This window comes from Winogradskyella sp., assembly GCF_013213835.1.
Lineage (GTDB): Bacteria > Bacteroidota > Bacteroidia > Flavobacteriales > Flavobacteriaceae > Winogradskyella.
In genome coordinates this window covers 1-57,671 of the sequence record NZ_JABSSU010000001.1, presented here as the reverse complement: position 1 = coordinate 57,671, position 57,671 = coordinate 1, and the positions used below count along the sequence as shown (strand labels likewise).

The 57,671-nt window shown below is 32.7% G+C and carries 55 protein-coding genes (1 of these 55 running past the window's edge); 23 read left to right on the top strand and 32 right to left on the bottom strand.

Annotated features, from left to right (window positions below):
• The 8 genes from HRU50_RS00275 to HRU50_RS00240 all read left to right on the top strand — a co-directional run.
• On the top strand, nucleotides 1-1,181 hold the 3' portion of the coding sequence (locus tag HRU50_RS00275; RefSeq protein ID WP_296346914.1) for a M3 family metallopeptidase. Its footprint begins 853 nt before the window's first position; 1,181 of the gene's 2,034 nt are visible here — the last part of the coding sequence; its start codon lies beyond the left edge, outside the window; it ends in the stop codon at nucleotides 1,179-1,181.
• Nucleotides 1,182-1,193: 12 nt separating this feature from the next.
• The gene (locus HRU50_RS00270) at nucleotides 1,194-1,970 is read left to right on the top strand and encodes a hypothetical protein (RefSeq protein ID WP_296346912.1); all 777 of its coding nucleotides are present in this window, start codon (nucleotides 1,194-1,196) and stop codon (nucleotides 1,968-1,970) included.
• Between the two features lie 49 nt (nucleotides 1,971-2,019).
• Nucleotides 2,020-2,523: a MarR family transcriptional regulator gene (locus tag HRU50_RS00265; RefSeq protein WP_296346910.1), complete on the top strand. Its 504-nt coding sequence runs from the start codon at nucleotides 2,020-2,022 to the stop codon at nucleotides 2,521-2,523.
• A 60-nt stretch (nucleotides 2,524-2,583) separates the two neighbouring features.
• Nucleotides 2,584-2,922: a hypothetical protein gene (locus tag HRU50_RS00260; protein ID WP_296346908.1), complete on the top strand. Its 339-nt coding sequence runs from the start codon at nucleotides 2,584-2,586 to the stop codon at nucleotides 2,920-2,922.
• The gene (locus HRU50_RS00255; protein WP_296346906.1) at nucleotides 2,919-3,848 is read left to right on the top strand and encodes a fatty acid desaturase; all 930 of its coding nucleotides are present in this window, start codon (nucleotides 2,919-2,921) and stop codon (nucleotides 3,846-3,848) included. The genes HRU50_RS00260 and HRU50_RS00255 overlap by 4 nt, the downstream gene beginning before the upstream one ends.
• Entirely contained in the window at nucleotides 3,820-4,698 is an 879-nt protein-coding gene (locus HRU50_RS00250) for a class I SAM-dependent methyltransferase (protein ID WP_296346903.1), read from the top strand. Before HRU50_RS00255 ends, HRU50_RS00250 begins: the two co-directional genes overlap by 29 nt.
• Nucleotides 4,699-4,764: 66 nt before the next feature.
• Complete coding sequence (locus HRU50_RS00245; RefSeq protein WP_296346901.1) at nucleotides 4,765-5,319, top strand: sigma-70 family RNA polymerase sigma factor; 555 nt, start codon at nucleotides 4,765-4,767, stop codon at nucleotides 5,317-5,319.
• Between the two features lies 1 nt (nucleotide 5,320).
• Complete coding sequence (locus HRU50_RS00240; protein WP_296346899.1) at nucleotides 5,321-5,578, top strand: hypothetical protein; 258 nt, start codon at nucleotides 5,321-5,323, stop codon at nucleotides 5,576-5,578.
• Here HRU50_RS00240 and HRU50_RS00235 read toward each other — a convergent pair.
• Nucleotides 5,561-6,394, bottom strand: a complete 834-nt coding sequence (locus HRU50_RS00235) for a hypothetical protein (protein WP_296346896.1) — start codon at nucleotides 6,392-6,394, stop codon at nucleotides 5,561-5,563. The genes HRU50_RS00240 and HRU50_RS00235 overlap by 18 nt on opposite strands.
• A gap of 118 nt (nucleotides 6,395-6,512) precedes the next feature.
• Here HRU50_RS00235 and gcvP point away from each other — a divergent pair, with 118 nt between their 5' ends.
• From gcvP to HRU50_RS00215, 4 genes are all read left to right on the top strand, one after another.
• Nucleotides 6,513-9,359, top strand: coding sequence for an aminomethyl-transferring glycine dehydrogenase (gene gcvP / locus HRU50_RS00230; protein WP_296346894.1), 2,847 nt, complete (start codon nucleotides 6,513-6,515; stop codon nucleotides 9,357-9,359).
• 97 nt (nucleotides 9,360-9,456) lie between these two features.
• Nucleotides 9,457-10,515, top strand: a complete 1,059-nt coding sequence (locus tag HRU50_RS00225) for a 3-oxoacyl-ACP synthase III family protein (protein ID WP_296346892.1) — start codon at nucleotides 9,457-9,459, stop codon at nucleotides 10,513-10,515.
• A 36-nt stretch (nucleotides 10,516-10,551) separates the two neighbouring features.
• Nucleotides 10,552-11,085: a methyltransferase gene (locus tag HRU50_RS00220; protein WP_296346890.1), complete on the top strand. Its 534-nt coding sequence runs from the start codon at nucleotides 10,552-10,554 to the stop codon at nucleotides 11,083-11,085.
• Nucleotides 11,086-11,118: 33 nt separating this feature from the next.
• Entirely contained in the window at nucleotides 11,119-11,967 is an 849-nt protein-coding gene (locus HRU50_RS00215; RefSeq protein ID WP_296346887.1) for a glycosyltransferase family 2 protein, read from the top strand.
• Here HRU50_RS00215 and pafA read toward each other — a convergent pair.
• Complete coding sequence (gene pafA, locus HRU50_RS00210; RefSeq protein ID WP_296346886.1) at nucleotides 11,964-13,631, bottom strand: alkaline phosphatase PafA; 1,668 nt, start codon at nucleotides 13,629-13,631, stop codon at nucleotides 11,964-11,966. The genes HRU50_RS00215 and pafA overlap by 4 nt on opposite strands.
• Nucleotides 13,632-13,746: 115 nt before the next feature.
• Here pafA and HRU50_RS00205 point away from each other — a divergent pair, with 115 nt between their 5' ends.
• Nucleotides 13,747-14,484, top strand: a complete 738-nt coding sequence (locus HRU50_RS00205) for an ABC transporter permease (RefSeq protein ID WP_296346885.1) — start codon at nucleotides 13,747-13,749, stop codon at nucleotides 14,482-14,484.
• A complete protein-coding gene (locus tag HRU50_RS00200; protein WP_296346882.1) occupies nucleotides 14,484-15,251 on the top strand; it encodes an ATP-binding cassette domain-containing protein in 768 nt (255 codons plus the stop codon). Before HRU50_RS00205 ends, HRU50_RS00200 begins: the two co-directional genes overlap by 1 nt.
• Here the strand turns inward: HRU50_RS00200 and HRU50_RS00195 are convergent, their stop codons facing one another.
• The 13 genes from HRU50_RS00195 to porU all read right to left on the bottom strand — a co-directional run bounded on the left by HRU50_RS00195 (nucleotide 15,252) and on the right by porU (nucleotide 34,119).
• A complete protein-coding gene (locus HRU50_RS00195) occupies nucleotides 15,252-16,736 on the bottom strand; it encodes a DUF389 domain-containing protein (protein WP_296346880.1) in 1,485 nt (494 codons plus the stop codon). It abuts the gene before it with no gap.
• Nucleotides 16,737-16,742: 6 nt separating this feature from the next.
• A complete protein-coding gene (locus HRU50_RS00190) occupies nucleotides 16,743-17,825 on the bottom strand; it encodes a mannose-1-phosphate guanylyltransferase (protein WP_296346877.1) in 1,083 nt (360 codons plus the stop codon).
• Between the two features lie 50 nt (nucleotides 17,826-17,875).
• Nucleotides 17,876-18,493: a SprT-like domain-containing protein gene (locus tag HRU50_RS00185; protein WP_296346875.1), complete on the bottom strand. Its 618-nt coding sequence runs from the start codon at nucleotides 18,491-18,493 to the stop codon at nucleotides 17,876-17,878.
• A complete protein-coding gene (locus HRU50_RS00180; RefSeq protein WP_296346873.1) occupies nucleotides 18,493-22,527 on the bottom strand; it encodes an FG-GAP-like repeat-containing protein in 4,035 nt (1,344 codons plus the stop codon). The genes HRU50_RS00185 and HRU50_RS00180 overlap by 1 nt, the downstream gene beginning before the upstream one ends.
• A gap of 32 nt (nucleotides 22,528-22,559) precedes the next feature.
• Nucleotides 22,560-23,201, bottom strand: a complete 642-nt coding sequence (locus tag HRU50_RS00175) for an HAD family hydrolase (protein ID WP_296346871.1) — start codon at nucleotides 23,199-23,201, stop codon at nucleotides 22,560-22,562.
• Nucleotides 23,202-23,204: 3 nt separating this feature from the next.
• Nucleotides 23,205-23,888: an SDR family oxidoreductase gene (locus HRU50_RS00170; RefSeq protein WP_296346869.1), complete on the bottom strand. Its 684-nt coding sequence runs from the start codon at nucleotides 23,886-23,888 to the stop codon at nucleotides 23,205-23,207.
• Complete coding sequence (locus HRU50_RS00165) at nucleotides 23,881-24,804, bottom strand: M20/M25/M40 family metallo-hydrolase (RefSeq protein ID WP_296346867.1); 924 nt, start codon at nucleotides 24,802-24,804, stop codon at nucleotides 23,881-23,883. Before HRU50_RS00165 ends, HRU50_RS00170 begins: the two co-directional genes overlap by 8 nt.
• 82 nt (nucleotides 24,805-24,886) lie before the next feature.
• Nucleotides 24,887-25,624 carry a hypothetical protein gene (locus HRU50_RS00160; RefSeq protein ID WP_296346865.1) on the bottom strand — a complete coding sequence of 246 codons (738 nt, stop codon included), beginning with the start codon at nucleotides 25,622-25,624 and terminating at the stop codon, nucleotides 24,887-24,889.
• A 32-nt stretch (nucleotides 25,625-25,656) separates the two neighbouring features.
• On the bottom strand, nucleotides 25,657-27,276 hold the full coding sequence (locus HRU50_RS00155; RefSeq protein WP_296346862.1) for a pyruvate dehydrogenase complex dihydrolipoamide acetyltransferase: 1,620 nt from the start codon (nucleotides 27,274-27,276) through the stop codon (nucleotides 25,657-25,659).
• 3 nt (nucleotides 27,277-27,279) lie between these two features.
• Entirely contained in the window at nucleotides 27,280-28,278 is a 999-nt protein-coding gene (gene pdhA / locus HRU50_RS00150; RefSeq protein WP_296346860.1) for a pyruvate dehydrogenase (acetyl-transferring) E1 component subunit alpha, read from the bottom strand.
• Between the two features lie 88 nt (nucleotides 28,279-28,366).
• Nucleotides 28,367-28,849 (bottom strand): cytidine deaminase, encoded by a 483-nt coding sequence (gene cdd / locus HRU50_RS00145; protein WP_296346858.1) that lies wholly within the window; start codon nucleotides 28,847-28,849, stop codon nucleotides 28,367-28,369.
• 82 nt (nucleotides 28,850-28,931) lie between these two features.
• Nucleotides 28,932-30,203, bottom strand: a complete 1,272-nt coding sequence (porV, locus tag HRU50_RS00140; protein WP_296346856.1) for a type IX secretion system outer membrane channel protein PorV — start codon at nucleotides 30,201-30,203, stop codon at nucleotides 28,932-28,934.
• A 64-nt stretch (nucleotides 30,204-30,267) separates the two neighbouring features.
• Nucleotides 30,268-34,119 (bottom strand): type IX secretion system sortase PorU, encoded by a 3,852-nt coding sequence (gene porU / locus HRU50_RS00135; protein WP_296346854.1) that lies wholly within the window; start codon nucleotides 34,117-34,119, stop codon nucleotides 30,268-30,270.
• A gap of 328 nt (nucleotides 34,120-34,447) precedes the next feature.
• Between porU and gldJ the strand changes: the two genes are divergently transcribed.
• From gldJ to HRU50_RS00115, 4 genes are all read left to right on the top strand, one after another.
• Nucleotides 34,448-36,112, top strand: coding sequence for a gliding motility lipoprotein GldJ (gene gldJ, locus HRU50_RS00130; RefSeq protein ID WP_296346852.1), 1,665 nt, complete (start codon nucleotides 34,448-34,450; stop codon nucleotides 36,110-36,112).
• Nucleotides 36,113-36,175: 63 nt separating this feature from the next.
• The gene (gene murF / locus HRU50_RS00125; protein WP_296346850.1) at nucleotides 36,176-37,441 is read left to right on the top strand and encodes a UDP-N-acetylmuramoyl-tripeptide--D-alanyl-D-alanine ligase; all 1,266 of its coding nucleotides are present in this window, start codon (nucleotides 36,176-36,178) and stop codon (nucleotides 37,439-37,441) included.
• A gap of 237 nt (nucleotides 37,442-37,678) precedes the next feature.
• On the top strand, nucleotides 37,679-38,797 hold the full coding sequence (locus HRU50_RS00120; RefSeq protein ID WP_296346848.1) for an AAA family ATPase: 1,119 nt from the start codon (nucleotides 37,679-37,681) through the stop codon (nucleotides 38,795-38,797).
• A 77-nt stretch (nucleotides 38,798-38,874) separates the two neighbouring features.
• Nucleotides 38,875-39,462 carry a hypothetical protein gene (locus HRU50_RS00115; protein WP_296346846.1) on the top strand — a complete coding sequence of 196 codons (588 nt, stop codon included), beginning with the start codon at nucleotides 38,875-38,877 and terminating at the stop codon, nucleotides 39,460-39,462.
• Between the two features lie 64 nt (nucleotides 39,463-39,526).
• Here the strand turns inward: HRU50_RS00115 and HRU50_RS00110 are convergent, their stop codons facing one another.
• From HRU50_RS00110 to HRU50_RS00040, 15 genes are all read right to left on the bottom strand, one after another.
• Complete coding sequence (locus HRU50_RS00110; protein ID WP_296346844.1) at nucleotides 39,527-40,663, bottom strand: DUF3800 domain-containing protein; 1,137 nt, start codon at nucleotides 40,661-40,663, stop codon at nucleotides 39,527-39,529.
• Nucleotides 40,664-42,880 (bottom strand): N-6 DNA methylase, encoded by a 2,217-nt coding sequence (locus tag HRU50_RS00105; RefSeq protein ID WP_296346842.1) that lies wholly within the window; start codon nucleotides 42,878-42,880, stop codon nucleotides 40,664-40,666.
• A gap of 60 nt (nucleotides 42,881-42,940) precedes the next feature.
• On the bottom strand, nucleotides 42,941-43,897 hold the full coding sequence (locus HRU50_RS00100) for a hypothetical protein (protein WP_296346839.1): 957 nt from the start codon (nucleotides 43,895-43,897) through the stop codon (nucleotides 42,941-42,943).
• Nucleotides 43,898-44,063: 166 nt separating this feature from the next.
• The gene (locus HRU50_RS00095) at nucleotides 44,064-44,711 is read right to left on the bottom strand and encodes an NUMOD1 domain-containing DNA-binding protein (protein ID WP_296346837.1); all 648 of its coding nucleotides are present in this window, start codon (nucleotides 44,709-44,711) and stop codon (nucleotides 44,064-44,066) included.
• A 102-nt stretch (nucleotides 44,712-44,813) separates the two neighbouring features.
• Nucleotides 44,814-46,094, bottom strand: coding sequence for a hypothetical protein (locus tag HRU50_RS00090; RefSeq protein ID WP_296346835.1), 1,281 nt, complete (start codon nucleotides 46,092-46,094; stop codon nucleotides 44,814-44,816).
• Between the two features lie 488 nt (nucleotides 46,095-46,582).
• The gene (locus tag HRU50_RS00085) at nucleotides 46,583-46,834 is read right to left on the bottom strand and encodes a hypothetical protein (RefSeq protein WP_296346834.1); all 252 of its coding nucleotides are present in this window, start codon (nucleotides 46,832-46,834) and stop codon (nucleotides 46,583-46,585) included.
• Nucleotides 46,835-46,857: 23 nt separating this feature from the next.
• Entirely contained in the window at nucleotides 46,858-47,838 is a 981-nt protein-coding gene (locus tag HRU50_RS00080) for a DUF3871 family protein (RefSeq protein ID WP_296346831.1), read from the bottom strand.
• Complete coding sequence (locus HRU50_RS00075) at nucleotides 47,801-48,709, bottom strand: AAA family ATPase (RefSeq protein ID WP_296346829.1); 909 nt, start codon at nucleotides 48,707-48,709, stop codon at nucleotides 47,801-47,803. The genes HRU50_RS00080 and HRU50_RS00075 overlap by 38 nt, the downstream gene beginning before the upstream one ends.
• 103 nt (nucleotides 48,710-48,812) lie before the next feature.
• Nucleotides 48,813-49,157 (bottom strand): hypothetical protein, encoded by a 345-nt coding sequence (locus tag HRU50_RS00070; RefSeq protein ID WP_296346827.1) that lies wholly within the window; start codon nucleotides 49,155-49,157, stop codon nucleotides 48,813-48,815.
• A gap of 186 nt (nucleotides 49,158-49,343) precedes the next feature.
• Nucleotides 49,344-49,682, bottom strand: a complete 339-nt coding sequence (locus tag HRU50_RS00065) for a hypothetical protein (RefSeq protein WP_296346825.1) — start codon at nucleotides 49,680-49,682, stop codon at nucleotides 49,344-49,346.
• 2 nt (nucleotides 49,683-49,684) lie between these two features.
• Nucleotides 49,685-50,464 carry a hypothetical protein gene (locus tag HRU50_RS00060; RefSeq protein WP_296346823.1) on the bottom strand — a complete coding sequence of 260 codons (780 nt, stop codon included), beginning with the start codon at nucleotides 50,462-50,464 and terminating at the stop codon, nucleotides 49,685-49,687.
• Between the two features lie 11 nt (nucleotides 50,465-50,475).
• Nucleotides 50,476-50,832, bottom strand: a complete 357-nt coding sequence (locus tag HRU50_RS00055; protein WP_296346821.1) for a hypothetical protein — start codon at nucleotides 50,830-50,832, stop codon at nucleotides 50,476-50,478.
• The gene (locus HRU50_RS00050; RefSeq protein WP_296346819.1) at nucleotides 50,833-51,450 is read right to left on the bottom strand and encodes a hypothetical protein; all 618 of its coding nucleotides are present in this window, start codon (nucleotides 51,448-51,450) and stop codon (nucleotides 50,833-50,835) included.
• A gap of 16 nt (nucleotides 51,451-51,466) precedes the next feature.
• Complete coding sequence (locus HRU50_RS00045) at nucleotides 51,467-52,102, bottom strand: hypothetical protein (protein WP_296346818.1); 636 nt, start codon at nucleotides 52,100-52,102, stop codon at nucleotides 51,467-51,469.
• 86 nt (nucleotides 52,103-52,188) lie between these two features.
• Nucleotides 52,189-52,710, bottom strand: coding sequence for a hypothetical protein (locus tag HRU50_RS00040; RefSeq protein WP_296346816.1), 522 nt, complete (start codon nucleotides 52,708-52,710; stop codon nucleotides 52,189-52,191).
• A gap of 619 nt (nucleotides 52,711-53,329) precedes the next feature.
• Between HRU50_RS00040 and HRU50_RS00035 the strand changes: the two genes are divergently transcribed.
• Together HRU50_RS00035 and HRU50_RS00030 are read left to right on the top strand one after the other, a co-directional pair.
• A complete protein-coding gene (locus tag HRU50_RS00035) occupies nucleotides 53,330-53,830 on the top strand; it encodes a hypothetical protein (RefSeq protein ID WP_296346814.1) in 501 nt (166 codons plus the stop codon).
• Nucleotides 53,808-54,374 carry a hypothetical protein gene (locus HRU50_RS00030; protein WP_296346812.1) on the top strand — a complete coding sequence of 189 codons (567 nt, stop codon included), beginning with the start codon at nucleotides 53,808-53,810 and terminating at the stop codon, nucleotides 54,372-54,374. The genes HRU50_RS00035 and HRU50_RS00030 overlap by 23 nt, the downstream gene beginning before the upstream one ends.
• A 66-nt stretch (nucleotides 54,375-54,440) precedes the next feature.
• Here HRU50_RS00030 and HRU50_RS00025 read toward each other — a convergent pair whose 3' ends face one another.
• Nucleotides 54,441-55,634: a site-specific integrase gene (locus tag HRU50_RS00025; protein ID WP_296346810.1), complete on the bottom strand. Its 1,194-nt coding sequence runs from the start codon at nucleotides 55,632-55,634 to the stop codon at nucleotides 54,441-54,443.
• A 258-nt stretch (nucleotides 55,635-55,892) separates the two neighbouring features.
• Nucleotides 55,893-56,219 carry a helix-turn-helix transcriptional regulator gene (locus tag HRU50_RS00020; protein WP_296346808.1) on the bottom strand — a complete coding sequence of 109 codons (327 nt, stop codon included), beginning with the start codon at nucleotides 56,217-56,219 and terminating at the stop codon, nucleotides 55,893-55,895.
• Between the two features lie 75 nt (nucleotides 56,220-56,294).
• On the opposite strand from HRU50_RS00020, the gene HRU50_RS00015 reads away from it, so the two are divergent.
• From HRU50_RS00015 to HRU50_RS00005, 3 genes are all read left to right on the top strand, one after another.
• Nucleotides 56,295-56,582, top strand: coding sequence for a hypothetical protein (locus HRU50_RS00015; RefSeq protein WP_296346805.1), 288 nt, complete (start codon nucleotides 56,295-56,297; stop codon nucleotides 56,580-56,582).
• A gap of 11 nt (nucleotides 56,583-56,593) precedes the next feature.
• Nucleotides 56,594-57,181 carry a hypothetical protein gene (locus HRU50_RS00010; protein ID WP_296346804.1) on the top strand — a complete coding sequence of 196 codons (588 nt, stop codon included), beginning with the start codon at nucleotides 56,594-56,596 and terminating at the stop codon, nucleotides 57,179-57,181.
• Nucleotides 57,182-57,376: 195 nt separating this feature from the next.
• A partial coding sequence (locus tag HRU50_RS00005; RefSeq protein WP_296346802.1) for a hypothetical protein occupies nucleotides 57,377-57,671 on the top strand: 295 nt, incomplete at its 3' end.

Below are 57,671 nucleotides of genomic sequence, written 5' to 3'. Positions count from 1 at the left end.
GCATGGCAGAAACACCAGAAAAAGTGAATGCCTTTCTAAACCAACTACTAGAAAAGGCAAAACCAGCTGCTCTAAAGGAGTTTAAAAATTTAGAAGATTTCGCTAAGGATTTAGACGGAATTGATAATCTACAAAAATGGGATTCTGCATATTATTCTGAAAAATTAAAGCAAAAATTATTTAGTCTAGATGACGAACAGTTAAAGCCATACTTCAAACTCGAAAATGTTATTAACGGAGCTTTTAAAGTTGCTGAAAAATTATTCGGATTACAATTTGAAGAAATTGATACTATAGACAAATATCATGAAGATGTTATGACTTATAAAGTAGTAGATACCGAAGGTAATTTAGTATCCATTTTCTATGCAGATTTCTTTCCAAGAGCAGGAAAACGAAATGGCGCATGGATGACATCTTACAAGTCGCAAATGATAAAAAATGGCGAGAACGATAGACCTCATGTATCCATTGTTTGCAACTTTACAAAACCTACAAAAAGTAAGCCATCATTGTTAACTTTCAATGAGGTTACTACACTGTTTCATGAGTTCGGACATGCATTACATGGTATGCTAGCTAATACCACTTATCCTAGTTTATCTGGTACAAATGTGTATTGGGATTTTGTAGAATTACCAAGTCAGATTTTAGAAAATTGGTGTTACGAAGAAGAGACTCTAAAACTCTTTGCGACGCACTACGAAACAGGTGAGCTTATCCCAATGGAACTTATTGAAAAAATTAAAGCTTCAGCTACCTTTAATGAAGGCATGCAAACCTTACGTCAATTAAGCTTCGGAATGTTAGACATGGCTTGGCATGCCAACGAGTCACCAGAAACGATTACATCAGTAAAATCGCATGAGACAAAGGCATTTGGGAAAACACAATTATATCCAGATGTTGAAGAAAATTGTATGAGTACTGCATTTGCTCACATCTTTCAAGGTGGTTATTCTTCAGGATATTACAGCTACAAATGGGCAGAAGTTTTAGATGCAGATGCTTTTGAATATTTTAAAGAAGAAGGCATTTTTAATAAAACCGTAGCGGATAAATTTAAAATCTTTGTGTTATCTCAAGGTGGCACCGAAAATCCGATGACATTGTATAAAAAGTTTAGAGGTCAAGAACCAAAACCTGAAGCCTTATTAAGACGCGCTGGGTTGTTGAAATAAAAAGACAGGTTAATGCGTTCTAAATTTATGTCATTCATAAAATTAATCGCACACATTCTGTTTATTATTTTCTTGACAGTTCTTACTCAAGTTGGTGGTATCATTTGGTTGCTCACTATTATAATTTCAAAAAATAAAGACTGGAAAAAACGACATGTATTTCCAATAGTTTATTTAATATTTAATTTATTGCTAATCCCTCCTATTGCAAAGCAATTTGGTAGAGAAAGGCTACCTTGGTTTCATAATGATTTGGTACCCAGGAATTGGTTCTATCCATTGACATTTCGAAATTATGTCAATCCAGAATTAAAACAGATGCTTATAGAAAGCATCAAAAACTGTGAATTTAAAATAACATATTTAGACGCCTGCTTTCCCTTTTACAACGGATTCCCTTTATTACCACATCTCAGTCATAACGATGGTAAAAAAGTAGATTTATCATTTATGTATTTAAATAAAGATGGTAAACCAACAGAACAGAAACCTTCAAACTCTGGTTATGGTGCTTTTATCAAAGATGCTAATATGCCATGTACTGACAATGGTCATTGGCAATACGACTTTCCGAAATATCTAAGTTTTGGTATGAACACCGAATTACAACTCGACAAAAAAAGAACCAGAGCTTTACTTAAAGCCTTATTATCAAAATCCGAAACGCAAAGCATTTTTATTGAGCCCTACCTAAAAAGAGACTTAAAGTTACAGAATGAATACCGAATTCGTTTTCAGGGTTGTCATTCTGTGAGACACGATGATCACATTCATTTACAAATAAAATAATAACTTTCAATGATTATTGAAAGTTTAAAATATTTTGTATATTTGTAATATGGAATTTGGAGAAGCTAAAGAAAAATTTATAAGTACTTGGGGAAGCTTAGGTACACTTTGGGGCATCAATAAGGCGATGGCTCAAATACAAGCATTACTCTTTGTTTCTACCAAACCATTATCTATGGAGGATATCATGACAGAACTAAAGATATCACGTGGCAATACAAGTATGAACTTAAGAAATCTTGTGGATTGGGGTATTGTTACCAAAGTACTCATTTCTGGTGAACGTAGAGAGTTTTTCACAACGGAAAAAGACGTACAAGAATTAGCGAAAATAATTGCTAAGGAAAGAAGTCGAAGAGAAATAAAACCAGTGATTAAAGTATTAGAAGAAGTATCTTCAATAGAAGATGATGGCAGCAAGCAAACCCAAGAATTGATAAAGCAAACAAAAGCCTTAATGGAACTGGCTAACGATATGGACACGCTAATGAATAAACTTATAGACCAGAAACAAAACTGGTTAACCAAGTCCGTTCTTAAACTCTTGAAATAGAACATATATTTTTTTAATCAATACTTTCAATTTTTTCTGAAAGTTTAAAAATTAATAAAAATGAAAATATTATATAAAACAAACCTATTAGCATTCATTATCACTTTGGTCTTGTACCTTACCATTTACTTTGGATTACTTTTTCAAATTCTTCTTGGATTAATTCAAATTTTTTCGGCTCTGAGTCTATTCTACTATTGGAAAAACATATCAAAATCAAGCAAAGCAAAAGTGCTTTACTATTGGTTATTTGTAGCTGTGTACTTTCTATTATGCATTACAATTGAAAATTTATATAACGATACTATTCCTTATATCATTGGTTTAATCCTATTGCCTCTATCTATTGCGAGTTACTTTCTCTACACTTTAAAACGTATTAACAAAGAGCTATCATGAAAATATTTATTCCAAAAACAGAACATGGTATAATAAAATTTAGTTGGAAAAAATCTATCTGGCTATACGCCATGACGCTACCCATTGTATTGATTGACTTTTCTTCAATTAATAAGTTTGATATTATCTTAAATATATGTCTATTGGTTTTAACCGTTGGTATTGGTCATTCCGTTGGATTACATAGAGGAATCATTCATAAATCATACAAAACAAGCAAGACCTTTACAAACATTAGTTTATATCTTTTCATTCTAACTGGTTTAGGAAGTCCATTAAGCTGGTTAAGGCAACATTACTACAGAGACTATTGGCAGAACAGAAAAGATTGCCCGCGCTATTTTCAGTATAAACACTCATTATTTACCGATTATATATGGAATTTGCATTTAACATATATTCCTGTTAATGAAAGTAGATACAATATTCCATTAAAAGACATAAACGATTCAACCATCAAATGGCTTAATAAAACTTGGATAATACATTACATCCTATTCATGGCAATTCTTTATTTAGTATTTGGGTTTAACAGCATGCTTTTTGCCACATGTTTTAGAACTTCTTTAATCATTCTAGGACATTGGTACATTGGTTATGCATCTCACAAATATGGCTATTCAAGATACAAAATAGTAGATGCAGACGAAAGTGGTTATAATGATGTAATCCTTGGTTTATTATCATTTGGCGAAGGCTTTCACAACAACCATCATTCTTATCCAACTTCAGCAAAATTTTCATCTAGGTGGTATGAGATAGATTTTGGGTGGATGATAGCATGCTGCTTAATGAAGCTTAAAGTCATTAAAAACGTAAATCTTCAAGAAGGACACTTAAAAAAGACAGCTAGAGCATACAACACTACAAAATGGAAACTACCTAAATTCTTTAATTATGAAAACACGAACAATACCTTACACTAATTATTCTGAAAAAAATCGCCTGGAAATGGTAGACTTCTACAACGAAGCTACCGAAGATTATAAATTTTGGAGTAAAGATTTCAATATGCATTTTGGATATTTCTCATGGTTTAAAACCAATCTTTTTAGAAGGGATACCATGCTTAACGAAATGAATACTCAAATTATGAAGCGACTACAAATAAAGAATACCAAAAACAGATTAATAGACCTTGGTTGCGGTATGGGTGCAACAATGCGTTATGCTTTAAACAATTTTAAAAACGTTATTGCATATGGAGTAACACTTTCTGATTTTCAAGTAAAAAAAGGTAATGAGTTGCTTAAAGGCAAAAATGGTATCATCATTAAAGAGAATTACAATAACACTTTCTTTCAATCAAATTCCTTCGACTCTGCTATAGCTATAGAAAGCTTTTGCCATTCTGGTCATAATGTTAATTCATTAAAAGAAGCCCACAGAATTCTAAAACCTAAAGGTAGACTAGTTATTGCTGATGCTTTCTTAAAAAAGAATCACAATAACTTGTGCTGTGGGGGAAAATTCGCCTACCAAAAACTTTGTGAGCATTGGAGTTTAGAAAAACTCGAAACTCATCACTATATAAAGGATAAGCTTGAAGAGCTTGGCTTTACTAATATAAAGATCGAAGACATTTCTTATCGAGTTGCGCCGTCCGTACTGCATGTTCCATTTGCAATATCAGGTTTTATTCTTAAGAAAATATTTCGTTTTAAAAACTTAAAGAGAGAAAGCTTACATAATCTGAAGGGTTCTTTTTACGCACTATTATCGGGTCTACACCTGAAAAGCTTTGGATATTACATTATAAGTGCTTCAAAACAATAAAAGAAATTTTCAGGAGTCATAAAAATGAATATTTTCGTTATTTTTGATTTAAGTAATGACAACTAAATGGCCAACCATCAATTAAATCCAAACAATTGGATTAATTCATATTCAGATTACCTGTTCAATTACACAATCTCTAGAGTTAACGACAGAGAAATGGCCAAAGATTTGGTCTCTGAAACGTTCTTAGCGGGCTTAAAGTCTATGAGTAATTTTAAAGGAGAAGCAAGTGAACGCACTTGGCTTGTTTCTATTTTGAAACGAAAGATTATTGATTATTATCGCAAAATAAATTCTAACAAAGGAAAAGCTGAAGTTAGAATGAATTACAATACAGATTCAGAGTCTGAAGGTGACTGGCTAGAAGAACGAGTTGCAGATCCATTTGATAAGACCGCAGAAGATAATTTGGAAAATTCTGAGTTAGGTAATGCTATTCACGAATGTATTTCTAAGCTACCAAAAAAACAAGCGGAGGTATTTAAACAAAAAACCATTTTAGGTTATGATACTGAAACTATTTGTAATGAATTAAATATTACTGCGTCTAACCTCTGGGTAATAATACATCGAGCGCGTACCGCATTAGCAGAATGTATGGAAGAAAATTGGTTTTAAAATGAAGAAAAGTTTTTTATTTATAAGCTGCGAAGAAGCAAAACACATATGCGATAAAAATCAATATGGTGAGGCGACTGGCTGGGAGCGTGTTAAATTAGCCTTAAGATTATCTTGGTGCAATATCACTAGAGGATACTCCAAAAACAATAGCAAATTAACTGACGCTATTCATAAATCTGAAATTGACTGTCTTAAAGAAGACGAAAAAGAAAAAATTCTTGAAAGTTTCAAAGAAGAGTTAATTAAACATCAGTAAAAAAACTAGCCAAAAAATAGGTAAACTCTCCACCCAAAAAGCACTATAATATTTTGATTGGTTTCTATGAGAAAAAACCAAAAATAATAGTGTTAAAACAATTATTCCAAGTGAGGATAACAGAGCGGAGGTAGTTAAATCATCTTTAAAAAACTCTAGTAAAAAGAATACCAATAACAAAACTACACCTATAATCTTCGTATTCTTTATGCCAATCCTTTGAGGTATGGTTGCTAGTTTTAGACTATCAAAATTCAAATCTCTTATTTCAAATGGTAACATCAAAACGATAACAAGAATATATCGCTGTAAACTACTTACAATAACATCAGTATCTATTTCAATGTTGTTCTCTAATATTGGTAGAATTACAGTAGCAAATGTCCATACAAAGGCGATAATATAAACTTTAAGACCACTAATTTGTCTTAAATTTTTTTTCTTATCTCTAAAATAGCGCATTGGTAAAATAGGTATGGCATACAAGAATGTAATAAATGCTAAGATGGCTATACAAATAAGCGTTACATAAGATAAACCTAATGCAAAATAACAAAGCGCCAAAAAAGCAAAAAATGAAAATACTTGAATGGTTTTTAGCCAACCCGCTAAACTTCGATGATGAAATTTTGCCACACCAAAATACTTCACAAAATTATAACCAGTTACAGTTGCGAAAAAAACGAAGTATAACATGTTTTTATCAGATTCTAAATCAAATTCAATAAAGGTAATATACGTCAAGGCAACAACTGCTAATGCCACATGTATACTGCTATTTAAATAGAAATTAAAAAGATTTTCAAACACCTTCATTTCACAAAAATAGACATTGTGTTAATAAGAGTAGATTTCGGTTAAAAACTTTAGGTTTCATTAACTAATTACAATACCTAAATCCGTATTTTTGCATATCAAAAAAAAGCTAGATAAAATGAACACATCATCTTTTGCAAATAGACATATCGGACCTAGAGAAAAGGACCAAAAGGCTATGCTACAAACCATAGGTGTAGACTCAATTGAACAACTGATTTTCGAAACAGTTCCTAATGACATTTTATTAAAAGAAGAATTAGATTTAGACAGCGCAATGAGTGAGCAAGAGTATCTTGTTCACATCAATGAATTGTCTAAAAAGAATAAGGTTTTCAAAACATATATTGGTTTAGGATATAATCCAACCATTCTACCAGCTGTTATTCAAAGAAACATACTGGAGAACCCAGGCTGGTATACCGCATACACACCTTACCAAGCTGAAATCGCACAAGGAAGATTAGAAGCCTTGTTAAATTTCCAAACGATGGTATGTGATCTTACAGGTATGGAAATTGCAAATGCTTCTTTGCTAGATGAGAGTACTTCTGCTGCAGAAGCTATGAGCTTGTTATTTGCAGTAAGAGAACGTGCTCAAAAGAAAGCCGGTATAAACAAATTTTTTGTATCCAAAAACATTCTACCCCAAACATTATCGGTACTACAAACCAGAGCTATTCCTATTGGAATTGAATTAGTGATTGGAGACGAGAATAGTTTTGATTTTTCAGAAGGCTATTTTGGTGCTATTTTACAGTATCCAGGTAAACATGGACAAATCAATGATATTAAATCATTTATTGAAAATGCATCTGAAGCAGGAATAAAAACTGCCGTTTCAGCAGATATTCTAAGTTTAGTTAAACTAGAAGCACCAGGAAATTTTGGTGCTGATGTTGTGGTAGGTACAACACAACGTTTCGGAATCCCTATGGGTTATGGCGGACCACATGCTGCATATTTCGCAACAAAAGAGGCTTATAAAAGAGATATTCCAGGGCGTATTATTGGTGTAACAAAAGATAAAGATGGTGGACGTGCACTCAGAATGGCACTTCAAACGAGAGAGCAACACATTAAAAGGGATAGAGCAACTTCTAATATATGTACAGCGCAAGTATTACTTGCGGTTATGGCAGGAATGTATGCAGTGTATCATGGTCCAGAAGGTTTAAAATATATTGCTGAAGGTGTTCACACCAAAACCAAAGCGCTTTCAAATGCACTTGAAACACTTGGTTTTGAGCAAGTAAACACGAGTTACTTTGATACTATTCAAGTTAAAGCAAAAGCTAAAAAGCTTAGAAAAATTGCTGAAAAGCATAAAAGTAATTTTAACTATATAGATAAGAACACGGTTTCAATTTCACTTAATGAGACAACATCAAAAACTGACTTAGAGTATATCATTAAGATATTTGCTAAGCTTGCAGATAGAGATACTGTTGCTCTTAAGCACATTGAGACTGATGTAATACCGCAAGACTTGAAACGTCAATCGGACTTCTTAACGCTTGATGTATTTAACTCGCACCATTCTGAAACTGAATTGATGCGTTATATCAAGAAATTAGAACGTAAGGATTTAGCTTTAAATCATTCAATGATATCACTTGGATCTTGTACAATGAAACTTAATGCCGCAGCAGAAATGTTGCCTTTAAGTATGTTTAAATGGGGAAATATACATCCATTCGTACCTAAAGATCAAGCAAAGGGTTATCAAATCGTATTAGAAGAGCTTGAAGATCAGCTTACCGAAATTACAGGTTTTGCTGGTACTTCTTTACAGCCAAATTCTGGTGCACAAGGCGAATTTGCAGGACTTATGGTAATTAGAGCTTATCATGAAGCTAATGGTGATCATCATAGAAATATCTGTTTAATTCCTTCATCTGCCCATGGAACAAACCCAGCTAGTGCAGTAATGGCAGGTATGAAGGTTGTTGTTACCAAAGCAACTGAAGAAGGAAATATAGATGTTGAAGATTTAAGACAAAAAGCTGAATTACATAAAGATAACTTGGCAGCATTAATGGTGACTTACCCATCAACACATGGTGTTTATGAGTCTGCCATAAGGGAGATCACTCAAATTATTCATGATTTTGGTGGACAAGTGTATATGGATGGTGCAAATATGAATGCCCAAGTAGGGTTAACAAATCCTGGTGCAATTGGTGCTGATGTATGTCACTTAAACCTACACAAAACATTTGCAATTCCTCATGGTGGTGGTGGCCCTGGTGTTGGTCCTATCTGCGTAGCTGAACAATTAAAGCCATTTTTACCAGGTAACCCATTAATTAAAACAGGTGGTAAACAAGCAATTACGTCAATATCAGCTGCGCCTTTTGGTTCTGCATTAGCATGTTTAATTTCATACGGGTATATAAAAATGTTAGGAGCTGATGGTTTAAGAAAATCAACAGAGACTGCAATTTTAAATGCTAACTATATCAAATCTCGTTTAGAAGGAAGCTTTGAAACACTGTATTCTGGGGAAATGGGTAGAGCTGCTCACGAAATGATTATTGATTGTAGACCTTTCAAAGCACATGGTATCGAAGTGGTAGATATTGCCAAACGATTAATGGACTATGGATTCCACGCACCAACAGTTTCATTTCCAGTAGCTGGTACTATGATGATTGAACCAACTGAGAGTGAAAGCATGCAAGAAATGGATCGTTTTTGTGATGCAATGATTTCTATTAGAAGAGAGATTGACAGTAGTACAAAAGAAGACGCTAATAATCCACTTAAAAACGCACCGCACACTGAAGAGATGCTTACAAGTGACGAATGGTTATTACCTTATTCTAGACAAGAAGCTGCATTTCCTCTAGAGTTTGTAAGGGATAACAAGTTTTGGCCAAGTGTAAGACGTGTAGATGATGCCTATGGAGATAGAAATTTAATCTGTACTTGCGCACCTATTGAAACTTATGTTGAGGCATAAATTTTGGTTGTTGAACATCGTAAAATAAATACGCTTTTTTTTAAGAGTAAATCTTATCCATGTATTTTTGTGCTCGTAAATTGAAAAATTATCTTTTATGAGCATTAAAATCACAGGAACAGGTAGCTATATTCCAACTAATATTGAGAAAAACGAAGATTTTCATAGTCATGAGTTTTTGAATATGGACGGATCTTCTATCAGCTATCCTAATGAAGTTATCGTTGAAAAATTTAAAGCTATTACTGGTATTGTTGAACGTCGTTATGCTGATAAAAACTTAACGACTTCAGACTTAGGATTTTTAGCAGCTCAAAAATCGATTGACGATGCCAATATTGATCAAGAGGAACTAGATTATATCATCTGCGCGCACAACTTTGGAGATGTAAGACATGGTGCAATTCAAAGTGATATTTTGCCATGTTTAGCGGCTAGGATAAAACATAGTCTAAAAATAAAGAACCCAAAATGCGTGGCATACGACATTCTTTACGGTTGTCCTGGTTGGGTTGAAGGCGTTATTCAAGCCCAAGCTTTTATAAAAGCTGGTATGGCAAAAAAAGTACTTGTTATTGGTGCTGAAACCTTATCTCGTGTAGTAGATCCTCATGATAGAGATTCTATGATTTATTCAGATGGAGCTGGTGCAAGTATTATTGAGGCTACAGATGATGAAGGTGGCATCTTAGCTCATGAATCTGCTTCTTTCACTTATGATGAAGCTTATTATTTATTCTTCGGAAAGTCTAACAACCAAGAATTAGATCCAGACACACGATACATCAAAATGTACGGTCGAAAAATCTATGAATTCGCACTTACCAATGTAGCACAAGCCATGAAAGATTGTCTTGATAAAAGTGGAGTTGATATTTCCGAGGTAAAAAAGGTCCTTATTCACCAAGCTAATGAAAAAATGGACGAGGCAATTATCAAACGCTTTTACAGATTATACAAAACTAAAGCGCCTGAGGACATAATGCCAATGAGTATCCATAAACTAGGGAATAGTTCTGTAGCAACGGTTCCTACGTTATACGATCTTATCAGAAATAACAAATTAGATGACCATAAAATAAACAAAGGAGATGTAATTATCTTTGCTAGTGTTGGTGCAGGTATGCATATAAATGCCATTGTTTACAGATATTAGTAGTATATTTCATCCTGCTTATATCAGGATCATTTTATGTACGAAAAGACATATCCAAATAAACGTTTTAGACTTAGTTTAGAATTTGTAAAAAAGCACATTAATACTTCAGAATCAATTTTAGATTTAGGTGTTACAAATCCCTTTTCTGAAATAATGATTTCTGAAGGCTATAATGTAGTAAATACCCAAGGTGAGGATTTAGATGAAGATCGATCTTTTATTGAAAAATCTTCAACGGATGTTGTTACAGCGCTCGAAATATTTGAACATCTACTTTCACCTTACGAAGTTTTAAAATCTATAAAAGCAGACAAATTAATTATAAGCGTCCCTTTACGTTTATGGTTTTCTTCTGCTTATAGAAGTAAAACTGATATGCGGGATAGACATTTCCATGAATTTGAAGATTGGCAGCTCGATTGGCTTCTAGAAAAAACGGGATGGACAATTAAGGATTGTCAAAAATGGACAAACCCAGTAAAAAAACTTGGCATAAGACCATTATTCAGATCATTTACAAATAGATATTACATTGTTTATGCGGAAAGGTATTCAAATTCCAATTAGGTTTACTTAATTTTGAAATATAGAATTTGACTTTTGAAAATCTCCATCGTTATACCAGCTCACAATGAGGAAACATTTATTGGTGAGACCATACAATCCCTAGTAGACCAAACATTAACTCCTGCACAAGTTGTTTTTGTCAATGACAATTCTACAGATAATACTCAGACAATTATTGAAGACTATACCTCAAAATATGATTGGATCACTTTAATTAATACTTCTTCCTCTGACAAACATTTACCAGGCTCTAAAATTATTAATGCCTTTTATAAAGGTTTCGAATTTTTAGATAATGCATATGATATCATCTGCAAATTTGATGCTGATTTAATTTTTCCCAATAATTATCTAGAACAAATCTCTAAGCATTTTACGGCAGATCAAAAACTAGGAATGGCTGCTGGGTTCTGCTACATTAAAAAAAACGATCAATGGGTTTTGGAAAACCTTACAAATAAAGATCATATTAGAGGTGCACTAAAAGCTTACAGAAAAGACTGTTTCCTTCAAATTGGCAAACTAAAACCATCTATGGGTTGGGATACTGTGGACGAACTTTTAGCAAAGTATCATGGTTGGGAAATTTTGACCGACGAATCACTGCATGTGAAGCATCTTAAACCAACCGGTCAATCTTACAATAAAGCCTCAAAATATTTACAAGGTGAAGCGATGTATAAAATGCGTTATGGACTTTGGATTACTTTAATCTCAGCTATAAAACTAGCAATGAAAAAAAATAGTTTCAGACAATTTAGAGATTATATGAGTGGATATTTTAAAGCGAAATCGAACAACACAGAATTTTTGGTAACTGCAGATGAAGGTCGCTTTATTAGAAATTTACGCTGGAAAGGTATTTTAAAGAAATTATCTTAATCCAATACAAACCCTAAAGGTTCACCTGTCGCACCATTTGGAAAACTAATGCCCAACAACGCTGAAATTGTTGGTGCAATATCAGGAATTTCGGTTCTTTCGAAGGTTTCCCCTTGTTTAATTCCTGCTCCAAAAAACAATAATGGCACATGTGTGTCATATTTAAGTCCACTACCATGAGTCGATCCCGTTTTACTGTACGAAATGTAACCAATATCATTGACTACAATCACATCACCAGAACGCTTTTGATTAAATCCGTTTTGAAGTAATTTTTCAATTCCATGATTAAATGATGTTGAACGCATTGCTGTTGCCGTATACACTTTTGAAACATTTGGATAGTCTATAAGTTCATCCACAAGTGCTTGTTCCACGTCATGAATATTCAGATTAAGCGCTTTCAATTTGGCCTTATTTAAGAATACTTGATTATTACTAATGTTCTCAATGACATCTGTTGTTCCGTAAGTGGTCATTAAAAATCTATTCAAACGTTTCTTACGTTTTGGATTATTAAGATATCCTGAAGGAATCTTAACAGATTGCAAATAAGCAGGTACATTAACAGCGCCATGATCTGCCGTTAAAAACACTGTGTAATTGCCTTTTCCCACCAAATCATCTAACGCTGTAAAAAAGCGCTCTAAGTCTTTATCTAAGCGTAAGTAAGTATCTTGTACTTCTTTAGAGTTCACACCAAAATTATGCCCTACATAATCTGTACTAGAGAAGCTTACAGTCAATACATCTGTAATATCATCATTACCTAAATCTTCATTCTTTAATGCTTCAATAGCAAAATCAGCCACTATACTATTACCATATGGTGTTTCCTTTAAAATATCAAACCACATATTATCCGCTTTTAAAGCTTCTAGATCATAAGGAAAGGTTGCAGTTTCTTTACCCTTAAAACCACGTTCGTAAGTATTAAGGTCTTCACCACTCTCAGTATACGTAGTTATATCATATAAAGTATTCCATTCTTTCATGTAAGATTCTACTATACCTGAATCGTTGAAATCTTTGACCCATTGTGGTAATTCTTCCATATAGTAATTTGTAGTAATAAAATTACCTTCACCTTTTCCCCTAAACCAATATGCAGCATTAGCGGTATGGCCTGCAGGTAACACTGCACCTCTATCTTTAATTGATATACCAATTGTTTTTCCCTTCATTTGCGTAAACAAACGATTTTGATCTGCAAATGATGTGGTTAGCATACGACGTGGAGACATACGCTCTCGTTTAGATGGACTTCCGACAGCAACTACTGTTGTATCTTCAGCGCAATACACACTTTTTTTCTCAACTTTACTGTACCAATTATTTGCAATAATCCCGTGATATTTGGGTGTCGTACCCGTGTATACAGAGGCATGTCCTGGACCTGTGTAAGTTGGTATGTAATTAAAATGATTGTTCTTACAGTTAAATCCTTCTCTCATCATTCGCTTAAATCCACCTTCGCTAAATTTAGATTCAAACCGCGTTAAATAATCGTAACGCATCTGATCTACGATGATTCCAACTACCAACTTAGGCCTTTCTGAATCTAAATTATTAGAAATCTCTGTATTATTAACTATAGTATTTTCTTGCGCACCACACGAAAACACAGATAATAAAATTAAGACTAAACTTAGAGCATTTTTCATCTTTAACAACAACATTGTTTTAAGCAGCAAAAATACGGCATTTAAAGCATCTTAAATTAAATTAATATTAATAAACCACATCTTTTTTTATACTTTAGCACTAACAAAATTTGGCATGAAATACCTTCATAATATAGGCACATATTTTATTATGATTAAAGATATGTTTCGCAAACCTACAAAATGGTCTGTGATGAAAACCCTTATCTTTAAAGACATTGATGATTTAGTTATTGGATCGTTAGGTATTGTTGCTTTTATTGCATTTTTTGTTGGTGGTGTAGTAGCCATTCAAACCTCATTAAATATAAACAACCCATTAATTCCAAAATACCTCGTTGGATTTGCAACAAGACAGTCTATTATACTAGAATTTGCACCAACTTTTATCTCTATAATTATGGCAGGTAAAGTAGGTTCGTTCATCACCTCTAGCATCGGAACTATGCGAGTAACAGAACAGATAGACGCCTTAGAAGTTATGGGAATTAATCCAATAAATTATCTGGTATTCCCAAAGTTCATATCCTTATTACTTTACCCATTTCTTATTTCTATTGCCATGTTTTTAGGGGTACTCGGCGGGTTAGTTGCCTGTGTTTACGGTGGTTATGGTACATTAGAAGACTATATACAAGGTGTACAAACAGACCTTATTGTTTTTCATATCATTTATGCATTTATAAAAACAATGGTATTCGCTTTTATACTAGCAACTATACCTTCGTTTTATGGCTATTTTATGAAAGGTGGTGCTTTAGAAGTTGGTAAAGCAAGTACGACTTCTTTTGTATGGACAAGTGTGGTCATCATTATATTAAACTTTTTACTAACCAGCCTTTTACTTGGATAATGATAGAAGTTAAAGATTTACATAAGTCGTTTGGTGATGCTCACATTTTAAAAGGAATTTCTACAACTTTTGAAAAAGGAAAAACTAACCTAGTCATTGGTCAAAGTGGATCTGGGAAAACGGTCTTTTTAAAGTGTCTATTAGGTTTGTTTGAATATGAGCAAGGTTCTATTTCATATGATGGTAAAGTCTTTAAAAATCTGACTAGAGACGAAAAAACCGACTTGAGATCCGACATAGGAATGGTATTTCAGGGAAGCGCATTGTTTGACTCCATGAATATTCTAGAAAATGTAATGTTTCCTTTAAGAATGTTCACAAAATTGAGTGAAGATGAGATGAAAGACAGAGCCGATTTTGTACTTAAACGTGTTAATCTTGATGGTGCGCATTACAAAATGCCTAGCGAAGCCTCTGGTGGAATGCAAAAACGTGTTGCAATAGCCCGTGCTATAGTAAATAATCCGAAGTACTTATTTTGTGATGAACCTAACTCAGGTTTAGACCCTAAAACGGCCATTGTTATAGACAACCTTATTCAAGAAATTACAGATGAGTATGAAATGGTTACTGTAATTAATTCTCACGACATGAACTCTGTTATGGAGATTGGCGAAAAGATCGTATTCTTAAAAAATGGACTTAAGGAATGGGAAGGTTCAAAAGAAACCATATTCAAAACAGATAACGAGGCTGTAACAGGTTTCGTCTACTCTTCGGAACTTTTCAAAAAAGTTCGTAAAATGTATCTTGAAGAGAACCAGTAATTAATTTCGTTTCACCCTTAACTTTTCAGTCTTTAACTCTGTTTTTAACCAAGTTAATAAGTCCTTTTCTCTGGTATTAATTATACTATCATTTAATGCATTATTCCATTTAACACTCACCACTGTAATTGTATCTACTTTAGTAAAGTTCTGAGATTCTAACATTTTAGCATACCCAAAGTATTCTAAATCATTAAACTTTATTTTGGCATCTTTTGCTAAAGTTGAAAAGCCTACATCATTTGATGAGTTATTAGCTTCTAACTGCTGATTTAAACCAGAAATTGTTTCTTCAAGTTCTTTTATTTGGCTTTCTAAGCCTTCAATGATAATATCTTTTTTATCTAACTCCGCAAAAGCGCGATCTAGTGATTCGTTTAATCGGTCGGCATTTCTCGATTTGTTGGCATTAATTACAATTTCAAAACCATTTAAACTTTCGTAATTATTTTTTTCGTTTTGAAGGTCTGAAATCATTTCATCGCTAACATCACCATTAAAAAACAAGCTAATTCTCTTATTGTCGATATCTAAATTTTTTCTTTGTAACCAAAGGTTTGGATTAGAATCGATTTCATTTTCTATATAACTTTTATAATCCCTATCATATTTGCTTTCTTGTAGTACCTTAACAAAAGTCCAAACAGCAGGTATCATAACTATAATAGCAACCAATGAAGCGCCACGTGCAATAAATTTCCTTTTACTTGAATTAGCATATTTAAGCATTGGAAACCTAAGTAATTTCAACACTATAAATGTAGCTAATGCAATGAAAATAGTGTTAATGCTAAACAAATACATAGCGCCACCAAAGTATTCCCAATTGCCTTTTGCCAATCCGTAACCAGCTGTACAAAGTGGAGGCATTAAGGCCGTAGCAATCGCAACCCCAAAAATTACTGAAGCAATGGTACCCTTTTTTGTTCTGGCAATTATCAGTGCTAATCCACCAAAAAAGGCTATAAGTACATCTCTAATATCTGGCCTAGTACGACCAAGTAATTCTGAAGTATCTTCACTTAATGGAAATAACCAAAAGAATAAAAAGGCAGTTAATAAACTTAGCACTATCATTGTGGCTAAGTTTATGAGCGACTTTTTTAAGGTGTCAATGTCATTTAAGGCTATAGACATTCCAATTCCTAGAATTGGTCCCATTAATGGTGAAATTAACATGGCACCAATCACTACAGCAGTTGAGTTGGCGTTTAACCCAACAGATGCCACCATAATAGAACATACCAAAATCCAAGCTGTTGCACCTTTAAAAGATATATCGGCCTTTATAGCTCCAACAGTAGCTTCTCTATCGGTATCATCTCTAAAATCTAGAAGCTCACTTAAAAAAGTGGAAATACTTGAAAAGAGACCTTTAGCATCTTGTTTTACAGCTTGCTTCTTCTCTTCTACTAACTTTTCCTTATTCTGTTTTTGTTCTTCTTCTTCGAAGTTAAATTTACTTTCGTCTTTGTTTTCTTCCATTATTGATTAACCATATTCCTCTCCAAAATTGGCTTTCACGTTTTGAAGTACTTTTTTGATATCTTGCTCTTTTGCCTTAGGAAAGATAAGCAAAACTTCGTCTTTATCAACAATGATGTAATCGTTAAGTCCATCAACAACAACTATCTTATCTTTTTTTGAACGAATCATATTTCCTGAAGCGTCATCAGCCAAGACTCTTGAATTAACAACAGCATTATCATTGCTATCCTTATCTAATTTATCATACAAACTTCCCCAAGTTCCAAGATCATTCCAATCGAAAGTTGCTGGTATTACGTATACGTTATTGCTTTTTTCCATTAAAGCATAATCTACAGATATGTTTTCGGCCTTAGGATAATTCTCTTTTATAAAAGTATCTTCTTTTTCGGTATTGTATGAACTATAACCACTTTCAAACAAACTGTATAATTCTGGTTGATTATTTTTAAATGCAGATACAACTGACTTTACACTCCACATAAAAATACCAGCATTCCAAAGAAAATTACCTTGATCTAAAAATGATTTTGCTGTTTCATAATCGGGCTTCTCTCTAAACTGATTAACCGTTTTAATTTCATTTGTAGAGGCTTTATCATATTCTATATAGCCGTAACCAGTATTTGGAAATATTGGTGTAATACCTAGTGTCATTAAGGCATCATTGGTTTCACAATATTTAAAGGCAGTTTGAACATTTTCAGAAAATGCGTTTTCATCTTCAATCCAATGATCACTTGGAGCAACAATCATTACAGCATCCTTATTCTCTTTTTGGATTTTCAAAGATGCGTATAATATGCAAGGTGCAGTATTACGCATAGCTGGTTCTAGAACAACTTGTCGTTCTGTTACATTTGGTAATTGTTGAAAAACCAAATCATTGTATCTTTCATTAGTAAGAATGAATATATTTTCTTCTGGAATAAACTGCGCTAAACGATTAAAAGTCTTCTGTATTAACGTTTCACCAGTACCGAGCATATCATGAAATTGCTTTGGAAAATTCTGCGTACTCACAGGCCAAAACCTAGATCCTACTCCACCTGCCATTAGAATGGCATAATAGTTATTATTTTTCATTGATTGTGTTGTTATTCTGAATATTCATTGGGGCTAATCATTACAGAGATTTAAGATACAAAATTTCTTACAGATTCTATAATCTCAACCTCAGCATTTGGATTGAATAAATATAACTTTCCTGTTTTAACCTCAACACATTCTATGCGTTTTCTGCGCTTTTCACCTTTTATAAAAACGCGTCCATTATAAAGTTTAAATTTTTGTCCTGAAGATAACTGAAAGACATAAGTTTTGTCCAAGTCTTCGTCAAATTGCTTCAATGCTAAGGCAAGTTGCTCATCTGTATCGCTTGTAGCTTTTGGGTTTTTAAAGTGTCTCGCTAAAAGTGGCAATAACTCTACAGGGAAAATCTCTGGTCTTAAAAATGGTAACATCAAATGCTGAAAAGTCATTTTCCATTCCTTACCATGCGGCTTAATTAAGCGACCATATTTTTGAAACGCTTCAAAATGGGCTATCTCATGTATTAGTGTAATTAAAAATCGGTATTGATTTAGATTTGAATTAACCGTTATCTGATGCAAACCATTAGGCAGTTGCCTGTAATCACCGTGCTTTGTTTTACGTTCACTTTTAACCTTAACAACTAAATTATCTTTTGACAATAAACTCTCGACCAAAAAGGCTGCATTCTTAGGAATAAAATCTGAAATACTTTCTGGCATTAATCTTTCAATACAATTATTTGAGAAGTGTCGTTAACTTTAACTAAATAAAGACCAATTGCTGCAGAATCACCAAACTTAAGAGTCGTTATATAATTTAAATAATTTACACTAGAAAGCTTAATCTCTCTTCCGCTAATATCATAAACAACAATAACTTCTGTTCCATTAGTATTGCTCACATGTATTTCTCTATTTGTTGTTGGATTAGGAAATATTTGTACTTTACTTTCAAATTCATCCATACTTAGAGTACTGTTAAAATAAGGTACTGCAAAATCGAAAACATCTTCGGCCACTTCTTGTCCAATAAAGCGTCCTGGAATATCATCTGCTGGCGGATGAATTCCACCCCAAATTCTACTTAAACTAGTTTGATCTGAAGCGTCTCTATAGGTTGCCCATTGCAGTACAACATCTACAGACGGACCTTCTTCAAAAACTAAAAACTCATTGGCCTTTGCAACAAACTCACCAAGTCCACCCGGAAAAAATTCGCTTCCTGTCATCATTGTCATTAATTCTGCTGCCGTTCTTGAATACGTGGAATGACCAGAAACATAACCAGCAAAAGGTGGAGTTACAAATGTTGGTCTTTGATACGGATACCAATCTTCTGCTAAAATCCAATCTACACCTGCTTGGTCTACCTCCGGATCATCAATAAAATCGTGACCTCGCCAAGTATATAATTTTATTTTACCTACATTCTGACCAACAAAGCCAGCTAAAGGGTCACCAGGTTGAACAACCTCAACATAACCATCAATTAATGGTATACCGCCCAAGTCATAATTAGGTAAAGTGTTATCGGAGCTTTGACCTTTTTCTGCCATGGCTCTAATTGCTGAAATTGGTCTGATGTAATCATACCAACCTTTGACACTCCATGCAGATATTGCGGCATCATGCATTCCTCCACCAAGAATAAAGTAAGCCTTTACATCCCATTCTAGAGGATCTAAAATCTCACCTTGACCTTCAAAACGCCTTTCAAACGAAGGGTGATCATTGACATAATTTAAAATTGTAAACCAATGTCCTGGTGGTGTTTCAGAATCGGGACCATCAGCCCAGAACTCTGCCAAAACTCTTGCATAATCTGCTCTTGGCACCATATTAGTTTCATACGGATTTCCTGTAACAGGATTCACAGTATGGCCTATACTATTTGAACCTCCATTAAAAAAGTCATAGAAAGTTGGGTAATCAGAAAAATTTGTAGGAAATGTGCTTAAGTCTACATTACCAATAGAATTTGGTGAGATATCCCACATCACACCATCAGTGGGGTCAAGGTGAGATTGCCATACAGAAACCATGGTAAATCCCCATTTATAATTATCACTATCTTCATTATCCTCAGTTAAACTAATATATGGTGGATCTGAAGGATCATGAAAAACATGATAATCATTACCATCTCTTTGGTAAGTCACTTTATCTGCATCAGTTAAGGCAAATGCAGTCACATTTCCCCACTCTGGACTTAAAAATGGCGGAACATTACCATCAACCAAATTACCACCTTGATCTATAAATGTATCTAAACCTAAAGGTTGCCATCTATTCGGATCTTCTATTGGTGGATTATTATTACTATCTAATGCATACGCAGAATTAACAGGCTCGTAATAGGCATTATCATAACCTGTGGCCTCTCTAGAACCATCCTGTAAACCAAAATCTATAATGGTTTGAGCAACATAATTACCAAAAGCCGCAGCATCGCCATTATCATATAGTAATGAGGTATTGTTTGTCTCATAACCTAATCTCTCCATTAACAAGTCAAATCTGGCTTGAGATTCTGAAAGTCCAGGTGAATTTTGAAAACGATGACTTAATAATCTATACATGGCATAGCTAATAGCCTTACTTAATGACGTATCTACATTTTCATTCGGAATGAAATCTTCCAGATTACTTGAAAAACCATCAACAGTATTGCCAATTAAATAAGGATTTGCAACGTTATCATAAATAGCCCAAATATCATACATAGCAACACTTGTATGAAATAAATTTCTTGCATGAACTGTAGGTCTAGCAAAATCATCTCTAATGGCTTCTAGCAAAGCTTCATTCCATAATCTAGCGATTGAAACATTAGACGGTAAATCACTTACACCTAAATTGACGGTAACAGACGTACTTTGACTAGAGCAAAAATCGTCTGTCTCAACAACTGAAACCGATCCATTCGCTTCTAAATGCCATTTCACAGTTATGGTATCTGTGCCTTGCCCGCTTAATATTTCTCCCCCTGATACTTGCCAAGTTGCAGTCGAATTACCCGAAATAGTATAGCTATAAGTTTCTGTTTTTAAAAACGAAGAATTCGTATTGCCTACAATGCTTTGACTAGGTAAGTATGAGCAAGTACCATCCTCTAAAGTGGCATTAGGATTATAATTACAAGAGACTGGATCTGTACAACCATAAATCTTTTGACTTGGTGGAATATTAAGAATTGTTATACCTGACCCTTCAATTAACTGAACTGTATTATTTGATGCTATATTATTATAAGTTTCAACAATACCAGAAGGCCATTTAACCTCAAGTACACTCACGTTTGTGGCGTCGTCTAAACCAAAATGAACAGCTTGAAGGCTTTGGCTAAGAAACCCAACCCCTGTATAGTAACGTTTTTGTGTGCCATTAGCGGTTGTTAAAGTTAGTGTAGTGCCAATTGCATCTCGGTTCGATACCGTTCCTTGTAGCTTTACCTTAAACCAATTTAAAGGTGATGCTATATCGTCAAAATTAAGTAGCTTATTTTCATAAAAAAGTACTGGACCATCTCCATTCGTAATAATGACATCAGCATCACCATCATTATCATAATCAAAATCTAATACCTCAACACTTTCCGTATTTTCATTTACTGACAACTCGGCTGATGCATCCTGGAAAGTAAGTTGACCTTGACTATGCAGGTTTCTGTAATATACATTTTGCTCAGGTCCTCTACCCTCAAAATCATAACCATTGACTATGAATAAATCCTCATCGCCATCTAAATCAAAATCAGAAAATCTCGAACCCCAAGACCAGCCTGTTGCATTAAGACCATAACCACTTGAGTTTTCACCAAAATTATTTGTACCATTATTCTCTAATAAAGCATTTTCATCAATTCCAGTAATGAAAAAGTCAAAATCATTATCTAAATCAAAATCAGAAATAGAAATTGCCATATCGTCTATCATATTATCTAAACCATAGACCTGAGCAGAATCTATAAATGATGTTCCCGATTGATTGATATAAACATAATTTGCATCTTCTAAATCGTTAGTAACAATGATATCCATCCAACCATCATTATTTACATCAAAAGGAAAGGAGGTATAACTGTATAGAGATTCAACTTCTGTAAGACCTGTTGATGCTGTAACATTTGTGAATGAGTTATTGCCATTATTTCTATATAAAGTATTAGTCTCACAACGGCTCCAATCACTAAAATAGATATCTAAAAATCCGTCATTATCATAATCAAACCAAGTTGCACCTGTATTAATGCACTCGTTTTCAGCTGGCAAACCTGAAATTGAAGTGATATTTGCAAATGTGCCATTACCTAAATTAAAAAACAATTGAACTTTATAGGAATGTGTAAGCAATAAATCAGGGAAGCCATCATTATTCATATCTCCCCAAGAAGCCCCAAACTTGTATCCTTGCTGGGCTAATGTACCTTGTAATTCGTCCTCACTTGTCAATAAATCCACAAGTCCTGCAGACACAGTAACATCAGTAAAAGATCCGTCATTATTATTTCTAAATAATTTACTGAAACTTGTTTCATCAGTAGCATCTTCCACTGCATTAGCCACCACAAAAATATCTAAATCATTGTCACCATCGTAATCTGCTACAGCGACTCCATTATTTTCCGCCAAAACTCCTAAACCAACAGTGGAAGCGACACTATCAAATGTTTGAGAATTTACTGTTAAGGTCATCAACAACAGTATTACTACGGAAAGAACATCATTAAAAAAAACTGGTATTTTTTTACTCATCTTTTATCGTTTTAACAAATATAAAAATTAGACTAAAAATTCATTAAATCTGGAAGCATCTTCATGTCATTGAAACTTTTTGTAACTAATGAGGGTAATTCATTATTATGATCATATTCAGTATAACCAAAAACATCAAAGCCACCTCTGTTTGCTGCTTGGACACCAAGAACACTATCTTCAATAACCAAACATTCCTCTGGTGCTACACCTAAAGCTTTAGCTGCTAAAAGAAAAATATCAGGCTCTGGCTTCCATTTCTTTAATCTATAACAACTGAATATTTTCCCTTCAAAATATGGTAATAACCCAGTTAATTTAAGGTTTAATCTTATTTTATTTTCTGGTCCGCTTGAAGCAACGCAAAAAGGAATTGTTAACCCTTTTAATACCTCTTCAACACCTTTAACTGGTTGTATTTCCTTTCTAAATGCCTCAAAAGATTGTATTCTGTATGTCTTAATAAAATCACTCGGTAATTCCTCCTTTACTAATGTTTTAATCTTTTCAACACATACATCCATGGCATTACCTTTAAAATGCTTTAAAGCATATTCAATATCAATATTGGCACCATAACTATTCGCCAGATCCACCAAAACTCTATTCCCAATTAATTCACTGTCGACGAGAACACCATCACAATCAAAAATTACAGCTTTATATTTAGACATAACTTAAGGTGTAGAATTAGAAACCTGTAAAAGCTTTCCGTTATAGTATTGATGTCCCGTATGGGAAAAGTCAACAATATATTTCGCCATTTCAACTGCTGTTAAAGGTGCTTGATATCCAGGAAAAGCTTCCTCTAACATTTCGGTCTGTACGGCACCAATTGCTAAAACATTAAAACTAGGACCTGAATCTTTATATTCTTCAGCAAGTAGCTCCGTTATTGTAATGACAGCACCTTTACTTGAACTATAGGCCGATAAACCAGGAAATTTCATACTTCCTTGGACTCCACCCATTGAACTAATAGTTACGACATGTCCGTTAGAATCCATAAATGGTAGCACGGTTCTTGTTATTTCTGCTACACCAAACACATTTGTTCTGTAAACAGCTTCAAAATCTGCCATAGAGGTTTCTATAAAGGGCTTATTTAACAACATGCCAGCGTTATTTATCAAGATATCAACATGCTTCCAATTTGATTGTATAAATGATATAACAGTACTGTAATCTTTCGGTTTACTTAAATCAAAAGGAAATGTTTTCACACTTTCTAATTTTAAGTTCTCTACGGGTTGAGAATTCCTGGATAAAGCCAATACGTTATGTCCTTGATTTGCAAAAAGCTTCACTAACTCAAGGCCAATTCCTCTACTTGTTCCGGTAATTACGATATTTTTACTCATCTTCTGTTAGTACAACTTCTTTTATTGGTGAATTCATCATGCCTTCTAGGGCAGGAATCATTTTAGTAATGAACGAAATCATGTGTGCATAATCCATTTGATCTGCCTCATCATCTACATGGTGATAATAGTCATAGTTGGTAAAATCGAATGTAGAAATAGCATGTGCTGGAATTTTAAATGCTTCATAAAATGGATAGTTGTCAGACCTATAAAACAATTTAAATTGTTCCGCCTTTGGGAATAGGCCTAAAATCTTTTCATTAGCATATTTATTTAAGGTCGTCGCAAAGTTTGAGCGATTGTAACCACTCATATAAGCCATTATTTGATCAGTGTCTCTGGGTACACCTATCATTTCAAAATTAATCATTGTATAGGCGTCAATCCCATCTGCCTTAAGACGCTTGGCTAAATGTTCTGAACCTTTAAGTCCCATTTCTTCAGCAGAATATAAAGTGATAAGAACACTACGTTTGTTAGATTTAGACCTTGCAAAATATCTCCCAAACTCCATTGCTGCCACAGTACCGGAAGCATCATCGTTAGCACCATTTGCAATTGTATCACCCGCAACTTCCTTTCCTTGACCAATATGATCATAATGCCCACCTAAAATGATATACTCATTTTTTAACTCTGGATCATTACCCTCAATTACACCAACAATATTATAACCGACTAAATCATTCAGATTAAAAGAATCTCGATAACTTTCAAAATAAGGTTTGATATTATTCTTTTTGAAATAGTCTTCAATAAAGATAGCAGCTTTCTCGATGCCTTCTGAACCCGTTGCTCTTCCTCCAAGTTCATCTGAAGCAAGGTAGTCCATACTATTTTTTACATTTTTTTCAATTGAGCCGCAACTCAATAACATGGCAATTACTACCAGACTAAAAAAATATTTCATCATGCTTCTAAAATTATATAAAGATAAAAAACCCGTTTCAAATGAAACGGGTTTTTTGTATGTTATATCAAAGAATAGAACCTATTTAATTTAATTTCTTATTTGCTTTTTTAGCCAAACGTTCAATTTTCTTGTTCATATCTTTTATAAGTTCTTCCGTAGCACTTTCACACATTGGCTGAATTTTTTCTGGAGTCATAACTGGAATACCACCAACCATTACAGCCTTCTTTTTAGAACCTGCTATTTCTCTAAATTGAAAAATACTCTTATTGTCTTTTGAGAATAAATCGATAGAAACAGAAGCTTGAATACTATAGTAACCTAATTTACCAATTCCTGTCTTTTTAAATTTATAATTGAGCCTTATAAACATTATAGCATCTGCTCCAAGAGCCTCTGCAATTGGCTTTAAATTTTTTACTTCTAATCTACTCCCAATGCCTTGAACGACTTTATATCCGTCCACAACTTCGAAAGCATCTTGGCCACCTATATTTTTATAACTTCCGTAGTCCGCTTCAAATGCTTTGTACTCTGGTAAGGCTAATACCTTTTCTTCTGGAATAAGTTCAAAATCAAATTCATCTACATAATCATTAAAAAATGCTTTATGAAAATTTTCTAAAGGTGCACTTAAATTGAAATTTGGATCTTCACTTAACTTTGTATTCTTAGCGATAAAATCTGCAGCAGCATCAACTTCTGATAAATCAATTGCCTTACCAGCATAAAAAGTAATAACTGCAACCTTCTTCTTTTGAGAATAACCCATTAGGCAAACTAAAGAAAATAGAACTATTAACGTTTTACTTAAATTCATTATGTATATTAATTTAATTGTATAAACAAAAATTACACAAGCATGGTTACTGGGTTCTCTATATACCCTTTTAATGTTTGTAAGAACTGTGCTCCTGTAGCTCCATCAACAGTTCTATGATCACAGGCCATGGTTAACTTCATCGTATTACCTGGCACAACCTGACCATTCTTTACCACTGGTTTAGAAACAATAGCACCTACAGATAAAATCGCAGAGTTTGGCTGATTAATAATTGAAGTAAAACTCTCTATACCAAACATTCCTAAATTAGAAATTGTGAATGTGCTTCCTTCCATTTCATCTAAAGTCAGCTTTTTATTTCTTGCTTTACCCGCATAATCTTTTACCGCTGCACCTATTTGAGTTAAACTCTGCTCATTCGCAAACTTAACAACTGGAACTACCAATCCATCTGGCACAGCAACTGCCACACCAATATGAACATGGTTATTTAATTTCATTCTATCATCAAACCACTGAGAATTTACTTGCGGATGTTGCTTTAACGCTAAAGCACAAGCCTTCACAATCATATCATTAAAAGATATTTTTGTATCCGGAATTGAATTGTATTGTGCTCTAAACGCAATTGCATTATCCATATCAAACTCAACATTTAAGTAATAATGCGGAGCCGTAAACTTAGATTTCGCTAAGTTTTTAGCAATTGCTTTACGCATATTTGAGTTTGGAACTTCATCAAAATCTTCAACACCTGTAGGTACAAATTTACCAACTGAAACACCTTGAGTTGCTGGTGTGTAGTTTTCGATATCTCTTTTTATAATTCTACCGTTTTCACCTGTACCAGGCACTTGAGATAAATTAATACCTTTTTCTTCAGCCATTTTCTTAGCCAAAGGAGAAGCAATAACTCTTCCATTAGCGTTAGAAGCTGCAACTGGTTTTATAACCGCAGCTGTTGGCGAAGCAACAGGTGCTTTAACCTCAACTTTAGGAGCTTCTACTTTTGGTTCTGGTTTAGCTTCAGGTTTCGATTCAGCTGCACCAACTTTGAAGTTTGATGCAACCGCAGAAACATCTGTGCCTGTAGGACCAATAATAGCTAATAAAGCATCTACTTTAGCAGATTCACCTTCTTGTAAACCTATATGTAATAAGGTACCCGACTGGAAAGATTCAAATTCCATGGTAGCCTTATCAGTTTCAATCTCAGCAAGAATATCTCCTTCTTCCACTTCTTCACCAACTTTCTTTAACCAAGTAGCTACAGTACCTTCTTCCATCGTATCACTAAGACGTGGCATTGTAACAACTATAACATCTTCAGGTAAGTCAACTGCTGCTGAGGCTTCAGTTTCAGAAGATGTTAAACTTTCTTCAGACTCATCAACAGCGCTTGAAGTGTCATCTACAGTGCCTCCACTTAATAACGCAGAAATATCTTCTCCTTCTTCACCAATAATGGCTAATAAAGAATCTACCTTGGCACTTTCACCTTCTTGTATACCTATATGAAGTAATGTTCCTTCGTTAAAAGATTCAAACTCCATAGTAGCTTTATCTGTTTCTATCTCGGCTAAGATATCTCCTTCTTCTACCTTATCTCCAACTTTCTTTAACCAAGCAGCGACAGTTCCTTCTTCCATTGTGTCGCTTAAACGTGGCATATTTATTACTTCTGCCATAGCTTATAGTTTGTGTTTTATAAATGGATAATCTTCTTGTTCGTATACAGCGTCATACATAACACTCTTTTCTGGCCATGGAGAATCTTCGGCAAATTGTTCACACTCCTTAACCATATCTTTAACACGCTTATCAATAACTTTAATATCATCTTCCGTGGCGTATCCTTTTTCTAAAATAGCATCTTTAACCTGAGTAATAGGATCAATCTTCTTATATTCTTCTACTTCATCTTTTGTCCTGTAGTGCTGCGCATCTGACATTGAATGACCTCTGTATCGATATGTTTTCACTTCTAAGAAAGATGGGCCTCCACCTTGTCTGGCACGCTGAATAGCCTCATCGAATGCTTCTGCAACCTTAATAGGGTTCATACCATCAACAGGACCAGAAGGCATTTCGTAACCTAAACCTAGCTTCCAAATATCAGAATGATTCGCAGTACGTTCTACAGAGGTACCCATAGCGTAACCGTTGTTTTCACAAACAAATACCACAGGTAAATTCCAAAGCATTGCTAAGTTAAATGTTTCATGTAGCGAACCTTGTCTAGCCGCACCATCACCAAAACAACAAATTGTAACCGCATCACTGCCGTGATATTTATCACCAAATGCAATACCAGCACCTAAAGGAATCTGACCACCTACAATACCATGACCACCATAAAAACGGTATTCCTTAGAAAAGATGTGCATAGAACCACCTAAACCTTGTGAAGTTCCGGTTGCTTTACCGTATAACTCAGCCATAACGCGCTTAGGATCAACACCCATACCTATTGGCTGAACATGATTACGATATGCTGTAATCATTTTATCTTTTGTTAAATCCATAGCATGTAAAGCACCAGCTAATACAGCTTCTTGACCGTTGTATAAATGAAGGAAACCTCTAACTTTTTGTTGAATGTAAACGGCCGCAAGTTTGTCTTCAAACTTACGCCAGAACAACATATCTTCATACCACTTAAGGTAAACCTCTTTAGTTATCTTTTGCATTTTAAACTCTTCTTTTTATAAGGATAACAAAAATACATTTTTAGATAGTAACCAAAAAACGGAACATTGAAAAAATAATACGAAAACGTTATAGATGACTACTATCAAATCCTAAAGGCAATAAATTAGCTAGAGAATCTGATTTAATCACTTTTCCTTTCACTCCCATAAAATAAATTTCTATTGTAGAATCTTGTTTTATTTCGTATTCAGAAATAGCTTGTCTGCATGCTCCACACGGTGGAATTGGAGTATTTGTCTCGTGATCTAAAGATCCAGCAGTAAGTGCCATTTTTAAAAACTTTGCTTTAGGAAATTTGGCGCTGGCATAAAAAATAGCTGTACGCTCTGCACACATCCCAGAAGGATAGGCTGCATTTTCCTGATTACTTCCTATTACAATTTCACCATTATCTAACAAGATTGCAGCGCCAACTTGAAATTTAGAATAAGGTGCATAAGCATTTTTACGAGCTTCAATGGCTTCTTGCATAAGGTCAATAACATCATTAGGAAGTTCTTTAATATCATCATAAACGGTAAAAGATGATTCAATTGTAATTGTTTTCATATAAATTAAAACTATTGGAGACAAAAAAACTATTGTTAAGTTAAACAATAGTTTTTGAATCTTATTCTATTTTTAGATGATTTTAATACTCATCGTATTCTCCATCCCCAAAATTAAACGTTAAAGAGAAACGTAAGGTATTCTCTAAAGGACTTTGTATTCTTGATGCAGAAAACAGATAAGATAAATCAAGATTAATTGTAGTGTATTTAAATCCTGCACCTATAGCAAAAAATTTACGCGCACCTTTATCATCCGCTTCATTAAAGTAACCCGCTCTAAAAGCGAAATTTTCTTGATAAGTATACTCAGCTCCTAAGGCCCAAGTAAACTCTCTGAGCTCTTCACTAAAGCCACCAGGAGCATCCCCAAACGATTGAAAAATTCCATTGATGAAGCTAACATTATTGTCTTGACCTCCAATTATTGCATTTTCTTCAGTAGATATCAGTTCATCATCGCCAGGCTCTAAATTATTTGGGTCATCAGGCTGATCATAAACACCATTATCATTATTATCAATAAAGGTTAATCTTGTACCTAACTGTGGAGGTGTAGGAACGAGCAATTTAGAAACCTCAGCTGTTAATGCTAACTTACTATATTGATCGAAAATAAAATCGAAGCCACCACCTAATCTTAATGTTGTAGGTTGAAAATTTTCTCTGCCTTCATCATCATACCTGAATTTTGGCCCTAAATTTTGAATAGCAAAACCCATCCTCCATCTTCCATTAAAATCATTATATGCTTCTTCTTCACTTTGATAATAACCTGTAATATCTGCTCCAAAAGTATTCGCTGCATCTGCATTTGGGTCAATTTGGTTTATTCTTAAATCAGAACGCATAAAACGAAGTGCAACAGCCATAGAGAATTGGTCTGCTAATCTTAAAGTATAGGCAACATCAGCCGCAAACTCATTTGGTTTTACATTAACACCTGGATCATTCTCATCTTGCGTTAGTGTAATTTCACCCAAAGAGAAGTACTTAAAACTTGCAGATACCGCACTGTACTCATTGATTCTGTTGAAGTAAGTGGCATAACTTATGGAAATATCATTTACTAATCTACTTAAATATGGTGTGTAACTTAAACCAACACCAGATTTAGCCTCTGAAAAAGCATATTTAGCAGGATTCCATTGCTGAGAAAAACCGTCAACAGAGGTTGCAACACCTTGATCACCTAAACTAGCTGCTCTTGCATCTGGCGCAATAAGCATAAATGGTAATCCTGTCGTAATCACTCTACTATCAGAGTCATTAGGTATAATTTGTGTGGTTTGTTGTGCATTTGTGAAGCTAAATACTGTTAAAGCAGTAATTAAAGTAGCGACGTAATTCTTCATGTTCATTATTGAGTTATTAATGCGCTAAATCGCACATTAATTCATTAGCAAATATAGTTTATTATTATAGTATGACAAGTTTTTGAATCTTTTCAACTTGTTTATTTAAACGGTTAGATCTTACTTTTAGTTTATAAACATAAACACCTTTACCGATTTTATCACCAAAATCATCTCTCCCATCCCAAACTATATCTTTCGATAAAGAACTTACTGATTTACTACCACCGGAAGTCTGCCCGTTAAGAGTTCTTAAAAGCTTTCCTGATACCGTAAAAATTTGTACTGAAACATCTAATGGTTCTTCACTATTATGGTTAAACCAAAACTCAGTGTAATTGACAAAAGGATTTGGGTAGTTTAGTACATTATTAATGACTAACTCTTCGTCTTTATCAAAAACATTAAATTGAATTTCAGCGGTAGAAGAATTGTTATAAACATCCCATGCCTTTAAAGTGAGTGTATGTATGCCTGGTTCTAAATCTCTAAAGGGATAAGTCACGGCACCGTTGGTGTAGTCATCAACATTGGCTTGATAATATTCATTTAAAACTATTGGATTTGTTTCGTCACCATCTATAATAGCTGTGATATCATGTCCTATTCCACTAGCTGTATTAATACCATTTTCATCTTGTAATTTCACTAATAAATTTGGGGATTCATTGGTAATACCACCAGAAACAAAATTTTCATCGTTCATAAAAAGATTGATAACTGGACCTATATTATCCTCAGGTGCATCTTCATTAATTCCACCTATCTGAATATCAAAATTATATCCTGCTTGGTCTGATAATGGATTATCTGTTTGAGCGTAAAAACTCACCTTGCCGTTGCCTGTAGGAATTCCTATATCTCTTGGGACAATAAAATCAAATTCAAACTGACCATTCGTAATACTAGCTTGCCCTTTAAAAATAATTTCACCTAAAGTTGTAAAATCTAATCTAATCAAACCATTAGCATCTGTAACCCCATCATTTGCAAGTGTTTGGCGTTCTATAGATTTATCAAACACAGTAGCAGTAAGTATCCCATTATAATTTGACAATAAATTACCATTCTCATCGGACACTTCACCAGCTAGTTTTGCATAACTTAATGCTTCCAGTGGAGCTGTTTGATCCGTTATATCAACATCATTAATTTTTGTAAGTCGAATGTCTGGTTTTGCAAATGCTAATTTCATTGCTGGATCACCAATTAGGAATACTAATCTTTTTTGAGAAGAGCCAGCGGCTTGACTCTCTGTTTTAGTTAAGCGTAAAGCTTCTCCAATAGAATTGTAATTATTCGACCCAAAAGAGAACAAGTAGTCATCTAATTCATTATTAAAAATTCTACCGTCAGTAACAAATATTTGTCTTGTGGTAGTAATTAAACTTATAGCCCCACCATTTTTATTCCAATAGGTAAACTCCCCTGCTGTATCTCTGTTAGGATCATCAAATTTGGTATATTCACAAGTTACAGTAACAAAAAGGTTATGCTTACAAACATTATTAATTTCTTGAGCATCGAACTTGTCGAATATACGCTCCTTAGCTAAACCATCTTCGCCCCCATGACCAAAATAGTTAACTACCAAAGCACCAACCTCAATAGCATCCTTAATAGCCTTATTAACTTTTGGATATCGGTTACCTGCTGAAGAAGATTCTTGCTCAAATGCATCTGTGTGAATCTTAGTTACATTAAGAAAAGGTTTTTCAACGCCTAATTGTTCGCCCAATCCATCTGTAGTTTCTTGTAGCTGTCTTTCCCAAGCTTCATCTACATCATCAGATATTAGCAATATATTATTTCTCCAACTACCATATGCTTCAGGTTGATAATATGCTTCAATTTTATCTACCATATCTTTTGCACGTTGAATATCTTCTGCCAATATTCTACCGACAGCCACATCCATTCTGTCAGATGAAGACATTGTACCCTCATTATCATCTAGAATTGCAAAAAAATCATCTGAAACAAAAGAACTCGATAAACTAAAACTACTATTGGAATACCAAGAAGGAACAAGGTTGGTATTGTTTCTTATCCTATCCTTGTAATCATAAGATCCGTCACCAAATAGACATAAATATTTTAATCTGTTTTGTGGGCTACTGGCATTATCATAAACATATTTTACAAAATTTCTGATTGCGGCTATATCTTGACTACCTGTACTAAATTCATTATATATCGTTTGTAATTCAACAACTTTGACATTTAAATTATACTGATTACGATTAATTTGTGCCAAACGTTCTGCCTGAGATTTTAAAACACTTGGTGTTAGTATAATGTAATCTACATCTTCGAATTCACCTTGTGCATTATTAAAAATAGTACCTTTTAAATTCTGGTTGGCTACTCTGGAAGATGCGCTACGTTTAGGTTCAAAAGCATCTGAAACATTAAATGCAACATATTGTCTTTCTTCACCAGATTGGGCTTTAAATGACATATTACTTTCACTTGTTGCATTGACAAGACCATTTATATTAAACCTATCTGTAATGTCCCATATTTCGTCTACGTTTAAAGTTCCTGAAACTAGGTATTCCACAATTCCTGGTACTGAAGTGACCTGATTGTTTTTAAATTTCATTTGATCACCAACATAAGTCAATGCTCTTGTTGCCTCAATATTTATATAATCTAGATAAGCATCAGCTGATGGATTACCATTATTATTATAGTCTAAAGTTACAGTTATAGCATCTGAAGACAGCGTTAAATCATCGCTAAAAGCAGCCACAGTCCCTAAGACAGACCCCGGATTTATTGTTCCAAGATTCAAGGTACTCACATTAGCTCCATTTACACTGATCGCCATGGTTGTTCCGTCTGACTCTGACACAGAACCGACAGCAACATTAAAATCAATCGGTGCAGAATTCACCAAATTAGGAAAATCAAATTGGTAAGTTCTTTGATTTTCTATATCAAACCTGTCACCAAACCATCTTCGACCTAATTTTGCTAGGTTTACTTCATCAACTTCATAAAACTGATAATCTTGAAATGTATCAACTTGGTAATCAGCACTACCTGCAGGTTGAGGCAACTCTTGTATACGCTTTCCCATGCCTGAACTTACATTGACATAATAATAGGTACGATCTGTATACAGATTAATATTTGTTTGACTTTCCTGACTATAAACATCAGGACCTTCACCATAAAATAATATGTAATCTCCGTTGTTAAAATCACCATCTTCTTCACCAACAAACTTTACAGCATTTTCAACAACATCAAAAGGATAATTTTCAGAATTAGCATATGGTAGCATCCTTCCACCATTACCATAAATCTTAATATTTCTGGGATCTACAGAGTTTGTATTGACACCTATACTACTTAAAAAAGACTTAGAAAGCCTGTAAATACCAGATTTTTCTATATAAAACCGATACCAATCACCTGTACTTAAAGCTGAGTTTACAACTCCACTTTTTTGAATAAAATTTAAACTTCTTGAATTTGAATTATAGGTGACCGTAAATGATTTCACTTTTTTATAAGTCCCATTTTCTTCAATTATCGGACTTAATTCTAAAAAGCATCCTTTCTTACCTCTTGCAGATGTATTGTTTATAGAATAATACAACTCACCAGGAATCAGATTAGTACTAAGATCTTTTAATTCTGCTCTACTTATTATTTCATAAGAAACATTTGATATTGAAACCGAATTTTCATCTACTAAACCTCTTTCGCCGTCCCATTGTGCAAAAAACATTATACCTTTTGATGGACTATAACTGTAATATTTAGCATCAAAAGCAGGCAATTGAATTTTTGAATATTCATTTTCAATAGTAATATCTCCTTCCCAGTTAATTACAAAACTCTTTTCTTGGCTAAAACCAATAGCCATAACTAAAAGAAAAAGAAAAACACAGCAATTTTTCATTAATAAATAAGATAACGGTTTTAATAAAAAACAAATGTACAAGTATAACGAAGACTTGTATTACTTCATCCTTAAAAATAACGCATACAATAGATGCATATTATGAGGTTTCAATTTTTATTTCAAAAATACAACAATAATATATTTTCATAGTCGTTATTAAAGAGCAAAATACGTCGATAAATTGAAAAAAATCCGTTGATTTACATAAAATAACGGATGAAATACACTTTTTTTTGCATTTTGACGTTAAAAAAAGTTGTCAGTTTACCTTTAATTACTATATTGCACATCTAAATTTTTTACGAGCTTATTTAAACCTATTGATATGAAAAGAGTCTCAAACCTGAAATTTTTATTAGCACTACTTATTTGTACTAGTATTGTTAGCTGTAAGCGTAACTCCAATTCTAGTAATGTGGATAGTGCCACTGGTTGGAAAATCAATGATAAGAATGGTGGTTTTCAATACAACACGAATTACAAGGAGCAAGAAACTCCTCCAGGTACTGCCTTTATAGAAGGTGGAACTTTTACAATGGGTAAGGTACAAGATGATCCAATGCACGATTGGAACAATACACCTAACCAACAACATATTCAGTCTTTCTACATGGATGAAAGTGAGGTAACAAACCTTAACTATTTGTTTTATTTAGATTATTTGAAAAATGTTTACCCACCAGAAGACCCAAACTACGCTCTTATATATAAAGGTGCTTTACCAGACACATTAGTTTGGAGAAATCGTTTAGGTTATAATGAAATGATGACAGAAAACTATCTGCGTCATCCTGGTTACGCAAATTACCCTGTAGTTGGTGTAAGTTGGATTCAAGCAGTAGAATATGCAAACTGGAGATCTAATCGTGTTGCTGAAATGTCATTACAAGAAGCTGGTTATATTAAAAGAGATGCGCATCTTACAGACTTAAGTGCGGAAAGTACTTTTGATGTTGATACCTACATAAATGCACCTACGCAAACTTATGGAGGTAACTCTGATGTTTTAGAAGGTGGAAAGAGAAGACAGCAAACAGATGCTGACGGAAACCCAATTAACGTTTATGCTAAAAGAGAAACTGGTTTAATACCTGTGAAGTTTAGACTTCCTACTGAAGCAGAATGGGAATATGCTGCACTTGGTTTAAGTGAATTAAGAGAATACAATGTATACAGAGGTCGTAAGAAGTATCCATGGGATGGACAGTATACAAGATCTGGAAAACGTGTAAATCGTGGTGATCAGTTAGCTAACTTTAAACAAGGTAAAGGTGATTACGGTGGAATTGCAGGTTGGTCTGATGATGGTGCTGATATTACTGCAGAAGTAAAGTCTTATGAGCCAAATGATTTCGGTTTATATGATATGGCAGGAAATGTAGCTGAATGGGTTGCTGACGTTTATCGTCCTATTGTTGACGACGAATTCAACGATTTCAACTACTATAGAGGTAATGTTTATACCAAAACTGCTCTTAACGAAGATGGTACTGTTAAAGTTGTTACAATAAATGAAATAGTTTATGACACCTTAGCTAACGGTAAAATAATTGCAAGAGATTTACCTGGAGAATTAGCAAGAGTACCTGTTGATGATGAAGATACATATTTAAGAACTCAGTTTGATAAGAGTGACAATAGAAACTTTAGAGATGGTGACAAGCGTTCTTCTCGTTACTATAGAGACAACTTCGCGTCTGAAGAGAATGTAACTAATAAAATGTACAATTCCCCTAAGCATAAAGTAGAATTTGACTCTGCTAAAGGGAAACTTACGAGAGAATACGATAAGTCTAACTCTAGAACGTCTTTAATTAATGACGAAGTAAGAGTATTTAAAGGTGGTTCTTGGAGAGATAGAGCTTACTGGATTGACCCAGCACAGCGTCGTTATTTCCCACAAGATATGGCAACAGATTACATCGGATTTAGATGTGCTGTATCTAGAGTTGGTTCTAAATCACAAAAAGGTGGTAAAAGACGTAACTAGGAATAGATAAATAATATATAAAAAGTCCTGATAAACCATCAGGACTTTTTTATTTTTAGACCTATGGAAATTGATCAATTATATCACAAATTTAAAGAATGTTCATCATTCTCAACAGATACTAGACGCATTGAAGAAGGTGCTATGTACTTCGCATTAAAAGGTGAAAATTTTAACGGGAACAGATTCGTGAATCAGGCATTTGCTAAAGGAGCCCTATATTGTGTTATTGATGAAGTAGATGCAAAAACTAATGATAACTGCATTGTAGTTGAAGATGTTCTTAGTACATTACAACATCTTGCGACATTTCATAGGCAACAATTAAACATACCTATAATTTCGTTAACAGGCAGTAACGGAAAAACAACAACAAAAGAACTTATTAATGCCGTCTTATCTACCACTTATAAAACTTCTGCTACGCTTGGCAACCTCAACAATCATATAGGAGTTCCTTTATCCCTTTTAAGCATTCCTAATGATGCTGAAATTGGTATTGTAGAAATGGGAGCTAACCATCAAAAGGAAATTGAATTCTTAAGTAATATTGCATATCCAGATTATGGATTAATCACAAATTTTGGCAAAGCGCATTTGGAAGGTTTTGGTGGTATTCAAGGTGTGATTAAAGGTAAATCTGAACTATATGTACATTTAAAGCAACATCAAAAAACCATTTTTGTAAATAAAGATGATCAAAAGCAATTGCAACAAATAGGCAATTACGATAAGATTCTCACTTTTGGAGATAATACATCCTTTATCAAAGCAGATCCATTTGTAGCACTTAATTTTAAAGATAAAACCATTCAAAGCCAACTCACTGGTGCATATAACTATAATAATATTATAGCAGCCATTGCTATAGGACAACATTTCAATGTAGAAGATAATGATATTATTGATGCTATTGAGAGCTATATCCCTAATAACAATCGTTCTCAAATCATTGTAAAAAATAGTAACAATATTATTCTTGACGCATACAACGCAAACCCTTCAAGTATGGTCGTTGCTTTAGACAATTTTGGTCAAATGAAAGCTTCTAAAAAAATTGCCTTTCTTGGAGACATGTTTGAATTAGGAGAAACTTCTCTTGAAGAACATCAAAACATAGCTGATTATACTTTACAATTTGATATTGATTCGATTTTTCTCATTGGAGAAAATTTCAATGCAACACTGGCAAAATCATCAAAGGTGAAATTGTTCAAGACATTTGATGATGTTAAAGAAGAGTTAATATCAACAAGCATAGAAAATAGTTCTATTCTTATAAAAGGTTCGAGAGGAATGGCTTTAGAACGATTATTAGAATTTATATGATACAAATAAAAAAAGCAAGCTAAATATTTAGCTTGCTTTTATTTGTTGTGGGCGCGAAGGGATTCTCCATGCACATACTACAATATTGATTATCTACACTTTACACCTAAGACAAAATTACTGTAAGCCTTTTTTAATGCCTTTTTATTGTAATATTCTACTCTAATTAGCTTAAATTTATGTCCTGTCCTTTATAAATATATAAAAAGGACAAGTCCTTTTTTTATGGTATGTAATATGGAAGAAAAGAAAGCTGATCTTAGTAAATTTTTGTTAGGTCGATCTTTAGATGATTTAAAAGATAAAAACAAAAGAGCTGAACTAAACCGTGAGTATGCAGAAATCTCTAAAAAAAATCAAGAGATTCCAACTAAGGCTAATGAGAAAAAATTTGATAAGCCTTCTAAAGAGAAAAAAGCTATATACTCGAATCAGCATATTTTTACTGCGTTTGATTTATATCATTTAGAGATAAAACCCACATATAAGCTAGTAGAACCTTTCTTTCAAAAAATTGGCTTGGCCTCACTGGTTGGTTCTTCTGACACTGGCAAGTCTACTCTTTTACGCCAATTAGCTCTATCTGTAGCTCTAGGAAAGGATAGATTTTTGGGTTTTAAGTTAAATACCAACTCTAACAAAGTCCTTTATGTAAGTTCTGAAGATGACCCAGAGTCTACCCAACTAATGATTATTAAACAATTAAAAAGTCTCCTTGAAGATTCTGAACTAAGTAAGCTAAATAATCTCAGCTTTATTTTTGATACTGAAAATTTGCTTACCGATATAACCAAACTATTGGAAGAAAAACAACATGATCTTATTATCATAGATACCTTTGCAGATATATTTAATAAAGAAATCAACTCTAACACTCAAGTAAGGCAGTTTTTAAACGATTACCATAAATTGGCTATCAAGCATAAGTGTCTCATCATCTTCTTGCATCATATTGGTAAACGCACTGAAAGGAAGGGTCCTTCTAAAAATAACATCATAGGTTCACAAGCATTTGAAGCTAAAATGCGTTCTGTCTTAGACTTGAAATTATCTAATAGCACTGACGAGCGTTATCTTACTATCCTTAAATGTAACTTCTTACCCTCTGAATATAAAAACAAAAGCTATGTGATAAAATTCAATGAGCATCTAGTATTTGAAAACACTAACAAAAAAGTGCAAATTGGTAACATCACTAAACGAAACAACCCTGATATTATAAAGGCGGTTCTAAGACTAACCTATGAGGAAAAACTTAAAAATAGAGAAGTTGAGGAAAAATTAAAAAATACACCTTTAGCCGTTAGTAAAAGTGTAGTGAATCTAATTTTGCAAGATCATGAAGAGAAAAAATAAATAGTTAACTCTTTTTGTTGAATCAAATCTGTGTAATCATTTAACCTAATAATTCTCCACTCAAAATTTAATACACTTTGAAAAAAGACTATTCAATTTCCCCTAATTTACCATCTAAAGATGAACTTTATATTAAAGAATTCTTAGACTTAAACAGTATAAGTTACATCACTGAATACAAAATAAAAGGTTTAAAAAATGATGATCGCTCATATAGAGTTGTAGATTTTTATTTAACCAAATTAGACGTATACTTTGAATATTATGGCATGTATAATGCCAATAAAGCTAAAAGAGCTGAATACGATTTTAAGACAAAGATTTATATTGAAAATAATTTACCAACCTTAATTATTTACCCTCATGAGTTGGGATATTTAGAGTATGCTTTTCATCATAAATTACTAAAACTACTTAGAATACCTAAATACTATAATAGGTATAAAATAATACGTTATAAACTTAGCAGATACTTTACTTTGGGAAAACCTTATTATATAATTTTTGCTTTAGTATCATTATATCTTGGGGCACAAGCATTAGTAGCCTCACAACATCATTACGATATTTTTTACAGTATATATTTAATTGCATCAGCTCTAATTATTGGGTTTATTGGTGATACTATTAGAACTCTATATTTAATCTTCGCAAAGGATAAATAGAAGACCACTTCATTTTATTAATTTTTCACTAAAAAACATTTGGTTAAAATTAGTGGTGGTGTTATTATTTTGACAAGGTGTCAACTAAATTTTTGAGTTCTTCTATATCAGATAGCGGAATAAAATCCCCAACCGTCTTATTTGCGAAAACACTATTAGCAATCTCTATTTTTTTTAGCATTGGCAGAATATATTTCATGTAATGCGTAAAATAGGTATGAACGTCTGATTTACTCACAGCTAATTTATAACCACTTTTACTGGATGATGAAACTATAATTATACCCTTGAATCTTAATTCTTTTACAATTATTCGCAAATTTTCAATTGAGAGTTCTTTACCTCTATTATACTTTATAGCATTTGTAATTTCATAAGTTTGAGCATATTTAAACGGAAGAACTTTTTGATGCCACAGTAAATAATCAAGAACTGCTTTAGAAACAGTATCAGTTACCTCATCATAAATTTTAACTGCATCATTACGAACAATTTCATAAACTTCTGAATCAATTTTCTTTTCTGGGCTAGCAACAAAGGTTTTACTAACAGAATCCTCTGGAAAGAAAGTTATATTTGGTGTTATTGGTTTTAATGTATTAAATATATCTTCACTATTATTTGATATAAATGAAGCATTAAAAACTCTGCCATATGAACCTGCTATTAAATCAGCTAATTGAATAAGAGGTTCATCCTTATCATCCGAAATATGGTATTGTTCAAAAATATTGTTTTGATATTTCTGTACTATATAGTTTTTAAGTTCACTACTATATTTTTCACTAATTAAATTATCCATAAAAATCTCGAACTCTGAAAACTTATTGTTGATTTGAGAGACAAATATTCCTCTGAAATATTTATAAAAAACCTCTTTAAATCTTAGACCTCCAGTATCTTTTGATAACTTCTCTTTATCAACTACAAGCAGATATATAATGAAATTCAAATTTTTAATCAGATACTCTAAAATTTCAATTCTCTTTTTCTCACTTTTGAGAACCCTTGAACTTGATTTTATCGGATGACCATAAAAAAAGTCTTTACTAATTTTTTTTTGTACTTTTCTTGCTTGATTTAAATTTGATTCCTTTACAACAATAGCAGAATAAACAAAATGTGTAATATTTTTTACATCATTTTTATTTAATGTTGAAGTCCCAAACTCGTCTCCAAATATGTAAACCTTCTCACCCATTTAACTATTTTCCACAATTTGAATTTCCTCATCAGTTAACCCATATAACTCATACACCATTGCATCAATTTCTTTTTCTGTTTGGTTAATTTGGTTTTGTAGTACTTGGGCTTTTTGTTTGCTATCCTCAAAGAGTTCTAACCACTCAAACTCATCTTTTTTGGTTAGCTTCTCACCACCTGCTTTTTTAACGGCTTTATTGAGTTCTTTTGTAAAATCTGCAAAGTCTAACTCGTGCCAGTTTTCAAGTTTGCGGGTTAATTCTAATTCACTGTATTGGTGTAATACGTAAGTCGAGAATTTTGTATTAATTAAAACTAACTCTTTAATTTCTTTTGAAATCTTATCATATTCTTTCTCAACCTGCATAATAATTTGCTCATTAGGTTCAACAAATGGTAACTGCGATAGCAAAACAGGCTTAACTTGTGCCAAAGTTCTTCCTGTTTCAGAGGAAAGCAATCTATATAGGTAAGTTGAAATCTTTGAGTTTAAAAATGCAGATAAATATTTATTTGAAATTTTCGAATTACTACTAAATAAATAAAGCCCATCAGTAGGGTATATTCGTTCTTCGTCGATTGAAGTAATAATACTATCGCCTGTTATAACGCCTAATACCTTACTTTCTTTCTCAAATATTTTTTTATTTCTTGCTCTGTGTAAAGTGTAAAATGGATGTTTACCTTGTTTTACTTCTTTGCAGGTAATTCTTGGTAAATACTCCTCAATGTATTTGTAAATATTAGGAAAATCTGAAGGGTCATCACTTTTTGTTATATAGAACAAAAACTTATCTGAATCAATGGTATAAAAACGTTTTACATCAACTCCACCAGTTACAGTCCTTTTAATAAATTCCTTTTCTAATTGTCTTTTTTCAATTATGGCTTCATTAACAATGAATGCATCTTTTAAATCTGGGCTAACACCTCTTTGGATTCCATCATCATCAATATAATCTTTCAAAGTGGAATTTTTAAAGCGCTTTAGAAGCTTATATCCTTTTAAATTCTGTGTTGCAATTACCGTATTAGGTATAGAGTAAAATAAATCTTTCTCAACTTTAAAAGTTTTTATAATGCTAATATCATCATCTTTATACTTATTAAAATTACCTACTATTATTGGCTTTATAGATTCAGTTTTCTGGTAAATTAAAATAGCCGATGGTCGCGCAACTTCTTCGAAAATTCCATCTCCTACATTCAACGCTATATTAAGATGTGTTTCATTTAATATTCTTTCTCGAAGTTTAGAATTATCTTTTTGATAAAGAATAACATCAGGAATAATCATACCAATAACACCACCACTACTAATCAAGTCAATAGATTTATCCATAAAGAACATAAAAGAATCTACCATCCTAACTATTATATTTTGATGTTTACTTTTAATGAATTTTAAATCTAATTCCGGTAATTTAGCTCCCCAAGGCGGATTTCCAATAATCACATCAAAACCACCACTACTAAATACTTTAGGAAACTGTTCTTGCCAATTAAAGGCTTTATCGCCTGCAACTGTTTTGCTATCTATTAAACTATTACCACATTTAATATTAGAACTTAAATCGTTTAATTTACGTCGTGGTTGGGCTGTACGTAACCAAAGTGAAAGTTTTGCTATTTCTACAGACTCTTCGTTAAGGTCTACACCATAAATATTATTTTCTAAAATGGTATTTTCTATGTCTGGGAATTGAAAACCACCACCTAACACTTTAGTTTTTAACTCGTCTATGTAGTTATGTTCTTTTATTAAAAAGTCTAATGCCTGATTTAAAAATGCTCCAGAACCGCAGGCTGGGTCACAGATAGTTAATTGTAATAACCAATCTCTATAATCATCTAAAACAGTTACTAATTTTGTAATAGTACTCTTATTTCGGTTCTTTCTGCCCTTAAAATATTCTTCTTCTTTAAAGCCTAATTCAGCTTTCTTTTCATTGCATAGTTTACCAACTGTATTTTCTACAATGTATTTGGTAATGTATTTAGGTGTATAGAATACACCATCTTTTTTACGTTTAGATTTTTGTTTGTCAAAATCTGCACCTTCAATTTCGGCATTGACGCTTTCAATTTCATTTAATGAGTTTTCAAAAATGTGTCCTAGTATATTAACATCAACCTGGCTTTCAAAATCATATGTTGCCAGATTATGAGTGTATTTTGACAATAAGTCATCATCAATTTCGAGGCTGTCAAGCACAAGGTCTTTCTTAAATAAACCGCCATTATAAGCGTAAATTTCAGCCCTACTACTTGTACCTTACCTGCCTTGATCTAGATGCTTAAAATACTGCTTAAAAAGGCTATACAACGGTCTATCATCACCAAAATCAACATCTGCTTTCCACTTATCTATAATTTGAATTGTACTATTAGGTGGTAGTAAGCCTCTATCCTCTGCAAAGAAGATAAATAAAAATCTATCTATTAATTTTTGAGACTTTTTAAAAAGAGTAAGCTTAACATTCTTTTCTAATCGGGTCAGTTCAATTTGTTGCTCTTCTGTTAACTCATCAGCTTTTTTATTTGCACTAATGCGTTCAGAAGCTTCTTGCTTTAAACGTTTAGAATTTCGTTTAACCAAATCTCTGTACAGTTCTCTCTTAAACATTGAATAATCCTTGTAGAACTGTTTGGTGATTTTCTCTTCTTCAACGACAGAAGCCTCCTTTATACTTAAAGGAATGTTATTAATGAGATTGTCCTTATGTAAACAAAGATAGAATAGCTTAAAGCGTTCTTTCGTTAATTCAAACAAGTTAAACTCTTCAAATTCTGTAGCATCATTGACATAGAAACGTAGCTTTTCAAAATTTGATGTTATAACATAAATACACCCTTTTTGGTTTGCTTTGTAATCAAAGGCTTGTTTTCTAATACTTTCTAAATCTTTAGTATTTGTACCTTTTAATTCAATAACTCCGATGGCTAAATTGTCTTTTAAAATGGCGCCATCTGCCTTTCTTGCGTTGGTTTGATTTTTATATTCAGCAACCAGATTAAAATCTGCTTTAGGTTTTAAAATATAACCAAGAATATTCACGAATAATTCAGTCAAGAAAATGCCTTGATATTCTTCTTCCTTAGAACCTCTTATATTGTCTTGAATGGTCGGATTCAAGAAATACTTGCTATACCTTTTATAGGCCTTATCTATAGCTTGTTCCTCTTGTAATCTAAGTTGCTGTTTTAAGACAGAAGGCTGATATAATGACATTTAACTTTCAATTTAATTGGCACCTTAAAAATATGAATCTTTTGTAAGGATTACCTTATATATTAAAAAAAAAGGTGCTATAAAGCACCTAAATTTTTCACTATCAAATTTTAGTAGAACTGTTTGTCCTGTCCTTAATAAATATCCATAACGGACAAGTTCGTTATTATTGATACTGCCATATATAACCACCAGCGGACTTTCTCTCATTTCTACAAACTTTAGCTATGGATGTTTTATTTATATTACAATACCTACTAGCATCTGCCACAGAGCTGAAGTCTTTTATGAATTCCCCATTTAAAGTTAATTGTAACACTTTCTTTTGACGCTTGTCCCCAGACTTTACGAAAGTTTCAGTGTAGTCATATGTCCAATAATATCCTTTTAGGTACTTATTAACACTTAAACAAGTATTACTAATAGTCTTTTTATCTGAACCTATTGATATAGCAGCTTCTTCTAAGCTTGAATATGTAGCAACAAGATTCAATGAATTACGGTCATATTGATATATATTTTTTGTAATTCCTCCACCTCTATCTTGATTATATAATTTAGAATATTGTCCATACTCAGATATGTAATGCACCTCCTTTTGTGCCAATTCATTATTGGTTGAAGCAGTATCTATGCTTTCCCAACTAAAAGATTCTGGTCCATAAGTACAGATATCCTTATAAAACAAACTATCACCGTTATTAAATGCCACTTGTATATGCTCGTTTTTTCGAGCTTCTAATTTTCTTGTAGTTCCACCTATATAGATAGTACCGTCTATTTTATTTTCTACTTTGTAAATAATATAATTCATATTTTAAATTTTCTTTTAGGGAAGACCTCTTGAATCCCTTTATTCATAAGGGTTTCGATTCAAAATGACCACCTCAAAAGTGGTCATTTACTTTTGAAGTCCTTAAATCTGTACTAAATCTTCCGCTCGATTAATATATTTCCCGTCCAACCAATCACACAATAGACCCCTCATTCTTCGAGATGGAATAAATAGGTTCATTTCTTCTTTATTTCTAATACAACCTCTCCAAATCCATTGAATCAATTCACCTAATGCCCAAAGGTCTTCATCAAGTTGAATGCCTTTTTGAGCAAAAAAACTGCGGGTTTGTGGGTCAAAGTATCTATTTCCCAGATAAGCCATAGATCTCTTGTGAGCGTAATCATTAGAAGCTCTTGCATTTATAGAAATAAAACCTTTTGTAAAACCTTTCCCAGCTAACTTATGCTTGAAGTCTTTAAAGGTAGTATATGCATTTTCTTCAGATGTTGTCTTGAAGTTTCTCTTAAAGATGTTGGACACACTATTTGAGATTCTCCTAGATTTGGTTTTACTTGAGTTCTTTAACCAACTTTTGCTAAATGCATTATAACTCGAGTAGCAATTCGCCGCACCTTCATATATGCTTAATAAATTCTTTAAGCGAGTTAAGTCAGTACTACACTCATTACTTATAAGTATATATTGCAGGTTATGCAATTTAAAATAAGCAGACAAGAGACTACCTTCAAACAAATATGTTAAAATTTGAATCTCTTTAAACTCAATAAATATTTCAATTGGAAATACCCAAACAAGAAAATATTTATCCAAATAATAAACCGTACTATTATTACATAGATATTTTACATTTTTGAAAGCTTCATCAGTGTAATCATCATTAATGAACTTCACCTCAGAAGATTCATCATCAACAATAATCAAATCACCTTTTTTTATTAATTCAATATCTTGCGCACCAATAGTGAAGGTTTGTAATGGATTAATTACTTCATCTAATATTAAGATATAATCTGAAAATAAAGTGAAATCTGTTTTCTTCAAGCTAGTAAAAAGAGCATGAGTAGAGATAATTGATTCCCCATTTGATGCCATTTTTAAAAATTGACCTCTTTTATTAAGTGCTTCTTTTTTGGGTTTAGCGTTTAAATCAAATAAACCATTTTCATCTACAAGGTTTGTTTCATAACTAAATGAATACTTTCCCTCTTCCCCAATATCAACGGGCGTTAAAACTTTAGAACTATTTAGTTCGTCCATAACCCTTTTTATCTCTGTCTTAAAAGGTGTTATGTAAATAAACTTCTCACCATTATCCAGATATTTTTTCATTCGTATAATTGCATCATAAGTTTTCCCGCTACCCATAATAGCATCATATACTTTTATTTTTTCTGTCATATTTACTTCTATTGCCCAATATTCAAACAGCATTTATCATTAATCTCAATGGAATAGAATATTATACCAAATGAAAAGCCGTACTTTAATTGCACGGCCCAATTCATAAGTATTCGGATATGTATTTTTTCTTTTTGTTTTTCCTTATTTTCTTATTTTTTTGATTTTTTTAATCCAATAACTTAATGGTATTAAACCATCGTTTTTTGTTTAGACGAATTAGTAATCAAAACCTTACAAAAAAATCACTTTTTTAAATGTTAACAACTAATTAATCATAAACTGAATATACGAAAAAAAATTGAGAAATCCAAATATTTTTGAGGTTATTTCACTAGTAATTAGGTGTTTATAACACATTTCTACAAACACCTGAATTACTAACTTTAATCAATTGAAATCATTTTCAGTAGTTCTTTGGTTTATAGAGTAAAGAACAGTCTCAAAACACATTATCATGTGGAAAATACAGCATAAAAACTCTTCTGCTAATCAAGAAGTATTTCAAAGTGGTAATAGAAATAGGCTTTGCCTTTAACAATATATACAGTAGTTAATTCATAGGTGATTTTAACCAGGTCTACATTCACTATTTGGTCTCTTTCAAGTTCTCCAACATCTTGAATTACTCTAACCTCAAAAGGGCAAAATAACTGCTTTAATATGTTATTCAATGTCACCACATATAAGATCCTTGGATTGCAGTATTTTAATAATTCTGCTAATTGCTTATCGCTCATAATTGCACGTTTTAGCTATGTAATTAATGTTGCAGAAACCAATTAGGACTTTGTTGTTTTATAGATTTACTAAGGTGATTGATAAATTCGTATGCATTACGGTTTCTGCTTAAAAAGTTATCTATGTAGTTACTCTTAGCACTTTCCGTGAAAAGGTTATAAAGACTCCATAGGTTAATTAAACCTTCTGTATCTGCCTTAAAATTATCATCATCGACATAATTCTTCACAATAGTATTTATTTGAGAATCTGTAGTTTTCAGTTCAAACAGATTTTTCTTTAAGCTTTTATCTAAGTGATGGTATAACTTCATCTTTCCTATTAAGTGCGAAAACTCATCTTGGCTAATTACCATAGTATTTAAATCTCTCATTGAGGCTATGTGCGACTCTTCATCATACGATAAAAACAAATCTTTGGCTTTTGACTTTAGCTCTTCTAAACTACTAACTCTTAAATCATCTTTTAGTCCATCTGTAGCTATGCACAGGTTACAACACACCATATTTTTAAATCCAATGAAGATTTTAAACTTCTCAATGGATTTCTTAGAGAATAAGTTCTGCTCGGAATAGCTTCTAACACCTCCTACAGTTAAATTCAATTTCTGGTTATTGATGTAACTGTTTACATGAGGTATTTCCATCATAAAAGCCATGCGCTCATAGTAAATGGTCTTTTCGTGGTCTAGTAGTTCCTTCGCAGGTTTACCTATTGCTGAAGGTATTCTACCTTTGATAATATGCGATGTTCTAATATTTGGCACTGTCAAATCTCCTTCAGGAAATAATCGCTGTGCTGTTTCTCTAACTGCATCTATAAATTCAAAATGCGGTATAGTATTCTCGTTGTCTTTAGCAAATACCGGTATAATACAGTCTTTTTTTAAATGGGAAAGCGTGACTTGTTGTGTATTTGCTTCAATGAACTTATTGTTGGTGTTCATTGATGATTCTATCTCGTGGCTACTCACCACTTGTTGTGCTACTGTTGTTAATTCCATTGGGTTGAATTGATTTAGATTTTATAATGTCTTTGTTTTCTATAATTTGAGTACTACTCTCTATTTCAGATTTACGCTGAAGAATTAATGGCTTTATTTGAGATTGCAATGAATTATACTTTTCATACAAATGTCGCAGTCCTTCTAAAGTTGTTGCAGTTTTAATTTCTTGTTTTATAGTATCTAATGAGACACCTTGATTACACCATGCAATTAGCTTTTTGCCTGTTACTGCATTAATAATAAACTCTGGTTTACCTGAGAAGAGATTGGTTCTGTCCTTACTTACTTTACATAAATGATTATCATTTACAAGTTCAAAATTTACTGTGAGCTCATACTCCCATCCTTCTCTAGTAATTTCTTTAGTACCGTGTTTTACAACTTTGGTTCTGCCATTATTTCCAACATCTAGAGAATAGTCTATTTTACGTCTAGCAGTAGTAATTATGTGACACTTAGATTGTAGTATCTTATCTATAAAAGCTTGGTGTCTTGGTGTTACTTTAGCCCAATCTTGGAATCTACCTCCGAGTTGTTCATGAATTTGTAAGCAACCTCCTTTACCTTGCCATTCATGAGTGATACTATCAATAATAATGACCTCCATATTGGCTTTTTCACAAGTCTCTATAGCTTCAATATATCGCTCTGGACTATAGGGTGCATTTAGGTTTAAGACATTAAAATTTCCTAAGTTGGCATACAGACTTGCTGAAGCATTTTCTGTATCTATTACAGCTATTTTAGACCAGTTATTGGTCATACCATAAGCCAATTGTAAAGCACTGTAAGTTTTGCCAAATCCACTTGCCCCACTTACCCCAAGTCTTAATTTTACATTGTGTCTTTGTGTTTGTTGTAATTTCATAATTTGTATTATTTACATTTATAATATTTCTGATTATAGATTGACATAAAAAAAAAGAGCCTCTTCTTCAGAGACTCTTCTAGTTTTCAATCATGATTGATTTTTAAATCACCAATTGTGGTTCTACCATATGCTCTTTAACCTTAACTTCATCTTCACCCAAATATTCATAGCGGTGTGAAAGTGTTATGATTTCACCGGTCTTAGGTATTGCATATTCATAAGGTTGTACTTCTACCTTTTCAATTTTGCCTGGCATTTCTGTTCCAATAAGATTTTGGCAAGTTTCTTCATCAAACGTACAAGCAACGCGAGCTTGTCTAATTGTAAGATACGTTCTATCCGTGTGTTTACTTTTAACAGCTTCAATTCCTCCTTGTACTAATAAGCTGTGAAATTCCGACCCATCTTCTCTACGATAGGTTTTGTAATCGATAATTTTTACCATAATAAATGATTTAATGTTATGCAAACCCACCGCGGGTATGCTCGAAACTAAAAAAGCGTAGGGGGTGATAGGATAGATTATATCACGCATTCTACATATATAGTAAAAACTTTTAGGGGGGTACTTTTGAAATTTAGATATTCAATTTTATCAAACCAACTTGAAAATTTTTTTTGGGAAAATTTTTTAATCCCAGATTATTCCCGTATCAGAGAATTTTAGGTTATCACATTTTGTACATGGGCATTTATAAAGGCCATCAGTAATTATATTTTCAAAGCTTTTAAATACAATACCGTTTCCTTTTTTTAGAATTAGATCTTTATTATTATATGGTATCTTGTCTTTGGTTTCACAACTTGCACATAGTTTTTCTTCTTTCAACAGATTACCGCTAACAACTTCTTGACACGTTTTGCAGTAATGCGGAAAATACTGTGTGGTTTTAAAATTCAACCTTCCACCTCCAACTGTAATGTCTTTCTCATAACCGCAACCGCATGTTGCTTTAATTACTGAACCCATGTTTATGTGACAATTCTAATTGGTGGGTAATAATCGATTTGTCTTTCTATAATAGCTTGAGGTATATTATCAATATAATCAACTCTTTTAATCCAATTTCCATTAGAATCATAGTTATAATCAAAGGATTTATTAGGACTTAAAACACCATCTAAACTATATAATTCCTTCCACTCAATAGGATTGTTCATGCAATCAAATTTTCTACTGTATTTAGATTCTAAAATCCCTTCTTTATTGAAATGACTCCATTCAATTCCATTTCCAAAATCATCAAAAACTGTTACACGCTTGAAGTCTAAACTTCCATCTTGATTATAGTTCGACATTTCTATTTGATTTCCATTTTTATCATAAATACATTTAGATCTGTTAATACGATTACTCATGTAAGAATAAACTACTGTATTCGAGAGTCTCCCATTATTACTATAACTGGTTTCAACTTTATGAATTATTTTACCATCCGAACTAGAAAATATACTTACCTCATTTCCGTTTTCCTTTTTATCTATAACATTTTGATTTCTTAAACTGCCATCCTTATTAAAGCATTTTTCTTCTACTAATTCTTGTTTAACATTATACTTCTTTGTTATACTATACAATAATTTACAATTACTATCAAAATAGACCTCTTCAACAATATTACCACGTAAATTAAACTCTTTTACAAAATCGTGCTCATAATCAAACCTTTTTTGTTCTCCTTTTACAAGTATACCATGTTTCTCAATTGCCTCCCATGATACTTCTACTATCGTTTTAATTTTTCCTACCATATAAATATCTTTTAAAATGGTAAATTCTGTGTTAATAAAATATTTAGTTTATTCTTGCATTCTTCCACACGATAAAAATCTGGACTTTCTTGAAAAATCACGTAACGTAAGACTAGGTCATTTGTAGTTGGATTATAGAAAGCATATGCATCTTTATCTGGATAGCAGAAGTTACATTTAGATGATTGCACATCTAGGGAAGTAATTCCTTTAGACTTTAATTCTTCAAAAAGTATTTTGAAACTTTCAATCAGCTCATTTTTATTATTGTAAGAGTAGCTTATTTTTTCGTCAATATCATTTAGGCATTTAATATCAAGATTGCCAATTGACTGAACTAATATTTCATTTATATCTTTAATATTCATTTAAAAGGTTTTAACTAATAGTAGAATAAATGAGATGAGAAAACCCGATGTCATAATCAGAGAAATTAAAGTCATTAAACAGCCCTTTTTATTATTTTCGCTAGTGACTTCAAGTGTTAATTTGAGCATTTCATCTGAAGATTTCATAAATTTGTCAAAGTTGTTCCATTCTTCTTTTGGTTTGGATTTAAGATATTCTAAATCTTTGTTGAATGGCTCATAATTTTTATCTTCTGCAACTTTAGGCTGTAATGTTGGCTTTGATGATTTGACTTTAACATATCCTAATTTTAAAGCTTGATATTCTTCTTTTGCAAAATGTTTAAATGCACAATCGTAAATTAACTTTTGCCAATCCATAGAAGTCATATCCTTCGAAAAATACATTGAGTTTGTTTCACAAATGGTTCTCAATCCTTTCATAGTAACAATAGTAAAAAACACTCTACCGTCCTTAGCTGGATTAAGTTCGTAAAAATCATATGCTGTTTTAAAATTTGCTAAAGGTACTTGATATGCTAGTTTTCTGCTATCATCAGAGACCATTGAAGCACCTTTACCTTGTATGACCTCATTAACAGCCCTTTTAAAGTTTGGATATTTTTCAGATAATTTCATTATTATTTAATTGATTTTATTGTATAAGTTTTAGTTTAAGCCCTTCAACCTCGTATACTTTATCTTCGTATTGGGTTGCATTAGACCAATTTCTCGAGGTAATTAACTTATTTTTTTTATCAGTTTTAATTAACCTAACATGATCCCAGTCTTTGGCATGTCCGTAAATATTAGCTGTGGGGTTAAACAAGTAATACTTCCAGTGTTTATCATTAACTGGTATTCTAAAATCTAGTTCTCCATCAAAATTAAAATCATCAAATTGGAATTGAATTAAACCTAAAGCTTTAGCATCTTCAAGGTTATACAAAGTATTTAAATTATTGCCCCTCTTGTAAATCTCTAATTCTTTAATACCACCATAATGCCCTATATTATCTGAAAAGCTTAATTTTTGATCCCAGATCACCTTAAAGCTTAAATGATTAGCTTTAAACATCTTGGTGTATTTTGTTACGTCAATATTGATGGAAATCGAATCTAAAAATTCATCAGAAAAGCTTTCATTGTTCTTAGATAGTTCCAAGTGTTCTTCATCACCTATAACTTCTTTTCTTTGATCCTTTGAAAGGTTCAAGCAGGAAATAACAAGCATATTGAAGCATAAAAATGTAATATTGTATAACCATTCTGATTTAATTAATACTGGCATAGTTTAAAGTGGTGTATATATAAAAACTATCTTGTGAATGTCTAGCTTAAAAATTAATAAATAAGCTCATTTTTCTAAGTTTAACATTAGTCAAACAACTCCCTTATAAGACTTGGAACATCAGTTCTTTTTTTTGTTATTAAATCTCCTGAATCCGAATCTTTATTTGAAACTGAATAATCCCCATCTGAAGTTGAAAACACACAATCAACACACTTTATTGAATAGCGAATAGAATATATATTGCTACTCTTCATTTTATTCAATTCTTCATTTGTTAAAAAATATACCGACGAAGTGATATTATCAACCATATCATTTTTATTCCCATCTATACAAGATATAACTGTACCATCGTCTAGGTATATAATCAATTTACCTTTTATGCGGTCATTTGTAGAAGTGACTTTTTTACTAACCACAATCATTCCTTTATTACCATCTTTGGCTATTAAAACACTTAACCCCTCATTTAGAAATCCCATATTAGAATCTAAAACAAATGTTTCTGTACAGGGATAAGATTTCTCACCAATTAAAAACAGGTTTTGACCGTAACAGATAGACTGTATTCCCACTAAGACTGTTATTAATAAACTTTTAATCATATTGTATCTTTAAATTTAAATATTCCTTTAGTTCATAAATCCATAGTTTAAAGGTAGATTCCGTAAGACTTAAATGGTTACGGTTAACCTCAAATTATCAGGCTTTTATTCATTAATATGCTAGGTTCGGTAAAAATTAAATTGTTGTAAGGAAAGAAAAAAGGTGTGAACCTCCTGCTTGTATTAGCTGTAAGAAGGTTCCGCTAAGACCCTAACCAAACTAAACAGCACAGAGATAACACACCCGTATAGGTGTGCATCCACTTAATTGTACTGCTCTTTTGGTTATTGAAAATTTAGCGGATTTCCTTACAAAGAGCTTATTTAAGCAAACACTTAATTTCTTATGTTATGTAATACCTTGTATTACAATGTAAATGTAATTATTTTCTTGGTTTATTTTAAGTTTATAATTATCACAGTGAGTTTTTTATGAAGTTTATTATCAATAATTATTATTAACGATAATTTAATCAAAATACGTAACGTTACGTATAGTATTTCTATGAATTAATACTTAATTTTACTAAAGGGAAATCAATTATAAAACCTTATAAATTATAAGATAAAACCTATTGAAAACGTTCAAAAATAGATGTGTTATTTAAAATAATCCGTTATGAAAAAACTCATTTTTTTACTTTTAATAACACTAACACTAAATTGTTGTGATGATGACGACAGCTCATCTCAAGACCCAATAGATCAATTACCACCAGAAACTCAAACTGGGGAAAATACATTTGCTTATCTATTAAACGGTGAACTTGTTAATATAACTAATACTCCTAATCAATTTGCAATTTATCAAGGCGGTGGTGTCCAATTTGGTGGTGGTGGAGTTTTCATTGTAGCCTTAGATCCCTTTGACATAAATATAACATATCAGTTTATGGATATTAGCGAAGGCACCTCCAGAGCACGTTACACATCACAAGTTTCTGAAAACACATTTTGCCTTTATGAATATGGCGATACCTACGAAGGATATGTACGATTTACTAATATAGACACCGAGAATTTCATTATATCTGGCACTTTTGAATATTCCACTATCAGAGAAGGTTGCCAAGATATAAATATTACAAACGGAAGGTTTGACCTTCAATATATACCTTAAAACGCAGGTAATATTTGGCTATGAAAAAATTACTTTACTACTTGTTATTACCTTAATTCTTTGGTCTTGTAGCAATGACAATAACAATTGTCACGGTATAGACTGCTTACCACCAGCCACACAAACAGGCGAGGGTACTTTTGGATGCCTTGTAAATGGAGAACCCTATGTTGACAATAGTGGCTCTTTTAACTGCTATTATCAATTTGTGGATGGTGAATATTATTTTAACATCAGTCCAAAAAAAGATATAATTAACATCGATCAAATTAGAATTTCATCTAATATGATGGAATTTGTTTTAAACACCTCCATTGAATTAAATGAGAATTCTCCTAATGAGTTTTATGCGGAAATAGGATTATTAGATACACCAGGAGATTTTACGACCACCAATGAAATTGATGGTACCATAATAATCACAAAATTTGACGCAGAATCAAATATCGTGTCTGCATTATTTGAATTTAATATTCTTATTCCTAGTACAGGGGAAACTATACATATAACAGAAGGTCGCTTCGACTCATTATTTACAGAATAAGAAAAGTCAGTGCATTTAAAATGTTAGTCTATGTGAGCTAATATTCAGGAAAATTAAGCCGTTAACCTATAATCTGTCCTTCAACCTTTCAATTGCTGAACTTACTTTTTTCTGAACAATTTTCCCATAATGCGATTGTGTGATTGTGATGTTAGAATGTCCTAATAACTCACTTACAATTTCCATAGGTACATCGTTATATAACAATACTGTTGTTGCAAAAGTTTTTCTCGCAACATGAGTTGTAAGGTTCTTATCTATATTTACAATATCAGCAATCTCCTTTAGGTATGAATTATACTTTTGATTGGAAATTCGTCTAAATATATTATCGCCTATTGGTTGCTTGTCAATAATCTGTTGAGCTTTAGGAAGTATAGGTATAGATAATTCTCTTGAAGTCTTAACTCTTGTAATCCTAATCCAATTATTACCATCAAATTCTTTATAAATGTGCTTAGGCTTTAGATTCATTAACTCCATATATGGCAGACCTGTATAACAACAAAATATAAACAAGTCTTTTATATAATTGAGCTTAGATTGTTTGAACTCATAGGATTCCAAACGTTTTAATTCTTTAGTTGTAAGATAAATGACTTTAGTAATTTGACGTTTTCTTTTGTAAAGTATAAATGGGTCTTTTTCTATAAATCCCTCTGCAAGAGCTAATTTTATGATTTTTCTAACACGTTGAATACTTTTGTTTATAGTAACCTGTCTATGACCAAGTTCAGACTTACAATAAAAATCAAAATCTTTTAAATAGTTCAAAGTGATTGATTCCAGTAATATATCTTTCTTATCATACTTAAATTTTATAAAATTAGCTGCATGATCTCTTGCAGTAGAAAACTTCGCATAAGTAGACGCTGCATATTCAATACCTATAAGTCTTTTCATTCTATTATTATGTAATTCGAAAACTTCCAATAAGGTTTTATCAGCTTTAATAGTTTCACCTTTGTACTTTAAGTGGATATCTTCAACATCAAATACATCACTATTAACTAATAAAAACAAAAAAGCCTTATTAATTTCTTGACTAATAAGGCTTAACTGTGTGTTAATGTGACCGTACTTATTTTGTGGTAATGCTAATTGCTTTTTACTATCCCAATAATCAGGATTGATAAATATACCCGTAGAGAATTCCTTTCGTTTTTTATTAAATGTCAACCTACATCTTATTGGACATTTACCTCGTTTATTTAATCTACTCTTTTGAAGAAGAAATAATATTGAAATTTTATTATTCATTGATTTATTTGGATTTAAAAATGGTACACCTCGATTTAAAAATGGTACACCTAATGGTACACCTTTATTTGTTGAAATATTAATTAATATGGTAATTATGAAAAAAGTCTGAAAGTACAGTAATAGGTTAAAAACCTAGTAATATCAAGGCATAAAAAAACCCTCACTGTTCTAGTGAAGGTTAATTTTGTGGGCGCGAAGGGACTCCGACACTTATGTTAACTGGTTGATTTTCAATATTGATAATTGTGTTTTGTGTCATTTTTGTGATAAAACGGTCTTTAATTGGCTGATTTTTCGTTCTAATTCCCTAACAATAACCTCAGGGCTTTTTGAATAAACAGCATCATTATCCGAAACCATATTAGGTGAATCCCCAAAAAATAAAAAATGTAATTCAGACGGAAAATAAGCCACAGCTTTTAAGATAAAATCTCCGCTAGGTCTTTCTCCATTAATATATCTACTCACTTGACCAGGGTGAATACCTGTCTCTTTAGCAAACCTTACTTGACTCACTTTATAATCCTTTAAAAGATGCTTAAAGCGTGTACCAAAACCATCAGTAATATGAGAAATATTCACTTATAGTAAATTTTATTTTGTTTTATTCACTTATAGTATATATATTTGAAAACGATTACAAACAAATACAAACACTTGAAAACAAATATAGACAATTTAAGAGACCTTTATGATATGCAAACGCATACTTCTGAGAAAGTCGTTAAGCTTCTAGAAGAGCACTTACCTCACGGTTATGCGAAAAAGGCTAAAGAAAAACTCTTAGAACAGACTCAAAGAAAAGTCTCAGAAACTTGGGTGAGACAGGTCAAAAACTTTCAAGCAAAAGATTTACAAATAGTAAATATTCTATTGATTATAGCAAAGGAAAACAAAGCTGTTGCGGAAGCTGAGTTGTCCAAAACCGAAAAATTAACCTCGTAATTCACAAATTTATGACGACAACAACACAGACAAGATTATATCCGGGCATGGTATGTAAGGGTATCGAAATTTTTAAAAGCGACGAAGGCGTAAAAGTAATATCCTCAGGTACGGTTATGAAATTTCATGATATACCATCACCTATATATCAGATATTAAGAGAGAGCATGACACAAGACAAAGCTGCTCTAGAGATATTAAAAGAATGGTATCCTAACAGTGAGCTTTGTCAACTCGAAAAATTTACAGAATGCAGGTTCGGAGGCTTAGACTTCACGCCAGATATTATTGATAACAAACTACAAGATGGTGAGTGGCATGATTGCCCATTTAGAGGAAAATGCAAAGGTGAAGGCATCGTATGTAAATCTTTAAAATTTAACGGAAACATTTTAACTAACCAAGACATTAGTCTATTAAGGTTGTTGTCTACTAATGATACTAACGAAGTCATTGCTTTAAAGTTAGATATATCATTTGGGCAATTTCATAAAGTGAAAAAGGCCTTATACGCTAAGCTTGGTAATATACAGACAAAACAAGAGGCAACATTAATTGCAATGAACCTCAATCTTATAAAAAGTACAAGTAATCATTAAGGCTTGTGTTGCTTCTATCTTAGAAGTATTGGTTGGTGTGAACCCGTCATTCCCTTATGATGTCGGGTTTTTTAAAATAGAAATATGAAAAACAATAATGAAAAACCACTAATAATAATCGCTTTAGCTGTAAAGTGGTTGCTAATACCTTCAATAATCATATACCTAATCTCACATATTTAATCCACCAAACCAATGACTAATCTTTTTTTCTTTATATTTGCCTTGCCAGAATTACTTAAATGTAGAGTAAATCAATTAGATTTTACTTTAAAACCACGCATAGGCGTAGTTTCTCTTAATTCCTTTTGCTCTGCATTTGGTGGTTCTGGCGAACATAAGGGAGCTACGCTCTTTTTTATCAATAATTGTAAATTCTTTACTAATGCCAGAACCAGTAAACAATTTACAGCAGGTGCACAAGGTGCAGTCTGCCGTAACGCCGCGGCCACGAAACGGACAAGACCTTTTACCAACTATTCAGCAACTT

Bases quoted from the DNA above. Each gene is read 5' to 3' on its own strand.
- pdhA (WP_296346860.1), bottom strand. From the start codon at position 28,278: ATGCAAAAGATAACTAAAGAGGTTTACCTTAAGTGGTATGAAGATATG.
- HRU50_RS00195 (WP_296346880.1), bottom strand. From the start codon at position 16,736: ATGGAAGAAAACAAAGACGAAAGTAAATTTAACTTCGAAGAAGAAGAA.
- HRU50_RS00250 (WP_296346903.1), top strand. From the start codon at position 3,820: ATGAAAACACGAACAATACCTTACACTAATTATTCTGAAAAAAATCGC.
- HRU50_RS00170 (WP_296346869.1), bottom strand. From the start codon at position 23,888: ATGAGTAAAAATATCGTAATTACCGGAACAAGTAGAGGAATTGGCCTT.
- HRU50_RS00090 (WP_296346835.1), bottom strand. From the start codon at position 46,094: ATGACAGAAAAAATAAAAGTATATGATGCTATTATGGGTAGCGGGAAA.
- HRU50_RS00095 (WP_296346837.1), bottom strand. From the start codon at position 44,711: ATGAATTATATTATTTACAAAGTAGAAAATAAAATAGACGGTACTATC.
- HRU50_RS00155 (WP_296346862.1), bottom strand. From the start codon at position 27,276: ATGGCAGAAGTAATAAATATGCCACGTTTAAGCGACACAATGGAAGAA.
- HRU50_RS00075 (WP_296346829.1), bottom strand. From the start codon at position 48,709: ATGAAATTACAACAAACACAAAGACACAATGTAAAATTAAGACTTGGG.
- HRU50_RS00240 (WP_296346899.1), top strand. From the start codon at position 5,321: ATGAAGAAAAGTTTTTTATTTATAAGCTGCGAAGAAGCAAAACACATA.
- pafA (WP_296346886.1), bottom strand. From the start codon at position 13,631: ATGAAAAATGCTCTAAGTTTAGTCTTAATTTTATTATCTGTGTTTTCG.
- HRU50_RS00185 (WP_296346875.1), bottom strand. From the start codon at position 18,493: ATGCCAGAAAGTATTTCAGATTTTATTCCTAAGAATGCAGCCTTTTTG.
- HRU50_RS00265 (WP_296346910.1), top strand. From the start codon at position 2,020: ATGGAATTTGGAGAAGCTAAAGAAAAATTTATAAGTACTTGGGGAAGC.
- HRU50_RS00065 (WP_296346825.1), bottom strand. From the start codon at position 49,682: ATGGGTTCAGTAATTAAAGCAACATGCGGTTGCGGTTATGAGAAAGAC.
- HRU50_RS00010 (WP_296346804.1), top strand. From the start codon at position 56,594: ATGACGACAACAACACAGACAAGATTATATCCGGGCATGGTATGTAAG.
- HRU50_RS00165 (WP_296346867.1), bottom strand. From the start codon at position 24,804: ATGATGAAATATTTTTTTAGTCTGGTAGTAATTGCCATGTTATTGAGT.
- HRU50_RS00205 (WP_296346885.1), top strand. From the start codon at position 13,747: ATGAAATACCTTCATAATATAGGCACATATTTTATTATGATTAAAGAT.
- HRU50_RS00175 (WP_296346871.1), bottom strand. From the start codon at position 23,201: ATGTCTAAATATAAAGCTGTAATTTTTGATTGTGATGGTGTTCTCGTC.
- HRU50_RS00050 (WP_296346819.1), bottom strand. From the start codon at position 51,450: ATGAAATTATCTGAAAAATATCCAAACTTTAAAAGGGCTGTTAATGAG.
- murF (WP_296346850.1), top strand. From the start codon at position 36,176: ATGGAAATTGATCAATTATATCACAAATTTAAAGAATGTTCATCATTC.
- HRU50_RS00160 (WP_296346865.1), bottom strand. From the start codon at position 25,624: ATGAATTTAAGTAAAACGTTAATAGTTCTATTTTCTTTAGTTTGCCTA.
- gldJ (WP_296346852.1), top strand. From the start codon at position 34,448: ATGAAAAGAGTCTCAAACCTGAAATTTTTATTAGCACTACTTATTTGT.
- HRU50_RS00100 (WP_296346839.1), bottom strand. From the start codon at position 43,897: ATGTCATTATATCAGCCTTCTGTCTTAAAACAGCAACTTAGATTACAA.
- HRU50_RS00235 (WP_296346896.1), bottom strand. From the start codon at position 6,394: ATGAAGGTGTTTGAAAATCTTTTTAATTTCTATTTAAATAGCAGTATA.
- cdd (WP_296346858.1), bottom strand. From the start codon at position 28,849: ATGAAAACAATTACAATTGAATCATCTTTTACCGTTTATGATGATATT.
- HRU50_RS00270 (WP_296346912.1), top strand. From the start codon at position 1,194: ATGCGTTCTAAATTTATGTCATTCATAAAATTAATCGCACACATTCTG.
- HRU50_RS00220 (WP_296346890.1), top strand. From the start codon at position 10,552: ATGTACGAAAAGACATATCCAAATAAACGTTTTAGACTTAGTTTAGAA.
- HRU50_RS00260 (WP_296346908.1), top strand. From the start codon at position 2,584: ATGAAAATATTATATAAAACAAACCTATTAGCATTCATTATCACTTTG.
- HRU50_RS00225 (WP_296346892.1), top strand. From the start codon at position 9,457: ATGAGCATTAAAATCACAGGAACAGGTAGCTATATTCCAACTAATATT.
- gcvP (WP_296346894.1), top strand. From the start codon at position 6,513: ATGAACACATCATCTTTTGCAAATAGACATATCGGACCTAGAGAAAAG.
- porV (WP_296346856.1), bottom strand. From the start codon at position 30,203: ATGAAGAATTACGTCGCTACTTTAATTACTGCTTTAACAGTATTTAGC.
- HRU50_RS00085 (WP_296346834.1), bottom strand. From the start codon at position 46,834: ATGAGCGATAAGCAATTAGCAGAATTATTAAAATACTGCAATCCAAGG.
- HRU50_RS00025 (WP_296346810.1), bottom strand. From the start codon at position 55,634: ATGAATAATAAAATTTCAATATTATTTCTTCTTCAAAAGAGTAGATTA.
- HRU50_RS00255 (WP_296346906.1), top strand. From the start codon at position 2,919: ATGAAAATATTTATTCCAAAAACAGAACATGGTATAATAAAATTTAGT.
- HRU50_RS00110 (WP_296346844.1), bottom strand. From the start codon at position 40,663: ATGGGTGAGAAGGTTTACATATTTGGAGACGAGTTTGGGACTTCAACA.
- HRU50_RS00080 (WP_296346831.1), bottom strand. From the start codon at position 47,838: ATGGAATTAACAACAGTAGCACAACAAGTGGTGAGTAGCCACGAGATA.
- HRU50_RS00045 (WP_296346818.1), bottom strand. From the start codon at position 52,102: ATGCCAGTATTAATTAAATCAGAATGGTTATACAATATTACATTTTTA.
- HRU50_RS00055 (WP_296346821.1), bottom strand. From the start codon at position 50,832: ATGAATATTAAAGATATAAATGAAATATTAGTTCAGTCAATTGGCAAT.
- HRU50_RS00245 (WP_296346901.1), top strand. From the start codon at position 4,765: ATGGCCAACCATCAATTAAATCCAAACAATTGGATTAATTCATATTCA.
- HRU50_RS00200 (WP_296346882.1), top strand. From the start codon at position 14,484: ATGATAGAAGTTAAAGATTTACATAAGTCGTTTGGTGATGCTCACATT.
- HRU50_RS00120 (WP_296346848.1), top strand. From the start codon at position 37,679: ATGGAAGAAAAGAAAGCTGATCTTAGTAAATTTTTGTTAGGTCGATCT.
- HRU50_RS00035 (WP_296346814.1), top strand. From the start codon at position 53,330: ATGAAAAAACTCATTTTTTTACTTTTAATAACACTAACACTAAATTGT.
- HRU50_RS00190 (WP_296346877.1), bottom strand. From the start codon at position 17,825: ATGAAAAATAATAACTATTATGCCATTCTAATGGCAGGTGGAGTAGGA.
- porU (WP_296346854.1), bottom strand. From the start codon at position 34,119: ATGAAAAATTGCTGTGTTTTTCTTTTTCTTTTAGTTATGGCTATTGGT.
- HRU50_RS00060 (WP_296346823.1), bottom strand. From the start codon at position 50,464: ATGGTAGGAAAAATTAAAACGATAGTAGAAGTATCATGGGAGGCAATT.
- HRU50_RS00180 (WP_296346873.1), bottom strand. From the start codon at position 22,527: ATGAGTAAAAAAATACCAGTTTTTTTTAATGATGTTCTTTCCGTAGTA.
- HRU50_RS00070 (WP_296346827.1), bottom strand. From the start codon at position 49,157: ATGGTAAAAATTATCGATTACAAAACCTATCGTAGAGAAGATGGGTCG.
- HRU50_RS00040 (WP_296346816.1), bottom strand. From the start codon at position 52,710: ATGATTAAAAGTTTATTAATAACAGTCTTAGTGGGAATACAGTCTATC.